Raw genomic sequence first — 57,671 nt, 5'->3', positions numbered from 1 at the left:
TGTGGGTCACTTCGGGTTTATAAAGCACATAGGAGAGCCACGGCGCAACGATCAGTAAAATAATCCCTACCGGCAGAAAGCTGAGAAACCACTGCAGCCAGCTAATCTGGACGCCGGCGATCTTGCTGACGAACTCCAGACCTAACACGTTTGGCGCCGCGCCAGTGACAAACATCGAAGAGCTCAGGCTGGTACTGATCACCATCATCCACATCAAATAACCGCCGATGCGGCGTGCGGAAGGATCGTTTGGAAACGATTTAAACAGCGGCGGCAGGTTCTTGATGACCGGGAAGACAGTACCGCCGGTACGAGCCGTATTGGAGGGAGTAAACGGCGCCAGCAAAATATCGATAATGACAATCGCATAGCCGAGCGTCAGCGTGCGTTTACCCATGAATTTTACCAGAAACAGCGCAATGCGGCGCCCCAGCCCGGTCACTTCGTAGCCCAGCGCGAAAATAAACGCGCCGAAAACCAGCCAGACCGTGGTGCTGGAGAAACCGGCAAGCCCCCATTTCAGTGCCTGTTTACTGGCGTTAAACGCCGGATCGGCCAGTTCCGAAGCGTCAAATAGCAGGTAATTGCTGCCGATAACGCAAATGGTTACGGCGATAAAACTGATCGCTGTCGCCGGGATCGGCTCCAGGATCATACCGACAATCATCGCGACAAAAACCGCAAAATAGTGCCAGGCCTGCGGCGGCATACCATCTGGAACAGGAATTAGCAACATGACGCCCATCACCACTAATGGGGCCAACAACTTCCATATATTATCTTTAGATAAAGACATAAATGACTCTCCGGAAAGGATATTTTCTATAATTGTGTTAATGATTAACTTGCGAAATTTGCGCTAAAAACCAGGTCACGATCAGCAGATCGGCGCTACCGCCTGGGCTGAGATTGCGTTCAATGCATTGCTGATCGAACCGGTGGAGATAAACGAGATCGTCAGGCGTCCGTATGCCGCCCTGATGTAATAAGAAAGCCGCCTGCTGCTGTAACCAGCGCAGACCGTCCGCCCCGCCGCGCGACGCGACGTTGGTATCGCCGTTAAGCGACATCAGCAGCAGTAAGGTATCAAGCAGCGCCAGTTCCGGATCGCGCCCCTGCGCCAGCAATGCGCGGTAGTGCGGCAACGCGTGGCGGATGACCAGCGGATAGCCTGCTTCCGCTTCGCCGCGCGCGCCGGTTAATCCCAGTTGCTGATACAACCGCTGACCTGCGGTGAGCTGTAGGTTGTTCTGGCGCAGTTCGCGCGTGGTCAGGCCGCGGCAAAAATCGGCGGCGGTAGCGCAGAGTGTTTCTGCGGCGATCGGCTGGCGTAGCTGATACAGGCGGCCAATGGCGGCGCACAGTAACCCCAGCGAGAAAATGCTGCCTTTATGGGTATTGACGCCCGCCGTTGCGCGAAACATCGCTGCTTCACAGGCCATCCCCAATGGACGCAGGCCCGCCAGAACCGACTCTGGCGGCAGGCGCGTGCAGCTGGCGCCATATTCCATAAAGCGCGGCAGCCAGTGTCGAATCGCCTCCGCGCTGCGGTGAAAATCCGCCAGCGCCATATCTTTGTGCGCGCCGCAGTTTAGTCGGTCTACCAGACCGGGTTTTGGCGATAAATTTACCTCGGTCAGCATGGCGCGCCAGGCCAAATCGGCCCAGGCGTCATACAGCGACTGAGGCTGAATGGAGGCGTTAGTCGGGTTGGCGGGAATCGGCATCATGCAGCAGCGCCTCCATATGAATCAGTAAATCAGTCAGCGCGTGGGTTTTACCCCGCGCGCATTCAGCCGCGCTTTGCCCGCACAGCAGACAGCGGCGAGCGGGAAGCGCGAAATGGCGGCGGGAGAGTATTTCGCCTTCCGCCGTCAGGACATCGATATCCCACAGACGCCCCAGTGGATAACGCTGTTCCAGCGCGATGGTCGCCTGTTTGAGCGCCTGAGCGGGCGCGTCAATCGCCAGCAGCCCTTCCGGCCCGCTGGCGGAAGCCAGTGCAGCCTGCTCCCGGATGGTCCAGCCATACTCTTCTGCCAGCGTGTGCAGGGCAGTCACGCCGTGATTAAAGATCCGGCGGGTTAACGCGCTGTCTTTCATCGGGCCTGGCGCCACCACGGTAAAGGAGACCAGCGGAGTGGCGTGGCGTGTTAGCCAGGCGCGCTGTCTTGCTTGTCTCTCATCCCGGCTGGCGAGCAGCTCAGGAATAGAAACGTCGTGACAGGTGGCGAGTTCCGGAAGCAGGCGCATGGCTTATTCCTTCACCTGATGCACCACATCGATCACTGAACCGTCGCGATAACGCACGACAGCAATCACGCGGTCAGTGAATTCGATAGGGCGGGGCTGACCGGTAAGCAGTTGCGCGCGTTCGCGCAGCCACTCAATCGATACCACTTTCATTCCCGCTGCTTTCAGGCGTTCAGCCAGCTCCGGACGCGCCGGATTGACGGCGATACCGTGATCGGTGACCAGAATGTCAACGCTGGAGCCTGGTGTGACGCAGGTGGTGACGTTATCAACCAGCGTTGGGATGCGACCGCGCACCAGCGGCGCGACGATGATGGACAGCGCCGCCGCGACGGCGGTATCGCAGTGACCGCCGGACGCGCCGCGTAGAACGCCGTCGGAGCCGGTCAGCACGTTAACATTAAAGTGGGTGTCAACTTCCAGCGCGCTCAGTACCACCACGTCCAGACGGTCGACGGAAGCGCCTTTAGAGCCCCAGTTGGCGTACTGGTTAGCGCTGATTTCGATATGGTTCGGGTTGCGGGCCAAAGATTGCGCAGCGTTGCGATCGAAGCTCTGCACGTCAAGCAGTTTGCGGATTAAACCCTTTTCATGCAGGTCGACCATGGTGGCGGTGATTCCGCCCAGCGCGAAATTAGCCACAATGTTGCGGCTACGCATTTTGTCTTCCAGGAAGCGGGTGACCGCCAGCGATGCGCCGCCAGTGCCGGTTTGCAGGGAGAAACCTTCGTTGAAGTAGCCGGAGTGAGCAATGACTTCCGCCGCGCTGCGGGCGATCAGCAGTTCACGCGGATTAGTGGTCATGCGGGTCGCGCCAGCGCCGATTTTGTTTGCATCACCGACTTCTTCGATTTGCACGATCAGATCAACCTGATCCTGAGCGATGCTTGCCGGGTTATGCGGATACGGCAGCAGTTGCTCCGTCAGCATTACGACCTGTTTCGCGCTGTCGGCATCCACCATCGCGTAGCCCAGTGAACCGCAGCAGGCCTTGCCGGTATAACCGTTAGCATTACCGAATTCATCGCAGGAGGGTACGCCAAGAAACGCAACATCAATATTGAGTTCGCCGCTTTGTACCAGATGTACACGACCGCCGTGGGAGTGAATCTGAACCGGCTCAGCCAGCAGGCCGCGAGAAATTTCTTCCGCCAGTGGGCCGCGCAGGCCTGACGTGTAGATGCGGCTGACCACCCCGTTACGAATGTGTTCAACCAGCGGCGCGTGGCAGTCGCTCAGCGAGCTGGAGGCCAGGGTCAGGTTTTTGAAGCCCATCTTCGCGATGGTTTCCATCACCAGGTTAATCGTCAGATCGCCGCCGCGAAACGCGTGGTGAAAAGAGAGCGTCATGCCGTCGCGTAAACCGGAACGGCGGATGGCCTCTTCCAGGCTGGCGCACAGTTTGTGGTCGCGCGGTTTTTGCGCTTGTAGATCCAATTTTGCCGCACTTTGGTAAGCGCTCAGTTCGCTTTCAGCGTGGCGGCTCCAGGCGGCTACGCGATCCTGGCGTTGAGATTCATTTTTCTGCGTCATTGTTTTGCCTTATTCTTCGCGAATACCGGAAAGTTCTGCACGGGAGAGCACCAGACGGGCGCGTTCAATCACCGGACTGTCGACCATCTTGCCGTTAAGGGAAACGACGCCAAGACCTTCGCGGGCGGCGGCTTCTGCGGCTTCAACGACCAGACGCGCATGGGCGACCTCTTTACGCGTCGGCGCATAAAGGTTGTGCAGCAGCTCTATCTGGCGGGGGTTGATCAGTGACTTACCGTCAAAGCCCAACTGTTTAATGTGGGCGGCTTCTTGCAGGAAACCGGCTTCGTTGTTGGCGTCGGAATAGACGGTATCGAAGGCCTGAATGCCGGCGGAACGCGCAGCCTGCAAAATGGCGCAGCGGGCGAACAGCAGTTCGGTGCCTTCTGGAGAGCGTTCGGTGCGCAGGTTGCGAACATAGTCTTCCGCGCCCAGCGCAATCCCGATCAACCGTTCAGAGGCGTGGGCGATTTCTACCGCGCGGGTAATACCCAGCGGCGATTCCACGGCGGCTAACAGGCCGGTACTGCCCGGTTCGCGACCGCAGGCGTTTTCAATGCGCAGAATTTCGTTTTCGATATCAATGACGTCCTGCGCGGTGTCGGTTTTCGGTAAACGCACCACGTCCGCGCCGCCGCGCACGACCGCTTCCAGATCGTTGACGCCCCATTCGGAGTCCAGCGCATTCACGCGGACGATGGTTTCGACGTCACGGTAAAGCGGATGTTGCAGCGCGTGATATACCAGACGGCGCGCCGCGTCTTTTTCGCGTAATGCAACGGAGTCTTCCAGGTCAAACATCAGCGCGTCGGCCGGATAGATAAACGAATTGCTCACCATCGCCGCGTTGGCGCCCGGTACGAATAACATACTGCGGCGGGTGCGGGTTTTACGTTGTTGCAGAGAGGCGGAAATCATTGGCGATCCTCCCAGGGCAGAGCGGCAATACCGCTGGCGCGCGCCAGTAGCGTTTCCAGTCGGGCGCGCAAAATGCAGTCCAGAGCGCCTTTATCATCGACGTTCAGTTGTACGCCGCGCACGTCGTAGCGAGAAAGCACCTCCAGGATGGTGGCGCGAATGGCCTCGCCAAACTGTTTTTCAACGCTACTGCTGATTTGCAGGTCAATATCCTGCGTATCGAGCGGCGCAATGCGTATCATCACATCGCCGGACTCAAGCGTGCCTGCGACGGCTAGCTGGTTTATTTTCATTTTTCACCTGTTGCTAATACGGGGGACTTTTGACGGGCTGCCGCGCTGCCCGGATGGCGTTCGACCATGCCCTGCAAATAGCGCAGGGTGGCGTCGGGAACCAGCGGCGCGATAGCCGTGAGATCGTGTTTAACCAGCAGCTTGCGTACCCAGGAGGCGGATATCGGCGTCTCCTGGAAGCAAAGCCGCTCTATTTCCACCAGCGTAATGGGTGGGGCGGGAAGCGTTGGCGTCTCCAGCCAGAAACGCATATCAAGGTTATACTGGGCGGTAACGGTACAAAATGGTTCCGTACCGACAAAGCGGTGTGTGATGCCAAGCGCGGGCGCCAGATACTGGCGGAAAATCTTCAGGTCGATTTCGGTATAACAGTGATTAATAACGCTCTGCTCTTTAATGAAATAGCAGGGGAACGTCGCCCGAGAAATAATGTATTCGGAGCCGCGGTGAACGGTTAAGCGCGGGATATCGGTGGTCCCTTTAAGAACCAGATCGAGTCGGTCTTCATAGGGAAAGCGTGACGTATCTTCTTTGACCAGGAACAGATGCAGCCAGTCGCACTGCGCAGCCGCCTGTTGGATCAGATAGCGATGGCCGTTCGTGAAAGGATTGGCGTTCATCACAATACAGCCAATTTTCTTTCCCTCGTGACGTAATGTCGCCAGCGATTCCGCATACCGTTTCAACCGGGTCGCGCTATTTTCCATTAAGACCATCACGCCGGGGACGCTGGCTATCGTCGAAAAGCTGCACTGTTTAAACAGCGCTTCGTATTCCGTTTTGGTATAAATAAAAAGATGGGTGCAGTGCCGTTCCCAGGCGAGATTAATCAATTCCGTCGCTAGCGTTAACGCTAAGCCTTCGCCGCGTACTGATTCGCTAATGGCCACGCATTTAATGATATTTCCAGCAATACCGCCGCAGGCAATAAGACGGTCATCACGGCTGACGGTAATAAACACCTCTACAGTGGTATCGACGCTTAAATCATTCTCTTTGAGAAAGTGAGCGATCTCCGCCATTTTTTTATTTTCAGAGCGTTTTACCCGAGTGAATACATTATTGCCAAACATAGTAAGAAATATCCTGGTGATATGCTTGTTGCCACTTTTCTGTATATGTTGCGCTGTGTTGCAACTTGATAACTTTTTCTTTTCAGTCAGAGTAGGAGTATTTTTATGACGAGTTATTTATTTTTTCTCACTGACGTATACATCGTAAGGAGTATTTTGGTGGTAAATTTTGATTTATTTCACAAAGCGTTAGATGGTTTTTAAGTGTTTTATGGTTTTAAGTTTTTTAATTAATTTAATCGCCATTCCGGCGATGGGTTTTAGTTGTTTAATTGATTTAATGTGGGGAATCTGTAACGATTGGTTTTTATAGGCTTCAAGATGCTCAAAACATTTTTATTACATTTGCGATAAATCTGCAGAGAAATACCCATAAGGAACCTTAATGTCCTATCAGAAAAATAAAAAGCTGTTTCCTTTTTTTCGGCAACTCGCGTTTCCGTTACGTATTTTTCTGCTCATTCTGGTGGTTTCTGTTTTCATCGTGGCAGCGTTAGCACAATATTTGTCTGCCAGTTTCGAAGATTATCTGGCGTCCCATGTTCGTGATATGGCGATGAATCAGGCAAAAATTATTGCTTCTAACGACAGCATTATCGCCGCCGTAAAAAACCGGGACTATAAACGCCTGGCGATAATTGCGAATAAACTGCAGCGCGGGACGGATTTTGACTATGTGGTGATAGGCGATCGCCACTCGATCCGGCTTTACCATCCGAATCCGGAAAAAATCGGCTATCCCATGCAGTTTACGAAACCCGGCGCGTTGGAAAGAGGAGAAAGTTATTTCATTACCGGTAAGGGCTCAATAGGGATGGCGATGCGCGCCAAAACGCCTATCTTTGACAACGAAGGCAACGTGATCGGCGTTGTTTCAATTGGCTATCTGGTCAGTAAAATCGACTCCTGGCGGCTGGACTTCTTATTACCGATGGCGGGGGTTTTTGTCCTGTTGCTGTTGGTATTAATGCTGCTTTCCTGGTTTTTCGCCGCGCATATCCGCCGACAAATGCTGGGCATGGAGCCGAAACAGATTGCGCGCGTGGTACGCCAGCAGGAGGCGTTGTTTAGCTCGGTTTATGAAGGGCTGATCGCCGTTGATCCGGAGGGACATATCACCGCGATTAACCGCAATGCGAGAAAAATGTTGGGGCTGCCGTCGCCGGGGCGTCAGTGGCTGGGCAAGCTGATAGCGGAAGTCGTCAATCCGGCAGACTTTTTTACCTGCCAGATCGCAGAAAGACGCCAGGACGTGATGGCCAACTTCAATGGCCTGAGCGTCATCGCCAATCGTGAAACTATCCGTTCCGGCGAGGAGTTGCTGGGCGCTATTATTAGTTTTCGCAGCAAAGATGAAATCGCGACGTTGAACGCGCAGCTAACCCAGATTAAACAGTATGTTGAGAGCCTGCGCACGCTACGCCATGAGCACCTGAACTGGATGTCGACTCTGAACGGCCTGCTGCAAATGAAGGAGTATGATCGGGTCAGAGAGATGGTGCAGGGTGAGTCGCAGGCGCAGCAGCAACTTATTGATAGTTTACGCGGCGCCTTCGCCGATCGTCAGGTGGCCGGTTTGCTGTTTGGCAAAGTTCAGCGCGCGCGTGAACTGGGGCTCAAGATGGTGATTGTTCCCGGCAGCCAGCTACATCAACTGCCGGAGGGGCTGGATAGCACGGAGTTCGCCGCCATCGTCGGGAATCTGCTGGATAACGCGTTTGAGGCGAGTTTACGTACACAGGAAGGCGACAATACCATCGAACTTTTCCTGAGCGACGAGGGCGACGAGGTGGTGATAGAGGTCGCCGACCAGGGCTGCGGCGTTCCTGAAGCGCTGCGGGAAAAAATTTTTGAGCAGGGCGTAAGTACCCGAACCGACGAACCCGGTGAGCATGGTATCGGGTTATATCTGATTGCAAGTTATGTGGGGCGCTGTGGCGGGGTCATTACGCTGGAAGACAATGATCCTTGTGGCACCTTATTTTCTTTATTCCTTCCGAAAGTGAAAAAAAACGATGACAGAACCATTAACCCTATTGATCGTTGAGGATGAAACGCTGCTGGCGGAGATGCACGCAGAATATATCCGCCATATTCCTGGCTTTAAGCAGATATGGCTGGCGGGCAATCTGGCGCAGGCGAGAATGATGATTGACCGGTTCAAACCTGGATTAATTCTGTTGGATAATTATCTGCCGGATGGGAAGGGGATTACGCTGCTGCATGAATTAATGCAGTCGCGCTATCCCGGCGGCGTCGTGTTTACGACCGCCGCCAGTGACATGGAGACGGTAGCGGAAGCGGTACGTAGCGGCGCGTTTGATTATCTGGTCAAACCTATTGCTTATGAACGTTTGGGACAGACGCTGACCCGCTATCAACAGCGCAGACGTATGCTGGCGAGCGCGGATAGCGCAAGCCAGAAGCAGATAGATGAAATGTTCAACGCCTATGCGCGCGGCGAACCGAAAGGGGATTTGCCGACCGGTATTGATGCCTTAACCCTTAATGCGGTGATGAAGCTGTTTGCCGATCCAACCGTACGCCACACGGCTGAAACGGTCGCGCAGGCCTTAACAATAAGCCGCACCACATCCCGACGCTACCTGGAATATTGCGCGAGTCAGCACCTGATTGTCGCAGAGATTATTCATGGCAAAGTGGGCAGGCCGCAGCGTATTTACCACGGCGGCTAAGCTTGGTTTAAGATGCCGGGGCGACGTTTTCCCTCGCCCCGGCTTACCGGCTATCAGCCGCCAGTAACGGCGGAAGAGGCGCCTGGCACCATAATTTCCGTGGCGATAATGACGATCAACAGACCGACGATGACCGGAACGGACGTGCGCTTCACCACTTCAAACGGTGATATTTTAGCCATCCCGGCGACAGCGACCACCACGCCGGAGACCGGCGAAATCGTGCGCCCCAGGTTTGAGGCTTGCAGCATTGGGATGGATAAATAGGCTGGGTTGATGCCGGAGGAGTGCGCCAATTTAGGGATCATCTCAACAAAGGCGTAAAAAGGCGCATTGCCTGAACCGGTGGTCATCGCGGCCAGCATGGTTAAAATCACTAATACCAGCATCAGAATAATGCTGGCGGAGCCAAAAGAAGTGGCAATCGAGATCAGACTTTGGATAAAGCCAATGGTGCTCAGCCCCTGGGCGAAAACGCCCGCCGCGACCAGCAGCATCACGACGCCGGCAAACGCATCCGCCATGCCGCGATAAGCCACTTCCAGGCCGGAAAACACATTTTGCGTGTTGAAGCCGCGCACGAATTCCAGCACGGCGGCCAGCAGCATACAGATCACCAGGATGGTAATAATGTGCAACTGCGGCCCCCATTTACCGTCAAAAATCAGTACGCCGATAATGGGCGTGAACGGCAAAAGGGCATAAAACGCCGGGGCCGTGGTGGTAATCTCCGCAACGTCCAGCATCTCATGTGAAATGTTCTCTTTTTTATCCAGATAGCGTTGCCAGAAAAAGTGCGCAATCGCCATACCGATAATTGCGGCGATGGAAATCGGCAGCGTGGTTTTGAACGCGAAATCGATTAACGGCATCTCCGCCGCTTTTGCGGCTAAAACCACATCGCCAGACGTTGGCGAGAGGATGATGGCGGCCGGAGAGGCGCAAATAGCCGCCGCCGCGCCGCGGCTAATGCCGACGTTGACCATCACCGGGAAGAGAGTAGCCATGAGCAGTACGCCAAGCCCCGTCGCGGAAGAGACGGCCAGCGACATCAGGCAGGCGACAAAATAGGCGGCAATCATCAACAGGTAGGGCGAGTTTATGTACTGTAAAGGTTTCGACGCCAGCTTCACGACCATATCATTCGCGCCGATATGCGTCATATAAGCGGCAAAGCCGCACAGCATCATGATCATCATGCCAAGATCGCCGCCGCGACTCATGAGCAAAATTTTGATGTATTCAACAATATCTGTTGCGGTATAGCCGGTACTGGTTTCGCTGGCAGGTAATACCTTATGCCCCATCAGTGCGCTGATAATAAGCAGAACCAGACCGCCGACAAATAAAACGCCAGTGGCGGAATATCCCTTAATGATGTAGCGCGCTACACCCACAATAACGACGACTCCGATAAGGAGCTCTATAACTGTTAGCATTGTTTCCCCTGTCTTATCGACACCCAGAGTAAAAATAAGAACCACAAAAGTGGTATAAAAATGTACCGAATAAAGGATGGCGCCTTACTGATTAAAATCACGGCGCGGTTATTTTTTCATGTCATCGCTAAAGATGAAATATGCTTATACGAATTTTCTGTAGCGCTATAAGTATTAATTTATTGTTATTTTATTGTTTTGTTTGTTGTGCTTTGTTTTGTGTTTTTTGTGAAAACTTAGTAAGGAGAGCGCGACGGTTCTGAGTGCTAAATCAAACGCCGTTAACCCGATACTTTCTCAGATTATTCTCTGTTTATAGTCTGTTAAGATTTTATTCAGGTTAATGTTGTTATTATCACGGTCGAATTTTTGAACGGTATGGCTGTTGTGATGATTATCAGAAAGTATTTTCTTATTATTGCTCTCCTTGTTATGCCATGGCTGGCTATTCCTTCAGTCTCTGCGGCGGATAAAGGGTGGTTTAACACGTTTACCGATAACGTCGCAGAAACGTGGCGACAGCCTGAGCATTATGATTTGTATGTCCCCGCCATTACCTGGCATGCGCGCTTTGCCTACGATAAAGAGAAAACGGATCGCTATAACGAGCGGCCGTGGGGCGTTGGTTTTGGTCAGTCGCGCTGGGACGACAAAGGCAACTGGCATGGCCTCTATATGATGGCCTTTAAAGATTCATTTAACAAATGGGAACCCATAGGCGGTTATGGCTGGGAAAAAACCTGGCGACCGCTGGAAGACGATAATTTTCGTCTGGGACTGGGCTTTACCGCAGGCGTTACCGCGCGCGACAACTGGAATTATATTCCCATCCCTGTACTGTTGCCTTTAGCGTCGATAGGCTATGGTCCCGCTACCTTTCAGATGACCTACATTCCGGGTTCGTATAACAACGGAAACGTCTATTTCGCCTGGATGCGTTTCCAGTTTTGACGGGGAAGGGCATTCTTCAGTTGTGAATAAAAAAGACTTAAAAAACAATAAGTAGACAGGGTTAGCTAAAAATTAACGCGATATTTATCACTTTTTCGCAAAGTTCGACTGGACAAAATGCATCACAATTGTTGTACTGGTATCCGACACAGCATTTGTGTCTATTTTTCATGTAAAGGTAATTTTGATGTCTAAGATTAAAGGTAACGTTAAGTGGTTTAATGAATCCAAAGGATTCGGTTTCATTACTCCGGAAGATGGCAGCAAAGACGTGTTCGTACACTTCTCTGCAATCCAGACCAATGGTTTTAAAACTCTGGCTGAAGGTCAGCGCGTAGAGTTCGAAATCACTAACGGTGCCAAAGGCCCTTCCGCTGCAAACGTAACTGCTCTGTAAGCATACGTCCGACAGCAAGATTTCAAAACCCGCCCTTTCGGCGGGTTTTTTTTTGCGCTTAACGCGCCGCTGCGGCGGAAAATAGCCAGAATGCCAGCGCTGTCATGGCAAACGAACCCAACAGGTTAATCAGCACATTCAGCAGCGCCCAGCCAAAGCGCCCCTCTTGCAGCAAGAATACCACTTCAGCAGAAAAAGTAGAAAAGGTCGTCAGGCCGCCGCAAAAGCCGGTCGTAATGAGCACTTTCCACATCGGATCGATATGTGTCATGCGGTTAAACCAGGCGAACCCCATGCCGATAATAAACGCGCCAAGCAAATTTGCTGTTAGCGTACCGATGGGAATCGCCTGATGAAGCGGATTAAAACGCATACTTAGCATCCACCGGGCTACGCTCCCCGTTCCACCGCCGATAAAAACTGCTAAAAGAAGCTGTAACACTGCCGAATCCTTTATTTAATTGCTATACAGGAGGAGTGTAACGCCGAACACGCATAATTGGCGAGTCCTGACAGAGGTGTGGGAGGGGATATGTTCGTTGCAGCCGGGCAGTTTGTGGTGAGTTCTGTATGGGAAAAGAATGCGCAAGTTTGCGTTTCGTTAATGGCTCAGGCGGCGGGCCGCGGCGTATCGCTTCTGGTGCTGCCTGAGGGGATATTAGCGCGAGATGACATCGACCTTGACCTGCCGATTCGCGCCGCGCAGCCGCTGGATGGCGCGTTTATGACGCGGCTTCAGGAAGAAAGCGCTCATAATAATATGACGACGATATTCACTATCCTTGTCCCGTCAACGCCTGGACGGGCGGTTAATATGCTGGTGGCGCTACGGGCAGGTCACATTGTCGCGCGTTACGCGAAGCTGCATCTCTATGATGCGTTTTCGATGCAAGAATCCCAAAGTATTGATGCCGGAACCGCTATCGCGCCTGTGCTGGACGTGGAGGGGGTTAAGGTGGGGCTTATGACCTGTTATGACCTGCGCTTTCCTGACATGGCGCTAGCGCTGGCTTTACAGGGGGCTGACGTATTGGCGCTGCCGACGGGCTGGGTTCGCGGCCCGTTGAAAGAGCAGCAGTGGTCGACGCTGCTGGCGGCGAGAGCGCTGGATACCACCTGCTATATGATTGCGGCCGGGGAGTGTGGTAATCGTAATATTGGTCAAAGTCGTATTATCGATCCGTTGGGGGTAACGATAGCCGCAGCAGCCGATCGTCCGGCGCTGATCGTCGCGGAAATATTCAGAGAACGAATAGACCAGGTGCGGGAGCAACTTCCTCTTTTGCAGCAACGACGATTTGCGCCACCGCAATTATTATGATGTTTTTTTACGCAAAGCTTGATTCACCTTGTTACAGATTGCTATTGTGTGCGCGCGTCGAAAGACCGTTAATATTCTCAGGTTAATCCGGCGCGTTACGCAGCCTGTTTTTAGTGAAGAAGGTATCTATGGGTGAGATTAGTATTACCAAACTGCTGGTGGTTGCCGCACTGGTTGTTCTGCTGTTTGGTACCAAGAAGTTACGTACGCTGGGCGGAGACCTGGGCACGGCGATTAAAGGATTCAAGAAAGCAATGAACGATGAAGACGCGGGCGTTAAGAAAGACGTCGACGGTAGCGTTCAGGCTGAAAAACTCTCGCACAAAGAGTAATAGCGCGATGCGCTTGCTCCGCAGAGTAAAAAAACCGGCAAGTTGCCGGTTTTTTTTGCCTGAAATGTAAGCGTCTATTACACGATCATTTCACTTCCATGCCTTTGGCCTGGAGATCAGCATGGTACGAAGAACGTACAAAGGGGCCACAGGCGGCATGGGTAAAGCCCATCGCCAGGGCTTCCGCTTTCATCTCGTCAAACTCTTCCGGGCTGACATAACGCTGTACCGGCAGGTGATGGCGGCTTGGCTGTAGATACTGACCAAGCGTCAGCATGGTAACGCCGTGACGGCGTAAGTCGCGCATAACCTCAATGATTTCCGCATTGGTTTCGCCTAAGCCCACCATCAGACCCGATTTTGTCGGAATTTCCGGGTGCGCTTCTTTGAAGCGTTCCAGTAATTTCAGCGACCAGTTGTAATCGGCGCCCGGACGAACCTGGCGGTAAATACGCGGCACGTTTTCCAGGTTGTGGTTAAACACATCCGGCGGCGTCGCGTTAAGAATATCCAGCGCGCGATCCATACGTCCACGGAAGTCTGGCACCAGGGTCTCTATTTTTATCTCCGGGCTTTTGGCACGGATAGCGGTGATGCAGTCAGCAAAATGCTGGGCGCCGCCGTCACGCAGATCGTCACGGTCGACAGAGGTGATGACCACATAGCGTAGCGCCATGTCGGCGATCGTTTGCGCCAGTTTCTGCGGCTCTTCCGCATCCGGCGCAACGGGGCGGCCATGGGCGACATCACAGAACGGACAGCGGCGAGTGCAAATGGCGCCAAGGATCATAAACGTAGCGGTGCCGTGGTTGAAACATTCAGCCAGGTTTGGGCAAGACGCTTCCTCGCAGACAGAATGCAGGCCATTTTTGCGCATTGCGGCTTTGATGCCCTGGATACGGGTAGAATCCGCCGGAAGTTTTATTTTCATCCATTCCGGTTTACGTAGTAGAGCGTCGCGCTCTGTGACCACATTTTTAACCGGGATAAGAGCCATCTTATCGGCATCGCGGTATTTTACACCGCGTTCCATCACAATGGGTTTACTCATAGCGTGCGTGTTCCAGTTGCGAATAACGAAGGAAAGCGTTTCAATTCAAGGGAAAGTTGTATTTATCAACTATTTTTGAATTTGTGACACGCAGTATATCATTGATAAGGGCCATAAAGCAGCCTGACAGCCCGGCAAAATGTAAAATAGTTGTTGTTTTGTGCTGTTTGCCCATATCTTCCGTGACCTGAATGCAACATTTTTGTCAGAACGCCTCACGAATGATATCAATGACGTTCTCCAGCACCGGATCGCGCAGACTCAGTTTATTGTAATGCAGCGAGAACTCGACCTGTTCACTATTCACCGGCGCGTAGGGAAGGCGTTCAAGCGGCCAGCAGCGGCTAAATAAGTCGTAGAAGCGGGTGGGCATCAGTCCCAGCAGATCGCTGCTGGCGATCAGCGAGGCAATGGTAAAAATATTGTAGCTGCTAAAACTGATTTGCTGATCGGGAAATGTCTCCTGCAGTCGCTGGCGCAGTAGGGAAAGATGTTGTCCCTCCAGCATCAGAAAGGTGTGATCCGCGCTGTTCAGTCTCTCTTCAGTAATGGCGTTCGCCAGACATGGGTGATGCTGGCGGCAGACAATCTCAAGCGTATCGCTAAACAGGACGTGATGCTGGATGCTCCGGTTGTTATAGCTATGGGTATTGATAATGAGATCGGTCTGAAACTGACTAAGCTGGCTTTCGGCATCGTCTACCGGAATGTTGCGCAGCAAAAGCTGAGGATAACGCGGCCTGATGGCCTGGTAAATAATCGGCATCACTAGCGCGCCGACCGAAGGCGTCGTGCCAATTGTAATGGTACGCTGCTTATCGTAGCTGCCCGTAAGATCCAAGGCGCCAAGAATAGATTCCAGCCCCTGGCTGATGTATTCGTGCAGATGCGTAGCATACGTCGTGGGCGTTACGCCCTGGCCTTTGCGAATAAACAGCGGATCGGGAAATATAGTCCGTAATTTTTGAATGGACTGGCTGATGGCTGACGGCGTCAGGTTAAGAATTTTCGCGGCATTGACGATCCCTTTATGGACATATACGGCCTCGAAAATCGTCAACAGATTGAGGTCAATATTTCTCAGTGTTCTGAAAATTTGCGGTTTGTCTTGTAGATGTTGATCGGCCGGTTGTCTTTCTGCCTGATTATTATCACTCACGCTCTGGCTCCGAATTCATTCGTATTATGAATAATAGATGAAATAGTATATTTTGCATTTATGAGTTGGTTTTAAAATTACTCTTATGAATGTATTTTAAGTCATTTCAATAAGATAAGTAACAGCAAGGCCGGGATTTTGTTCACGGAAAATTCCTCATCATGAGGACTGAAGAGGCCATGCCGCCTGGCGGCTACAGCAGGGATATAACGAAAATATAGAAAGCGGGGGGAGAAGTAAAGCATTCAAATCATATATGATTAATGACCCATAAATTTCTTGGGCCATTATATTTTACGCATTAAGCAGCAATATATTCATACGATGGATTATTTAGCAGAGCTAAAATATTCGCCAGCAAGCGGGGCGCAATATTATCCGTGGTAGCGTCTTCTTTCCACTGTGTTATTTTGGCCATTTCCATGCCGGCATAACCACACGGGTTGATGCGCAGGAAAGGAGAAAGATCCATGTTAACGTTTAGCGCTAAACCGTGGAATGAGCAGCCGCGACGGATACGTAAACCCAGCGAGCAGATTTTCTTTTCACCCACATAGACGCCCGGCGCATCGGCGCGCGGATGCGCCTCAATACCAATTTCAGCCAGCGTATTCACCACGGTCTGTTCAAGTAGGGTGACTAAATCACGCACGCCCAGTTTACGTCGTTTCAGGTTAAGTAAAACGTACATTACCTGTTGGCCCGGACCATGATAGGTCACCTGTCCTCCACGATCGCTCTGCACAACGGGAATATCGCCAGGCATCAATATATGTTCCGCTTTACCGGCCTGGCCCTGGGTAAACACCGGGTAATGCTCAACCAACCAGATTTCATCATGGCTGTTTTCATCGCGCATATCGGTAAAGTTATGCATGGCCTGAGAGATAGCTTCATAGGGCTGAAGGCCGAGCTGGCGGACAAGGATTTTATCCTGATACAAAACGGCATCTCCGTAGAGAATGAAAAAAGAGAGGAAAGTATATCACAGCGGGGGAGGCGGGGAGTTACCCGGATAAGACCGGGTAACCGTCTGGATGTATTACAATACCATTCGCACGATATCAATATTGCCCAGTTCTTCGTACAGCGTTTCAACCTGTTCAATATGGGTGGCATTAATGGTGATAGAGACCGAGTGGTAGTTGCCTTTGCTGCTCGGTTTTACCGTCGGAGAGTAATCACCAGGCGCATGGCGCTGTACCACTTCAACCACCTGATCAACCAGCTCAGGTAACGCCTGCCCCATTACTTTGTAAGTAAATGGCGTAGGGAATTCAAGCAGTTCGTTAAGTTTGGTTTTCATGTCAGCTCCGGCATTACGTAAAAAAATAACAACTCCCGCCACAAGGCGGGAGTTTTACTGATGCATAGTATATGGGGACGAAAATCACACTTTCAAGCGTTCAATTTTTATCCAAACCAGTGATGGAACATTAATTTAATGTAATCAATGATTTTACCGAAGAAGTTCCCTTCCGGGATCTCTTGCAGTACGACCAGCGGACGCTGCTCGATGGTTTTACCGTCCAGCTGGAAGTTGATGGTGCCGACCACCTGGTTTTTCTGCAGCGGCGCGTGCAGTTCTGCGGTATTCAGTACATAGCTCGCTTTCAAATCTTTCATGCGACCGCGAGGGATCGTCAGGTAAACGTCTTTATCGACGCCCAGCGAGGCGCGATCGGTATTACCAAACCAGGCGGGTTCAGAGGCGAACTCTTTACCAGCCTTCAGCGGATTAACGGTTTCAAAGAAACGGAAGCCCCACGTCAGCAGTTTTTTGCTTTCTGTTTCACGGCCTTTATAGGTCCGTCCGCCCATCACGGCGGAAATCAATCGCATCTGGCCTTCGGTTGCGGAAGCGACCAGATTATAGCCCGCTTTGCTGGTATGGCCGGTTTTGATGCCGTCCACATTCAGGCTGTTATCCCACAGCAGACCGTTACGGTTTAACTGGCGAATGCCGTTAAAGGTGAACTCTTTTTCTTTATAAACGGCATATTCGTTAGGCACATCGCGAATTAACGCCTGACCAATCAGCGCCATATCGCGAGCTGAACTGTATTGTCCGTCGGCGTCCAGGCCGTGTACGGTCTGGAAGTGGGTATTTTTCAGCCCCAACGCGTTCACATAGCTATTCATCAGCCCGACGAAAGCATCCTGGCTACCGGCGGCGAAATCAGCCATTGCCACACAGGCATCATTGCCGGATTGCAGATTGATGCCGCGTATCAACTGAGAGACCGGTACCTGCATTCCCGGCTTGAGGAACATCAGCGAGGAGCCTTTAAATACCGGATTGCCGGTGGCCCAGGCGTCATTACCGACGGTAACCAGGTCGGTTTCTTTAAATTTACCCGCTTTCATTGCCTGTCCGATGACGTAACTGGTCATCATCTTCGTCAGACTCGCCGGGTCGCGACGTTCGTCGGCGTTTTGTTCCGCCAGAACTTTACCGGAGTTGTAGTCGATCAGGATGTAGGATTCCGCATCGATCTGCGGAACACCCGGGATCATAGTTTTGATATTCAGGTCATCGGCATGTGCGGTTGAGATAAACGCGGCACAAAGCGCCGTGGTGAGCGCCATGCGCTGCATAAAACGAGCGGAAAAAGTGGTCTTCATGGTCTGAACTACGACGTCCGTGATGAAATTAAAAAAAGAGCCCTACTATAGCAAAAGCATAACTGGCAGGCATCTGACTTTCCGCGTGACTTTGTTAATGTCATTTACAGAAATTGACAGTACAGATACCTGCGATCGGTTACTGCGCGCTGGCGATAAAGGACTGTAATTGTGCTTCTGTTTGCAAACGTTGCTGTAACGCGCTGGCTTCGGCTTTACTGGCAAAAGGCCCCAGTTGAATACGCCAGACCGCGCCGTTTTGTATTACGCGTCCTGGTACGCTGAACTGCTGGCTTAAACGCTGTTGGTACTGCTGCGCACGCGTTTGATCGCTGACGGCGCCGACCTGGACGACGAAACGACCGCTCGCCGCGGCGGCAGGCGCGCTCACCGGGGCAGATACCGGGGCTGCGGCGGCAGGCGCGCTCACCGGCGTCGCAGTCGCTGGAGCCGTCACTGGCGCGGAAACCGGCGCTGGCTGTGGCGCCGGCGTCGGTTCATTACTCTCCAGCACGCCAGGCGCCAGCGTGGTCGGCGCGCCGAGGAAGCCGCTGCTGCTCACTGGCGCGCCAGTGGTATCGTCACTTTTCAACGTGGCATTGCTGACCGGAAGAACGTCGCCTTGCGGTTGCGCAGGCGCTGAAGAGGCGCTTCCCATTCCGCCGCTTAAATCAGGGCGCGGGGGCAGAGCGTAGGTCTGTTTCGCCACCGTCGTACAGGCCATCCCCGGGCCGGAGAGCGAACCATCCGGCGCTACGATAATGGGGTCAATCCGTACTTTAGTATTATTCGAGGTATTCAGACGATCCGCCGCCGCGCGGGACAGGGAGATGACCCGATCGGTGCCATAGGGGCCGCGATCGTTAATACGCACGACGATCATGCGACCGTTGGCCAGATTGGTGATTCGCGCATAGCTGGGGATAGGCAGTGTCGGATGGGCGGCGGTAAGCTGCATCGGATCGAACATCTCCCCGGAGGCGGTTAAATTACTGCCGGGTTCCGCATCATAAATAGCGGCCAGGCCAGCCTGGCTAAAGCGGGACGGGTCCTGAACGATTTTATAACTTTTACCGTCACGCTGATAATCCTGGTTTGCGGTCGGATTCAGAGGTTCATAACGCGGTTCCGCTCCGCTGATTTCCACAGTCGGACCATTACATACCGCAGGTTGCGGCGCGACGGTGGTTTGCTGCTGACCGCCGTCATTAGTACATGCCGCGAGTAGTACTATCCCTGCCGCGACGCAGATTACAGGCAACTGCTTACGCATTGCGCACCCCTTATACGCTTTTCGACAACATTTTTCTGTGGGTGTGGATCGACATCACAATCCCGAACCCGGCCATCAGCACAATCAGTGCGGAGCCCCCGTAGCTGACCAGGGGTAAAGGTACTCCAACCACAGGCAGAATACCGCTCACCATACCAATATTTACGAAGACATAAACGAATAATATTAACATTAATCCGCCAGCCATCACGCGACCAAATGTAGTTTGCGCTCTGGCGGCAATCCACAGACCGCGCATTATCAGCAAAATATAGAGCGCGAGCAGAATCAGGATGCCCACCAGACCGAGCTCTTCCGCCAGTACCGCGAAGATAAAGTCGGTATGGCGTTCGGGTAAAAACTCCAGCTGCGACTGGGTGCCGTGGAGCCAGCCTTTACCGCGCAGGCCGCCTGAGCCAATGGCGATTTTAGACTGAATAATATGATAGCCCGCGCCCAGCGGATCGGTCTCCGGATCAAGGAGCATCATGACGCGCTGGCGTTGGTAATCGTGCATCAGGAAAAACCACAAAATAGGAATAAATGCAGCGATCAATACAATGGCGACCCCAATTAAGCGCCAGCTCAGACCAGACAAAAATAGGACAAAGAGACCGGAAAGGGCGACCAGAATAGACGTCCCCAGGTCCGGCTGGGCGGCGACCAGCAGGGTAGGCATAAAGATTAATACCAGGGCGATGGCGGTATTTTTCAGCGAGGGCGGGCAGACGTCACGGTTAATAAAGCGGGCGACCATCAGCGGCACGGCGATTTTGGCTATTTCCGAAGGCTGAAAGCGAACGATTCCCAGATCGAGCCAGCGCTGCGCGCCTTTGGATATTGCACCAAAGGCATCAACGGCGACCAGCAAAATGATACAAATGATATAGAGATAGGGCGCCCAGCCTTCATACACGCGCGGCGGGATCTGCGCCATCACCACCATAACCACCAGCCCCATCGCAATCTGACCGATTTTACGCTCCATCATGCCGATGTCCTGGCCGCTGGCGCTCCAGATGACCAATGCGCTGTAAACCAGTAACGCCAGCAGAATAAGTAACATCGTGGGATCGATATGAATTTTATCCCAGAAGGTTTTTTTGTTCGGATTATCCGTCATGATTATTGGTCCTCCGCCGCTGCAACCACCGGGTTTTCCGCAGGCAAATGGGTGTTGTTGTCGCCCAGCATGATGTGATCAAGGATTTGGCGCATGATCGTGCCTACTGCCGGGCCTGCGCCGCCGTTTTCAAGGATGATCGCGACGGCGACCTGGGGATTGTTATACGGCGCAAAGGCGGTCATTAATTTATGGTCACGCAGGCGCTCGGCGATTTTATGCGCATTGTACGTTTCGTTGGCTTTCAGGCCAAAGACCTGCGCGGTGCCCGACTTCGCCGCGATTTTATAGGGCGCGCTGGCAAAATATTTATGTGCCGTGCCGTTAGGGCGGTTGGCAACGCCATACATGCCATCTTTCGCAATTTCCCAGTAGCCGGAGTGAATATCGCCCACCGGCGGCTCATGCGGCTGTACCCACGGCACCTGTTTACCGTTTTCCGCGGTGCTCATTAACAGGTGCGGGACTTTAACTACACCGTCGTTAATAAGGATCATCAGCGCCTTACTCATCTGAATCGGCGTTGCCGTCCAGTAGCCCTGGCCGATGCCCACCGGAATCGTATCGCCCTGATACCACGGTTTTTTAAAGCGTTTCTGTTTCCACTCGCGGGTCGGCATATTACCAGAGCGCTCTTCTGCGAGATCAATTCCCGTATAGTGCCCATAGCCAAACTTACCCATCCATTCTGACAGGCGGTCGATTCCCATGTCATAGGCCACCTGATAGAAGAAGGTATCCGCCGACTCTTCAAGGGATTTGGTGATATTCAGATGCCCGTGGCCCCATTTTTTCCAGTCGCGGTAGCGTTTCTCAGACCCCGGCAACTGCCACCAGCCAGGGTCGAAAAGACTGGTGTTACGGGTGATGACGCCAGCGCTTAACGCCGATACGGCGACGTAAGGCTTAACGGTAGAAGCGGGTGGGTAGACACCCTGAGTCGCGCGGTTCACTAATGGCGTGTTCGGGTCGTTAAGCAGCCCGGAGTAATCTTTGCTGGAGATGCCATCCACGAAAAGGTTAGGGTCGTAACTTGGCATGGAGACCAGCGATAGCACGCCGCCGGTACGCGGATCGGTGACAATCACCGCCGCGCGACTGCCTGCCAGCAGCGTTTCAATATACTGCTGGAGCTTGAGATCCAGCGTCAGGTAGATATCGTGTCCGGCCTGCGGCGGCACCTCTTTGAGCTGGCGAATGACGCGGCCGCGGTTGTTGACTTCAACCTCTTCATAACCGGTTTGCCCATGCAGAATATCTTCATAGTAGCGCTCAATGCCCAGCTTGCCGATGTCATGGGTGGCGGCGTAGTTTGCCAGTTTGTTTTCTCTGTCGAGACGCTCGACGTCTTTATCATTGATTTTCGATACGTAGCCGATAACGTGGGTCAGCGCCGATCCGTATGGATAATAGCGGCGTTTATAGCCTTTGACTTCAACGCCCGGAAAACGGTACTGGTTGACGGCAAAGCGCGCGACCTGAACTTCCGTCAGGTTTGTTTTCACCGGAATAGAAGTAAAGCGATGGGATCGGGCGCGCTCTTTTTTAAAGGCGGCGATATCGTCGTCGTTTAAATCGACCACACTGCGTAGCGCATCCAGCGTTTGCTGAACGTTATCCACCTTTTCCGGCATCATTTCAATCTGATAGATAGTGCGGTTCAGCGCAAGGGGAATGCCGTTACGGTCGTAGATTATCCCGCGGCTTGGCGCAATTGGCACCAGCTTGATACGGTTTTCGTTCGAGCGGGTCTGGTAATCGGTAAAACGAAGGATTTGCAGATTATACAAATTGGCGATCAGTACGCCGGTCAGCAGCAAAATACCCAAAAAGGCGACCAGCGCCCGACGCACAAACAGTGCGGACTCAGCCGTATAGTCACGAAAAGAATTTTGTCGTTTCATCCGCTGCTTAATCTTCTCAAGACTTCACGATCACTCACGGTGATAAGGGTGGTTGGTTGTGATGCTCCACGCCCGGTACAAACTCTCCGCAACCAGAATCCGAACCAGCGGGTGAGGGAGCGTTAACGCCGAGAGCGACCAGCTCTGTTCCGCTGCCGCTTTGCAGGCGGGAGATAATCCTTCCGGGCCGCCAATCAGCAAACTGACGTCGCGCCCGTCCTGTTTCCAGCGCTCCAGCTCATTGGCTAACTGCGGCGTATCCCACGGCTTGCCTGGAATATCCAGGGTAACAATGCGATTCTTACCGGCGGCGGCCAGCATCTGCTCGCCCTCTTTGTCGAGAATGCGTTTGATATCCGCGTTCTTGCCGCGTTTGCCCGCAGGGATTTCGATCAGCTCAAAGGGCATATCTTTCGGAAAACGACGCAGATATTCCGTAAATCCCGTTTGAACCCAGTCGGGCATCTTCGTGCCGACAGCGACAAGTTGCAGCTTCACGCATTAACTCCAGAGTTTTTCCAGTTCATACAGGCGGCGACTTTCTTCCTGCATGACATGCACAATCACATCGCCCAGATCGACGACAATCCAGTCAGCCGCATTTTCGCCTTCGACGCCCAACGGCAGCATACCGGCCGCGCGCGACGACTGCACCACGTGGTCGGCAATAGACATAACGTGACGGCTGGAGGTGCCGGTACAAATAATCATACAGTCGGTGATACTGGATTTACCCTGAACATCTAAGGCGATGATGTCCTGACCTTTCAGGTCATCAATTTTGTCGATAACAAAATCCTGGAGTGCTTTACCCTGCAAGTTTTCCCCCTGGGTGAATAATTGCGTTATAACGATAGAAAAAAGGCCAACAGGCTGGACCGGTAAGGCGTTGCGAGTTAACGCTAACCTTCCGGCGGGACGCCGTGTAGTATACCTGAATCAGCGGCGATACCGGGACTTATGTCGCCGGATCGGCGTTTAAAACCAGATTATCATCCCATCCCACGTCACAGAAAGCATCGCCATTTTTGTAAAACAATTTCTGCAAAGCTCTGCAAGGTGAAAAAAGCCTGACTGCGGAGAATAACAGCCTGTCGGGGGCTGTCAATGGGCGAAACCGCTGCGGCGAGAAAAAACGGAAAATTCATCACTCAGGCCGCCAGACGGCACGACTATTTAATACTTTCAGGGTGGCGAACCCTTCGCACAGGTCGATTGCGCTCCAGCATCCCTGTTCTACCCGGAAATGCCATAGCGAGGCGGCGGGCATCGCGAGCAGACGGGCAATCAACAGGCTGAGTACGCCCTGATGGCTGACGATCAGCAGGTTCTGACAATCGCTAAACGCGTCGAGTCGCGAGATAAAGCGCTCTACGCGCCGGGTAAAAGCCTGAAAACCCTCGCCATTGGTCGGAACCGCATTCTGCCAGTCCGTACACCAGGCGGCATAGCTTTCGGCATCTTCATGGGTGAGGTCGCGGTGATGGCGCATTTCCCAGTCGCCGAAGTACATCTCATTAAGCTCAGGTAAGATGTGTTGCGGCGTATCCCGGCCCTCCAGTACGAGCCGGGCGGTATGGCGCGCGCGCTCCAGCTCGCTGCATAACATCCTGTCAAATGGCGCGTGGCGCAATAAAGTATGTAGCGTTTTCGCCTGGCCAATCCCTTTTTTCGTTAACGGCGTGGGAGCATGTCCGCTATACAACCCGGCGACATTGGCCTCGGTTTCGCCATGACGCACCAGCCACAATCGCATGGTATTCCTCATGAGGTTAAATGCGCAAAACATGATAATGCCCCTGATTGCGCAACGTTTTTTTCACTAAAATAGCATTTTTTGGCCGGAGGCATAATGGCGTTATTCAACAGCGCGCATGGCGGTAATATTCGGGAAGCCGCGACGGTGTTGGGCATCTCGCCTGACCAGTTACTGGATTTTAGCGCAAACATTAATCCGCTGGGTATGCCTGTCAGCGTGAAACGCGCGCTTATCGACAATCTGGACTGCATTGAGCGCTACCCGGACGCCGATTATTTTCATTTGCACCAGGCGCTGGCGCGTCATCATCAGGTGCCGGCATCGTGGATACTGGCGGGAAATGGCGAGACGGAGTCAATCTTTACCGTGGCGAGCGGTCTTAAACCGCGTCGTGCAATGATTGTCACGCCAGGTTTCGCGGAGTATGGCCGGGCGCTGGCGCAAAGTGGCTGTGAAATTCGTCGTTGGTCTCTACGCGAAGCGGATGGCTGGCAGCTTACCGATGCCATTCTTGAGGCGTTGACGCCCGATCTGGACTGCCTGTTTCTGTGTACGCCCAATAATCCTACCGGCCTGCTGCCGGAGCGGCAGTTATTACAGGCCATTGCCGATCGCTGCAAATCGCTGAACATTAACCTGATCCTGGATGAAGCGTTTATCGATTTTATTCCGCATGAGGCGGGCTTTATTCCTGCTCTTAAAGATAATCCACATATCTGGGTGCTGCGTTCGCTGACCAAATTTTATGCCATTCCCGGCCTGCGGTTGGGATATCTCGTCAACAGCGATGACGCGGCGGTGGCGCGGATGCGTCGCCAACAAATGCCGTGGTCGGTTAACGCGCTGGCGGCGCTTGCCGGTGAGGTAGCGTTACAGGATAGCGCCTGGCAACAGGCGACCTGGCATTGGTTACGGGAGGAGGGCGCCCGGTTTTATCAGGCGCTTTGTCAGCTCCCCCTGCTGACGGTCTATCCCGGGCGGGCAAACTATCTGTTGTTACGCTGTGAGCGAGAGGATATTGACCTGCAGCGACGGTTGCTGACGCAGCGGATTTTAATCCGTAGCTGCGCTAACTACCCGGGGCTGGACAGCCGCTATTATCGTGTGGCGATACGCAGCGCTGCGCAAAACGAGCGTCTGCTGTCGGCGCTGCGCAATGTGCTTACCGGTATAACCCCTGCTGATTGATGTAGTTCAGCACGTTTTCCGGCAACAGATCGTCGCAGGATTCGCCTTTTTCCAGCCGTTCGCGGATGAGGGTTGCGGAGATATTAAGCCAGGGCGTTTCCGCCAGGTAAATTTTACCGGCTGGCAACTGGTGCAGATCGTCCGGCGTATGGGTCAGATGCTGTTCCAGCCACTGCTGGTGTTGCGCCTGCGTCATTTCAAGGGGATAGCCCGGACGACGACAAACGATCAGGTGAGTGTTATCGAGGATGGTGTCGTAATCATGCCAGGAGGGGAAGTTAAGCAGCGAATCCTGGCCGATAATAAACGCCAGCGGCGCTTCGGGGCCCTGTTCTTCGCGCCATGCTTTCAGCGTTTGCGCAGTGTAAGAGGGCGCGTTTCGCTGTAGCTCGCGTTCATCCAGCGTAAAAAGCGGCTTATCGGCGATAGCCAGCTCCAGCATATATTTACGCTGCGCGCTGGAGGCTTCCGGCTGGGGGCGATGCGGCGGCACATTGTTAGGCATAATAATCACCCGCGATAAGCCGATCAGATTCGCCAGCGTTTCAACAGGTTTAAGATGTCCATAATGCACCGGATCAAAGGTGCCGCCGAATAAAGCCTGTAACGATTTCATATCACCCATCAATAAATACGTCTGCCAGCGCCTTATGGCAGAGCAGGAGCGACAGCCCTTCAAGATCTGCCCATACTGACTGACCATAATCCTGTTTGAGCGTAATTTCTGTACGCGTCAGTAACTGCACGGCCTGGCGAAGCTGTGCAGGATGGAGACGCTGCAACGCGTCGCCGATCATGGGGCGACGGTTTTGCCAGACCCGGTGTTTATCAAACAGCGCGCGTAACGGCGTATGCGCGGACTGACGTTTGAGATTGACCAGTAGCAGCAGCTCTCGCTGGAGGGTCCGCAGCAGAATGACCGGCTCGCTGCCTTCGAGGCGTAGCTGTTGCAGAATATGCAGCGCGCGTTTGCTTTTCCCCATCAGTAACGCATCCACCCAGTGGAAAGGGGTAAAGTGGGCGGCGTCATTGACGGCCTGCTCCACGCGAGGAAGCGTTAACTTACCGTCAGGCCAAAGCAGCGACAGTCGTTCCAGCGCCTGCGCCAGCGCCAACAGATTGCCCTCATAGCAATAGCACAGCAGTTGGTTCGCGGCGTCATCCAGTTGCAAATTCTGTGCTTTCGCTCTGGCGGCCACCCAGCGGGGAAGCTGCGCCTGCTCCGGCGTCTGACAACTGACCTGAACGCTACGGTCTGCCAGCGCGGTATACCAGGCGGCGTTTTCCTGCGCTTTGGTGAGCTTGTTTCCGCGTACTATTAATAACAGGTCGTCATGCAGCAGCTCGCTCAGCGTGGCGAGTTGCTCATTCATTGCCGCGTTAGGCCCGTTTTCCGGCAGTTGCAGCACCAGCGTTTGACGGCTGGCGAACAGGCTCATCGCCTGGCAGAGTGAGAAAAGCGATCCCCAGTCGGTACTGGGATCGAGAGTAAAAGCGTGGTGCTCTTCGAAGCCTTGCGACGCAGCCGCCAGACGAATAGCGTCCTGGCTTTCCTGCAGCAGCAGCGGATCGTTGCCCAATAATAGATATGCCGCACGCAGCCCTTCGTTGAGCTGCGCGCGGAGTTGTTCAGGATACAACCTGATCATTAGTTACTCAGCGTAGTGGAGACGCGTGCTGGCGTAGAGGCGGGCGCCGCCGTCTCATTGTCGGCGGTAGCCTCCTCTTTCGTCGCCTGAATATCCGCCGCGCGGACGCTGGTCAGCTTACGAATCAGCTGTTCAGCGGCTTTGTCGTACATCTCCTGAACGATCATAGCCTGCTCGTTATCCTTCGCCAACGCCATCTGCGGGTTATCGAAGAACGAACGGTACACTTTCGTGCTGATAGGATAGATGTCATGGCCCGGAATCAATACCGAGGCATTGACGGTCATCACCATCTGATATTCCGCCGTCTGGCCGTCCTGGAACACTGACGCCGTATCCTGCGAAATAGTCACCGTTCCAAGCCGCAGAGACGGAACGTCTTTGCGCGTTGTGTCTTTATCAAGCAGGTTTACGTTATTCAGCCGTAACTGATTACGTACCGCACGACTTAGCGGACCGTTCGGATCGCCTGAATCGAGGATCATCGTTTTCATTGAAGCCGGAACCTGCGTAGTGCTACGCAGATGCCAGCCGCATCCGGCGGTGACCAGCACCGCCAGAGATAACAACAGTGTTACCAGATATCGCACGCTTCCTCCCGCGCTTAGCCAACAACCAGATTGAGGAGTTTACCCGGAACGTAAATCACTTTACGCACGGTAACGCCATCAAGATATTTTGCCACCAGATGTTCCTGGCCTGCACGTTCACGCACCTGTTCTTCAGTGGCATCCACCGCAACGGTGATCTTACCGCGAACTTTACCGTTAACCTGCACGACAACCAGCGTGGTGTTTTCCACCATTGCCTGCTCGTCGGCAACCGGCCACGGCGCGTTGTCGATATCGCCTTCGCCGCCCAGTTCCTGCCACAAGGTAAAGCAGACGTGCGGGGTGAACGGGTTAAGCATACGCACGACGGCCTGCAGCGCTTCCTGAAGCAGTGCGCGGTCTTGTTCGCCTTCCTGCGGGGCTTTCGCCAGTTTGTTCATCAACTCCATGATCGCCGCAATGGCGGTGTTGAACGTCTGACGGCGGCCGATATCATCGGTCACTTTGGCAATGGTTTTATGCACATCGCGACGCAGCGCTTTTTGATCTTCGCTCAGCGCATCGACGTTCAGCGCCGCGACAGGACCTTTAGCGGTGTGTTCGTAAACCAGCTTCCAGACGCGTTTAATAAAGCGGTTTGCGCCTTCTACGCCGGACTCCTGCCATTCCAGAGTCATATCCGCCGGAGAAGCGAACATCATAAACAGGCGTACCGTGTCCGCGCCATAACGTTCAACCATTACCTGCGGGTCGATACCGTTATTTTTCGACTTGGACATTTTACTCATGCCAGTGTAGACCAGCTCATGACCCGCTGCGTCTTTTGCTTTGACGATGCGGCCTTTTTCATCGCGCTCGACGATAGCGTCAACTGGCGAAACCCAGTTACGCTCGCCGTTCTCGCCGACATAATAGAACGCATCCGCCAGTACCATGCCCTGGCACAGCAACTGTTTAGCCGGCTCGTCAGAGGTGACCATGCCCGCATCGCGCATCAGCTTATGGAAGAAGCGGAAGTAGAGCAGGTGCATGATGGCATGTTCAATACCGCCGATGTAGATGTCGACCGGCAGCCAGTAGTTTGCCGCTTTCGAATCCAGCATCCCTTCCTGATACTGCGGGCAGGTGTAACGCGCGTAGTACCATGACGATTCCATAAAGGTGTCGAAGGTGTCGGTTTCACGCAGCGCCGGCATACCGTTAACGGTGGTTTTCGCCCACTCAGGATCGGCCTTGATCGGGCTGGTGATGCCGTCCATGACGACGTCTTCCGGCAAAATAACCGGCAGTTGATCTTCCGGCGTCGGCAGCACGGTGCCGTCTTCCAGGGTGACCATTGGGATCGGCGCGCCCCAGTAACGCTGACGGGAAACGCCCCAGTCACGCAGACGGTAGTTCACTTTACGCTCGCCGACGCCTTTTTCCGCCAGTTTATCGGCAATGGCGTTAAACGCTGCTTCAAAGGCCAGGCCGTCAAACTCGCCGGAGTTAAACAGCACGCCTTTTTCGGTCAGCGCCTGTTCGGAAAGATCCGGCTCGGAACCGTCGGCGGCCAGAATCACCGGCTTGATGGTCAAACCGTATTTGGAGGCAAATTCGTAGTCGCGCTGATCGTGACCCGGAACGGCCATCACCGCGCCAGTGCCGTACTCCATCAGGACAAAGTTTGCCGCCCAGACCGGGATCTCTTCGCCAGTTAACGGATGAATCGCTTTAAAGCCGGTGTCGACGCCTTTTTTCTCCATGGTCGCCATTTCGGCTTCGGCCACTTTGGTGTTACGGCATTCGTCGATGAACGCCGCCAGCTCGGCGTTGTTCGCCGCCGCTTTTTGCGCCAGCGGATGACCGGCGGCCACTGCCAGGTAGGTGGCGCCCATAAAGGTATCCGGACGGGTGGTATAGACGGTCAGGGTGTTATCGTAACCCTTCACATCGAAGGTGATTTCCACGCCTTCAGAGCGGCCAATCCAGTTGCGCTGCATCGTTTTTACGGTATCAGGCCAGTGGTCCAGCTTATCCAGATCGCGCAACAGCTCGTCTGCGTAAGCGGTGATTTTGATAAACCACTGTGGGATCTCTTTACGCTCAACTTTGGTGTCGCAGCGCCAGCAGCAGCCGTCGATCACCTGTTCGTTGGCGAGAACGGTCTGATCGTTCGGGCACCAGTTAACGGCAGAAGTCTTCTTGTACACCAGGCCTTTTTTATACAGCTCGGTGAAGAATTTCTGTTCCCAGCGGTAGTATTCCGGGGTGCAGGTCGCGATTTCACGGCTCCAGTCATAGCCAAAACCCAGCGTTTTGAGCTGGTTTTTCATGTACGCGATGTTGTCGTACGTCCACGGCGCCGGCGCGGTGTTGTTCTTCACCGCCGCGCCTTCCGCCGGCAGGCCGAAGGCGTCCCAGCCGATTGGCTGCAGCACGTTTTTGCCCAGCATACGCTGGTAGCGGGCAACCACGTCGCCGATGGTGTAGTTACGTACGTGGCCCATGTGTAGTCGGCCAGAAGGATAGGGAAGCATCGACAGGCAGTAATACTTCTCTTTGCTCTCGTCTTCGGTCACTTCAAATGTGCGCTTCTCATCCCAGTGAAGCTGTACTTTGGATTCTATCTCTTCCGGGCGGTATTGCTCTTGCATGGCAGCCAGTAGTCCTGTTTTCGATACAGCTACAAATGTAGCTTTAGAGGTGGTGTTTAGATCCGCATAGCATAGCCCAAACACGCACGTCAAAACAGGGGGTAGAACATTTGTCGCGCCAGGTGTTCATGAGGAGGTGACGCAAAATGCGACACGACTGAGGCAAATTACCGCAGTTCCTGTCACCGCCAGATTGGCCCATAAAAATAAAGTCATATAAACCATGTAGTTAAAAAATGGCACGCCTTTTGATTAGGGAAGACAGGACTAAAGCAAAGGAGTTAATCGTGAAAAAAAATGCAGTGGTGATTCACCCTCAGGATTGCGTCGCGACGGCTATTACGGCGCTCAAGGCCGGCGAAACCGCCACAATGTTCGTTGGCGAACGCGAGATAAGCGTTGTGTTACATCAGGATGTGCCATTTGGCCACAAATTCGCCATCTGCGATGTGCCTTTTCATGGCGAAGTTTATAAATATGGTGAATCCATTGGCCGCGCCACTCAGGAAATAAAAAGTGGCGACTATGTGCATGTCCACAATGTGGAAAGCGAACGCGGACGTGGTGACTGGAAATAATATAAAACAAGGGAAAATGATTATGAGCAATGAGACTTTTTTGGGTTTCCGCCGCCCTGACGGCCGTTTTGGCATCCGTAATTATGTACTGATTTTACCTACCAGCGTTTGTGCGAATAAAGTTGCCCAGGATATTGCCCGGCAGGTAAAAGGCGCGACATGGGTGAATAACGATTTTGGCTGCTGCCAGGTGGCAGGCGATGCGCGTCTGACGGAAAAGACATTGATTAATGTGGCGAATAATCCCAACGTCGGCGCTATTGTGGTTGTGGGCTTAGGCTGTGAAGGCGCGGAGCCGCTGCGCATCGCAGAAGAGATTACCGCATTTGGCAAACCGACTTCCTGCATTACCATTCAGGAAGAGGGCGGCACGCTTAAATGTCAGGCCAGGGGGATTTCGCTGGCCCGCGACTATGCGCAACAACTCTCCATGCAAAAACCGCAGCAAGCACCGGTTAGCGAGCTGCTGTTGGCGATGGAGTGCGGCGGGTCAGATACGACATCGGGGCTGGCGTCTAACCCTTCCTGCGGGGTCGCCTCGGATAAGCTGATACGCTGCGGCGGAAGCTCAATTCTTTCTGAAACGACGGAATTTATTGGCGCCGAGCATGTGATGGCGAAACGCGCGGTGACGCCGGAGGTTGGTCAACAGCTTATTGATTTAGTGGTCGGCTGCGAGGCGCGAGCAAAAGCGCTGGGCGAGGATATTCGCGGGGGACAGCCGACGCCGGGCAATATTAAAGGCGGGCTGACTACCATTGAAGAAAAATCGTTAGGCTGTATGCATAAAGCGGGTCATGCGCCGTTACAGGGCGTACTGGAATATGCCGATAGCCCAACGCATCCGGGCCTGTGGATTATGGATACCCCGGGGCAGGATATTGAATCTATTTCCGGCATGGTGGCGGGTGGAGCGCAGATCGTTATTTTTACTACCGGTCGCGGAACGCCTGCCGGTAACCCAATAGCGCCGGTAATAAAAATTACGGGTAATAAAGCAACGTGGGAAATGATGCAGGACAATATTGATATTGATGTGTCCGCCATTATGTCTGGCGAGGCTTCTATTACGCAAATGGGCGAGGAAATTTATCAGGAAATTTTACGCGTCGCGAATGGGAAAACGACTAAATCAGAAGATTTAGGTCATAACGAATTCTCTATTTATAAGATCGCGCCGACGTTCTGATACCAAATCGGGCAGCACAAGCTGTCCGGTTATCTCCTGGGAATAAGCTATGAAAATTAAAAAAACACTGGAACGTTTTCCTGGTGGTATGATGGTTGTACCGCTGATCATCGGCGCATTGTTTAAAACCTTTGCGCCGGAGGCGCTGGAAATAGGCGGTTTTGTCACCTCTATTTCGCATGGCGCAATGGCGATTTTAGGCATGTTTTTAGTCTGTATGGGCGCGGATATCCAGTTTAAAGCCGCGCCGAAAGCGCTGAAAAAAGGCGCTGCGATCACCTTTGCGAAATTTGCCAGCGGCGTGATTATTGGCATTCTGGTCGGAAAATTTTGCGGCCCGGATGGGTTATTAGGTCTGTCGGCTTTAGCGATTATTTCGGCGATGACCAACTCGAACAGTGGGTTATATGCCGCGTTGGTGGGGGAGTACGGCGATGAAACCGACGGCGGCGCGATTGCGGTAATATCGTTGAACGATGGTCCCTTTTTCACCATGCTGGCGTTAGGGTCGGCAGGCATGGTGTCGATACCCTTTATGAATCTGGTGGCGGTTATTATTCCCATTATCATTGGCATGATTTTGGGCAATCTGGATGAGGACATGCGCAAGTTTCTTAAACAGGGCAGCGTGGTAACGATTCCCTTTTTTGCCTTTGGGTTAGGATACGGTATTGATTTCGCAAGACTTATCACGGCAGGTTCTTCAGGCATTTTACTGGGACTCATGACGGTGGCGATTGGCGGATTTTTTAATATTTTCGCCGATCGTGTGACGGGAGGCAGCGGCGTGGCAGGCGCGGCGGTATCCACCACCTCTGGCAACGCCGTCGCGACGCCAGCGGCAATCGCGCTGCTCGATCCGCATTTTACTGACCTGGCGTCGACGGCGGCGGCGCAGGTGGCGGCCTCGACGATTATTACCGCTCTGTGCGCCCCCTTCCTGACCGTATGGATAAAAAAACGTTACGATCGTAAACTGAACCCAGCCGCCGCAGGCGGTTAGCGTTTCGGCGGAAAATAAATCACGACGGGCGGTCTCGCCCGTTCATAAACCAACAGGATGGTGAGTGATGAATAAGACGAAAGATATAGCCGCATCTCCTCTCTGTTTTGTCTCTCCTTACCCGCAACTGGCAAAGGCTGCCGAGGCGCTGGTCGCGCAGTTGGATTACGCCGTCACTATTCATCAAACGACGCTTAATCGTATCCTGGATGAGTTACCTTTATTAGAGTCCCGTGGGCACCAGGTACTCATTAGTCGTGGCGGCTGTGCGGAAATATTAAAAAAGCACAGTAAATTACCGGTAGTCGAAATTAAAATGTCCGGCTACGACATTCTTGATGCGCTTATCCCTTTTAAAGGACAAAAAGGCACTGTCGGTATTGTCGGCTTTTCCAGTGTGATCAAAGGATGCGCGCGCGTAGCGGAACAGTTAAATATTAACTATAAAATTTTTACCTTACAGGGAAATGATAAAGAAACGATTTCTTGCCTGAAGCAACAATTAGCGTCCACGCCATTAGATTGCATTGTTGGCGATACCGTTTGTCAGGATTATTTTTCACCGCTGGGTTCGCAATTCCGTTTGCTTGATTCCAGCCCCGCCTCAATAACCGAAGCTTTGGAAGAAGCCCGCTCATTATATCTGGCTTTTCGCAGCCAATTACTGGAGCGTCATCATCTGCAGCTGATTCTCGATCAGTTTGATAAAGCTGTTATCACGCTTGATGATACCGGCGCGTTACTGCATTACAATAAATATGCGAGCCAACTTTTTAAAATTAACGCCTCCGGTGAAATTTATGACGCATCTTTCCTGAAACAGGTATTGCACCAGGAGCGGCATACATTACGTGAGGGAAAAACCGTCAGCGCGAAAGTCGTCGATACGCCGCAAGGCGCGATGGTGGTTAATCTGTATCCGGTATTTGCGGCCAGACAGTTAAGCCGGGTAGTGTTGACGATGCAAACCGTCTCCAGTTTACAGGGGGCGGAACATCATGTTCGCCGCCAGGAACTGTCTCGCCGCGGCTTGAGCGCCCGCTATCATTTCGACGATCTGCTTACCGAAAACCCGGAAATGCTGCGTCGTCTGGCGATCATTAAAAATTATGCCGGTACGGACGCGACTATCTTAATTAATGGCGAAAGCGGGACGGGGAAAGAGGTGCTGGCGCAAAGTATTCATAATGCCAGCCAACGCGTTAACGGCCCGTTTGTCGCCATTAACTGCGGCGCGATGGCCCCTCAGATTCTGGAGAGCGAACTCTTTGGCTATGTCGCCGGCGCATTTACCGGCGCGTCGCCGAAAGGCAAAATAGGCCTGTTTGAATTAGCGCACCACGGTACCATTTTTTTGGATGAGATTAGCGAACTGGATAAACCGCTACAGACGCGCTTATTACGGGTATTGCAGGAGCGGCAGATTATGCGGCTGGGCTCAGACCAGATGATACCTGTTGATATTCGCGTGATTGCGGCGACCAATCAGACGTTAACGAAGCTCATTGCGGACGGGACATTTCGCGAAGATCTTTACTATCGGCTTAACGTATTAAAAGTGACCACCATCCCGCTACGCAAACGTCCGGAGGATATCAAAGCCATCGGCCTGTCGCTGCTTACTAGTTTCAGCCAGCATTATAAACGCCCGGCACTAACGTTAACCCCGGCGCTGTGGCAAGAGCTTCAGCGCTTCGCCTGGCCCGGAAACGTCAGGCAGTTAAGCAATATTATCGAACGGCTGGTGCTCTCTATTGATCACTCCCCGGCAACGCTGGATGAGGGTCGCCTCTTGCTGGACGATCTGGAAGAGGGGAGCCGACGCGAGCCAAGTACCTGCCACGACTGCCAGATGCTGGCTGGCGATTATAAAACGATTCGCCTGCGTATTTTGAGAAAATTATTAGAGGCGGAAAGGGATAATAAATCGTTAGTGGCGAAACGATTAAATGTCGATCGTACCTCGCTGACGCGCTGGATACGTGAGTCGGCCTGACAAGAATTTACAGACTCTGTGGGCAGCCTTGCAAAGCGTAACGCAAATAACGTCTATTATTATAGACAGTTAACGATCCAAGAGGTGAAGTGATGAACAAGGTTGCTCAATATTACCGTGAACTGGTGGCCTCATTAAGCGAGCGTTTACGCAATGGCGAGCGCGACATTGATGCGCTGGTGGAGCAGGCGCGCCAGCGCGTGATGCAAACAGGGGAGTTAACGCGAACCGAGGTGGACGAACTGACGCGCGCTGTCAGACGCGATCTGGAAGAGTTCGCCATGAGCTACGAAGAGAGCCAGGAAGATAGCGTCTTCTTGCGGGTGATTAAAGAGAGTCTCTGGCAGGAACTGGCGGACATTACCGACAAAACCCAGCTGGAATGGCGAGAGGTGTTTCAGGATTTGAATCACCACGGCGTGTATCACAGCGGCGAAGTGGTGGGATTGGGGAATCTGGTGTGCGAGAAGTGCCACTATCATCTGGCGGTTTACACGCCGGATGTGTTGCCGCGCTGCCCGAAGTGTGGTCATGACCAGTTTCAGAGAAGACCGTTTGAGCCGTGAGTGGAAGAGCGCTGGTGCGTCTTATCCGGCCTACCAAAAATCGTTCACGTAGGCCGGATATGGCGAAGCTGCCATCCGGCAAATATTACGCGTAAAACTTCAGCCGTTCCGCCAGCAAATCGACAAATCCCTGGCGGACTACATCGACCATCACCGTTGCATTCGGCTTATTCCCCGTCAGGAAATAATAATCCACCACCGTCATCCCTTGGGTGTATTTCCCCTGAGTTTCCACGCCAACCCAACGCTCAACGGTGGTGAAAATCTCCGGTTTCAGCAGCCAGGCGATGGTGCATGGGTCATGCAGCGGCGCGCCGACAAATCCCCATTTTTCGTCTTTGTGGTACTCCATAAAGAAGTCCAGCAGTTCGGCGACGATGGTGGAAATCGGGTTGCCAATAGCGCGAAAGCGTTCGATATCGGCGGCGTGAATCTGTGCCTTATGCGTGACGTCCAGCCCGGTCATCACCACCGGAATGCCTGACTGGAAGACAATTTCGGCGGCCTCCGGGTCGACGTAAATATTAAATTCCGCAGCGGGCGTCCAGTTACCCAGCGCCATCGCGCCGCCCATGATCACAATGCGGGCGATTTTCGTATGCAGTTCAGGATGGCTATTCAGCAGCAGCGCCACGTTGGTCTGTGGGCCAGTGGAGACGATGGTGACTGGCTGTGAGCTCTCGCGCAGTGTTTTTGCCATCAGCTCAACGGCAGTGCCGCTTTGCGGGGCGAATGACGGCTCGGGCAGCGCCGGGCCGTCGAGGCCGCTTTCGCCGTGAACGTTATCGGCGATAATCAGTTCGCGCATGAGAGGTTTCACCGCGCCGCCCGCCACCGGAATATCCGGGCGTTTGAGCAGTGTCAGCATCCGCAGCACGTTGCGCAGGGTCTTCTCCGGCGTCTGGTTACCGGCGGAAGAGGTGATCGCTTTCACTTCCAGTTCAGGGGAGGCGAGGGCGAGAACGAGGGCGATCGCGTCATCATGACCCGGATCGCAATCAATAATAATGGGCAGTGCCATTGTGGCTCCTTGTAAGCGGTACTTTGTGACAAGGTTAACGCCCGGCTGGATACGTTTCGAGAAGCGAAGCGGTAAAGCGTGAGATAGCGCGCACTCTGACATGCGCGCCGGGAAGATTAGTGCAGGATTTTCGCAAGGAAGTCTTTTGCGCGATCGGAACTGGGGTTAGCGAAGAACTCCTCTTTTGGCGAATCTTCGACGATTTTACCTTCATCCATAAAGATCACCCGGTTAGCCACTTTACGGGCAAAGCCCATTTCGTGCGTCACCACCATCATGGTCATCCCTTCGTTCGCCAGTTCGACCATCACGTCCAGCACCTCGTTGATCATTTCCGGATCGAGCGCGGAAGTCGGTTCATCGAATAACATGGCAATGGGGTCCATGCACAGCGCACGGGCGATGGCGACACGCTGCTGCTGACCGCCGGAAAGCTGCGCCGGGAACTTGTTGGCATGCGCAGACAGGCCAACGCGCTCCAGCAGCTTCAGGCCTTTATCGCGGGCGGCGGCCTTATCGCGTTTCAGCACTTTCACCTGCGCCAGCGTCAGGTTTTCGATGATCGACAGGTGGGGAAACAGCTCGAAGTGCTGGAATACCATGCCCACGCGGGAACGCAGTTTCGCCAGATCGGTTTTTTTGTCGTTCACAATAATGCCGTTAACGGTAATTTCGCCTTTTTGCACCGGTTCCAGACCGTTGACGGTCTTAATTAGCGTGGATTTACCGGAACCCGATGGCCCGCAGACTACCACCACTTCACCTTTTTTCACTTCTGTTGAACAATCGGTCAGCACCTGAAAGTGACCATACCATTTTGAAACATTTTTCAGGGTAATCATTAAACTGTCCTTTTCTTCAAATAGCTGACCAGCAACGACGCGCTCAGGCTGATAACAAAATAAACGGCGCCGGCGAACAGAATCATTTCGACCTGAGTACCGTCACGCTCGCCGATAGTCGACGCGGTGCGGAAGAAGTCCGCCAGGCTGAGTACATAAACTAAAGAGGTGTCCTGAAATAGCACGATGCCCTGCGTAAGCAACAGCGGCACCATCGCCCGAAACGCCTGCGGCAGAATAATGAGCTTCATCGATTGCCAGTGGGTCATCCCCAGCGCCAGCGCGGCGCTGGACTGCCCGCGGGAAATACTTTGAATACCGGCGCGAATAATCTCGGAATAGTAGGCCGCTTCAAACATGGAGAATGCCACCATCGCGGAGATCAGGCGGATATCGGTTTTCGGCGATAGTCCCAGCACGTTTTGCAAAAAGCCGGGGACAATCAGATAGAACCACAGCAAGACCATGACCAACGGGATGGAACGGAAAACGTTAACATACGCTTTAGCAAACCAGGCGATAGGGGCGAAGCTTGAGAGGCGCATGACGGCCAGAATGGTTCCCCAGACTATCCCCACGACAACGGCGGTGACGGTGATTTTCAGCGTGATGACCAACCCGGCCAGCAGGTAAGGCAGTGAGGGGATAATCGAACTCCAGTCAAATTCGTACATTATTTGCTCCCCACGTTGCCCGGCAGGCGGACTTTGCGTTCAACCAGGCTCATGACCAGCATGATAACGGCGTTAATCAGCACATAGGCCAGCGTAATGGCGGTGAAAGATTCCCAGGCGTGCGCCGAGTAATCCAACAGTTTGCCTGCCTGCGCCGCCATATCCACCAGGCCGATGGTTGAGGCAATAGCCGAGTTTTTCACCAGGTTCATCATCTCTGACGTCATTGGCGGCACGATAACGCGATAGGCATTCGGTAGCAGGACATAGCGATAAGCCTGCGGCAGCGTTAGCCCCATCGCCAGCGCCGCGTTCTTCTGCCCGCGAGGCAGAGACTGAATCGCGGCGCGCACCTGTTCGCAAACGCGGGCGGCGGTAAACAGTCCCAGACAGATCATTGAGGAGAGGAAAAACTGAATATTGGGATCGAGTTCCGCCTTAAACCACATGCCAAGATCTTCCGGCAACAGTTCAGGCACCACCAGGTACCAGGTGAAGAATTGCACGATCAGCGGCACGTTACGGAACAGTTCTACGTACAATGTGCCCAGTCCGGAGAGGAAACGGTTGGGAACGGTACGTAAAATGCCGAAAATAGATCCTACCAGGAAAGCGATAATCCAGGCGGTAATCGAAAGGGCTACGGTGACCTGAAAACCACTCCATAGCCAGCCGAGATAGGTGGTATTGCCGAAGGGGGCTTCCTGTAAAAAAATACCCCAGTTCCAGTCTATTGACATACATCTACTCCGAAAAAAAAGGGTAGCAGTGCTACCCTCGAAGATTGTTGCCCGGCGATTTGCGGTTTCAGGCCCGAGGGGGAACGACCATCAGGCTTATAGTCTGTCCGTGCTGAGCGACAATCGAGAGGACAGGAGTCCCGTCCCATTTAGTTTTAGTTAGTTAAGCGCTTTATCATTCGGTGCTTTGAACAGGGCTTTCATCTCGTCAGACAACTCGAAATTCATGTTCAGGTTTTTCGGTGGGATCGGATTTTTAAACCACTTATCAAACCACTTTTCCGCTTCGCCGGAGGTTTGCGCCTGAGCGATGGTATCGTCCATCAACTTTTTAAACTCAGGGTCGTTTTTACGCAGCATACAGCCGTAGGCTTCCTGGGACTGCGGTTTACCGACAATCTCCCAGTTATCCGGTTTCTTGGCTTTGGCGCGCTCTCCGGCCAGCAGCGCGTCATCCATCATAAAGGCGACGGCGCGACCGCTTTCCAGGGTGCGGAACGAGTCACCGTGGTCTTTCGCGCTAATAATACGCATCCCCATCTTTTGCTCTTCGTTAAGCTTATGCAGCAGAATTTCAGAGGTCGTCCCGGAGGTGACGACGACCGCTTTGCCTTTCAGATCCGGGAAATCTTTAATATCGCCGCCTTTTTTAGTCAGCAGTCGCGTCCCGACGACGAAAATCGTATCGGAGAAGGCGGCCTGTTTCTGGCGCTCAAGGTTGTTAGTCGTTGAACCACATTCAAAATCGAAGGTTCCGTTTTGCAACAGCGGAATACGGTTTTGCGAGGTGATCGGAATCAGCTTCACCTGCAGATCCGGCTTGTTAAGTTTCTTTTTTACCGCTTCCACAATGGCGTTGGAGTAGTCCTGGGAATAGCCGACCACTTTCTGCTGGTTGTCGTAATAAGAAAAGGGCACAGAAGATTCGCGATGCCCGACGACGATCACGCCATTTTTAGCGATCTTGTCCAGGGTGCTACCAGCGGCAGGCGCGCCATCTTCTGCGTGCGCAAGGCCCGCAGACAGTCCCATGACCAGCATTGCTGTGGTTAGCTTACGTAATTGCATATCCAACTCCTTTATCATCTGCGCCGTCGACGCATTGATAGCTATTGTGATGTTGTTATTGCCTGCAACTTGCGCGTGCAGTGTTATGTGTGTTTGTTAACATTTAGTGTGGCTTGTTGTAAATATTTTGCTGCGATATTGTTTATTTTTGCGAAGTGCGCCGCACCGTTCAGAGGCAAAAATCCTACATTGCACCGTTCAGGTGCTACCGATGATCGATTTTGGTGCGACCAGGTTGCACAAGCAGCCAGAACAGGTTTGCCATGTTTAACAAAGCAATAGACGTGCCAGAATGGGGGAAAAAGGAGGATTTTCAGGCCAGATAAATGAAGCGCTATCCGGCCTGGGGAGATATTATTTCCGTCGTTGTCGCAGACTCATCACTACCGCGCCAAAAGCAAACAGCGCGGTCAGTACCCATAGCGGCCAGTTGCCGGTACGAGCATAGGGAGTTAACCCCGTGGTCGGCGTGACTTTGGTGGTCAGCACCTGGCGTGTGAACTGCGGGATCATCGCCTGAATTTCGCCCTGCGGGCCAATCACCGCCGTAATACCGTTATTAGTACTGCGCAGTAACGGACGCGCCAGCTCCAGCGAACGCATCCGCGCCATCTGGAAATGTTGCCACGGGCCAATGGACTTACCAAACCAGGCGTCGTTAGAAATCGTCAGCAGATAGTCGGTGTCCGGGCGGAAGTTATCCCGCACCTGTTCGCCAAGAATAATTTCATAACAGATTGCCGCCGTCAGCTTATAGTCGTGCGCATGTAACTGCGGCTGGATATAAGGGCCGCGGCTAAAGGAGGACATGGGCAGATCGAAGAACGGCGCCAGCGGACGCAGGATAGACTCCAGCGGAACGAACTCGCCAAAGGGCACAAGGTGATTTTTATTGTAGCGATTGGGCGAATCATAACTGTATGGATTATCTTTGCCCAACGTAATAATCGTATTGTAGGTGTCGTATCGATTCTGTTTATTGAGACGCGCATCGACAATACCGGTGATCAGCGTGCTATTTTTTTCGCGTAACATCTCGTCCAGCGAACGAAGGAAGGGCTGCTGATTGATTTCGAGATCCGGAATCGCCGACTCAGGCCAGATAATAATCTGTGATTTGCCTAACTCTGGGCGAGTTTCGTTGAGATAAATTTTTAGCGTATTCAGTAGCTGGTTTTCGTCCCACTTCAGCGACTGCGGGATATCGCCCTGCACCAGCGATACCTGGGTCGCTTTGGCCGGTTCCAGCGTAAACCACTGGATATAACGTAGCGGAAAGGGCAAAGCAAACAGAATCACGGCGACAGCCAGCGGACGCCAGTTCCGCGTCGCCAGTGCCAGCGCTAACAGGCCGCTGACCATCATCAGCAGGAAGTTGATCGCTTCGACGCCCATTACCGGCGCCAGGCCTTTTAGCGGGCCGTCGACCTGACTATAGCCAAATTGCAGCCAGGGGAAGCCGGTCAGCACCCAGCCGCGTAAAAATTCGGTGATTTGCCATATTGCAGGCGCGGCGATAGCGACGCGCAGCCAGTTGGTTTTTGGCCACAGGCGCGACAAAATCCCGGCAAACAGTCCGGTATACAGCGAGAGATAAGCTGCAAGCAGCACCACCAGAAAAACGTTAACCGGGCCCGGCATGCCGCCAAACTGCGCGATACTGACATAAACCCAGTTAATCCCGCTACCGAAAAGTCCGAGTCCCCAGCAATAGCCGATGGCGGCAGACTGGAGCGGGCGGCGATTAAACGTTAAGGCCTGCAGCCCGATAAGCGACACTATCGCTGCGGGCCAGACGTCATACGGAGAGAAAGCCAGTGTTCCGCAGGCGCCGAATAATAACGCCAGCAGCAGGCGAATACGCTGGCGTTCAATTAACGAGGCAAATGCCATTTTTAGTCCACTATTGCTGTTATTCGTCCAGTTTTGGCTGGGGCGAGTCATCCGGGATCCTGACATGCACCTGAATAATACGACGACTATCGGCCATCGCCACTTTGAACTGGTAACCATCAATGTCAATGGTTTCGCCGCGGGCCGGTAAATGGCCGAACGCCTGCATCACCAGTCCGCCGATGGTATCGACTTCTTCATCGCTGAAGTGGGTGCCGAAAGCGTCATTGAAGTCTTCAATCGACGCCAGCGCGCGAATCGTCCAGGTATGGCGGCTAAGCTGACGGAAGTCGATATCGTCTTCTTCGTCATACTCATCTTCAATTTCACCGACAATCAGTTCGAGGATGTCTTCGATAGTCACCAGGCCGGAAACGCCGCCAAACTCATCGATAACGATGGCCATATGGTAGCGCTGGGAGCGGAATTCCTTGAGCATACGGTCAACCCGTTTGCTCTCCGGTACGACAACCGCGGGGCGTAACACTTTGTCCATGCTGAAGGCTTCGGCATCGCTGCGCATAAACGGCAGCAAATCTTTGGCCATCAGAATCCCTTCAATGTGATCTTTATCTTCGCTGATCACCGGAAAACGCGAGTGGGCGGACTCGATGATAACATCGAGACATTCGTCCAGCGTCTGGTTGCGTTTCAGGGTAATCATCTGGGAGCGCGGGATCATAATATCGCGAACGCGCTGGTCGGCGATGTCCATTACGCCTTCGAGCATATCGCGCGTATCTTCATCGATAAGCTCGTTCTGCCCGGAATCACGGATCAGCGCCAGCAACTCATCACGGTTTTTAGGTTCACCGTGGAAAAGCTGGCTGAGTAGCAGGGAAAAAAATCCCTTTTTACTGTTTACTGTGTCACTACTGTGTGAATTGTCGTCGCTCATGGCGTCGTATGGGTTCTCATGTTAGTTAATACAAAGCTCGTCATGCGCATACTCAGCTGTGACGGCATGTTTTGCCTGATGGCGCTACGCTTATCAGGGCTACAAAAGGCATGAATGTAGGCCGGATAAGGCGCAAGCGCCGCCATCCGGCAAGCTACTATTCTGCAATCTTCTCGGCAATGTACGGATCCTCATAGCCCATAGCAAGCATAATCTCCGTTTCGAGAGACTCCATCTCTTCCGCTTCGTCATCGTCGATATGATCGTAACCCAGCAAATGCAGGCTACCGTGCACGACCATGTGCGCCCAGTGCGCCTCCAGCGGCTTGCTCTGTTCCTGCGCTTCCTGCTCCACGACCTGACGGCAAATAATCAGATCGCCCAGTAGCGGCATTTCAATGCCGGGGGGCGCTTCAAACGGGAAGGAGAGAACATTAGTGGGTTTATCTTTCCCGCGGTACGTTAAATTAAGGTCGTGGCTTTCGGCCTCATCCACCAGACGGATTGTGACTTCCGCCTCTTCCTGAAACTGCGGAATAACGCCGTCCAGCCAGCGTTGAAACTGAGCTTCATCCGGAAGGCCCGCGTGGTTTTCACAGGCCAACTGTAAATCGAGGATCACCTGGCTCATTTCTGCTCCTGCTCCTGGGCTTCACGCTTACGCTCTGCCGCCAACGCCGCTTTGCGTTTTTGTTCTGCCTCTTCCCAAGCTTCATAGGCGTTAACAATGCGGGCAACGACCGGATGGCGCACCACGTCTTCGCTGTGGAAGAAGTTAAAGCTGATTTCATCGACTTCCGCCAGCACTTCAATGGCATGACGCAAGCCGGATTTGGTGTTGCGTGGCAGGTCAATCTGCGTCACGTCGCCGGTGATCACCGCTTTCGAGTTAAAGCCGATACGCGTCAGGAACATCTTCATCTGTTCGATAGTGGTGTTCTGGCTTTCATCCAGAATGATAAAGGCGTCGTTTAATGTGCGTCCGCGCATATAGGCCAGCGGCGCGACTTCAATCACATTGCGTTCAATCAGCTTCTCGACTTTTTCAAAGCCGAGCATTTCGAACAACGCGTCATACAGCGGACGCAGGTACGGGTCCACTTTCTGACTTAAATCGCCTGGCAGAAAGCCCAGTTTTTCGCCCGCTTCCACCGCCGGACGGGTCAGCAGAATACGGCGAATCTCCTGGCGCTCCAGGGCGTCTACCGCAGCGGCGACCGCAAGATAAGTTTTACCGGTACCCGCCGGGCCGACGCCAAAGGTAATATCGTGATCGAGAATATTGGCGATGTACTGCGCCTGGTTAGGGGTACGCGGTTTAATCACGCCGCGCTTGGTTTTGATATTAATCGCTTTGCCATAGTCAGGCACGCTTTCCGCGCTCTGTTCCAGCACCCGCGCTTCTTTGATCGCCAGATGAATTTGTTCCGGTTCGATATCCTGAGTCTGGCCGCGCATCGGTGCGGTATCGACATACAGACTTCGCAAAATATCTGTCGCCGCGGTCACGCAAATCGGACGACCGGTCAGTTTAAAGTGATTGTCACGGCGGTTGATTTCAATACCGAGACGACGTTCGAGCTGTTTAATATTGTCATCAAACGGCCCGCAAAGGCTCAACAGACGGGCGTTGTCTGCGGGCTCAAGGGTAATTTCGCGAGTGTCTATATTCAAACTGTTCCTCTTGTATCTGTATCGCCGGACGCTGAACATTTACCGGCATCTAAGGAAATTATTCACGCCATAGGGAAAAGGCGCAAGCATTGCAATGAAGATGGGGGTGGAGATAGAAAATTGCAAGGCCCGTCGGGCGACAGGCCATGACCAGGAAGCCCGACAGGCGTAGCGCCATCGGGCATTATTGCCTTTCCAGCAGGATTAAGGCTGGTAGAATCCTACCCCCAGCTCATTTTCTTTACGGGTACGGGCAATGACGGACTCCGGCGTTTCGGCGACGCGCAGCCCCATTTCATCTTCGGTACGCACCACTTTTCCGCGCAGGGAGTTCGGATAGACGTCAGTAATTTCCACATCGACAAACTTACCAATCATCTCCGGCGTGCCTTCAAAGTTCACCACCCGATTGTTTTCGGTACGGCCAGACAGTTCCATAATGTTTTTACGTGACGTGCCTTCCACCAGAATGCGCTGTGTCGTGCCGAGCATACGGCGGCTCCATGCCATCGCCTGCTGATTGATACGCTCTTGCAGAATATACAGACGCTGCTTTTTCTCTTCTTCCGGTACGTCATCAACCATATCGGCAGCCGGCGTTCCCGGACGCGCAGAGAAGATAAAGCTGTAGCTCATATCAAAGTTGACGTCAGCGATAAGCTTCATGGTTTTTTCGAAATCATCGGTAGTTTCGCCAGGGAAACCGACGATAAAGTCAGAGCTTATCTGAATGTCCGGCCGCGCCGCGCGCAGTTTACGGATGATTGCTTTATATTCCAGCGCAGTGTGGGTGCGCCCCATCAGATTCAACACGCGATCGGAACCGCTCTGTACCGGCAGATGCAGGAAACTGACCAGTTCCGGCGTATCGCGGTACACCTCGATAATATCGTCGGTGAACTCAATCGGATGGCTGGTGGTAAAGCGAATACGGTCAATGCCGTCGATGGCGGCAACCAGACGCAGCAGATCGGCAAAGGTGCCGGTGGTGCCGTCGTAGTTTTCTCCGCGCCAGGCGTTAACGTTCTGGCCCAGCAGGTTGACCTCACGCACGCCCTGCGCCGCTAACTGGGCGATTTCGAACAGGATATCGTCTGAGGGACGGCTGACTTCTTCACCGCGGGTATACGGTACCACGCAGTAAGTACAATATTTATTGCAGCCTTCCATGATAGAAACGAAAGCGGTCGGGCCTTCTGCGCGCGGTTCCGGCAAACGGTCGAACTTCTCGATTTCCGGGAAGCTGATATCGACCACCGGGCTGCGGTCGCCACGCACGGAGTTAATCATCTCCGGCAGGCGGTGTAAGGTTTGCGGGCCAAAAATAATGTCGACGTAATGGGCGCGTTGACGAATGTGCTCGCCTTCCTGGGAAGCCACGCAGCCGCCGACGCCGATAATCAGATCGGGATTTTTCTCTTTTAACAGTCTCCAGCGACCTAATTGATGGAAGACTTTTTCCTGAGCCTTCTCGCGGATTGAGCAGGTATTCAACAGCAGCACATCCGCCTCTTCCGCCACGTCGGTCAGTTGATAGCCGTGGGTGGCGTCCAGCAGATCGGCCATCTTCGATGAATCGTACTCGTTCATCTGACAGCCCCAGGTTTTAATATGGAGTTTTTTAGTCATCGACTTGCTCTTGCGAAATAGTGGCTGAAAAGCAGGGCGCATAGTGTAATGCTTTGGCGCGGTTGTGACCAGTATGACTGACGTCAGCCCTAATGGGTAAAAAATCCTGTAAACTTGTCTAAAACGTAACAGGATGAATGACCATGACAAATCAACCAACGGAAATTGCCATTGTCGGCGGGGGAATGGTCGGCGGCGCGCTGGCGCTGGGTCTGGCGCAGCAAGGGTTTACGGTGATGGTAATAGAACATGCCGCGCCTGCGCCGTTTGTGGCTGACAGCCAGCCTGACGTGCGGATTTCGGCCATTAGCGCGGCATCCGTGGCGCTGCTCAAGGGACTGGGCGTTTGGGAGGCGGTGCAGGGGATGCGTAGCCATCCTTATCGGCGACTGGAGACCTGGGAGTGGGAAAACGCCCATGTGGTGTTCGACGCCGCTGAACTCAAGCTGCCGCTGTTAGGCTATATGGTGGAGAACAATGTCCTGCAACAGGCGCTATGGCAGGCGCTGGAAGCGCACCCCGGCGTGACGCTGCGCGTTCCGGCTTCACTGTCGGCATTGCACCGCCGCCACGATGGTTATGCGCTGGAACTGGCCGACGGCGAATGGGTAACGCCGAAGTTAGTGATTGGCGCCGACGGCGCGAATTCGCAGGTTCGGCAAATGGCGGGAATTGGCATTCATGCCTGGCAATATGCGCAGTCGTGTATGCTTATCACCGTCAAGTGTGAAAATGCGCCAGGCGACAGCACCTGGCAGCAGTTTACGCCGACGGGGCCGCGCGCCTTTTTGCCGCTGTTCGACGATTGGGCGTCGCTGGTGTGGTATGACGCTCCGGCACGTATTCGCCAGCTACAGAGTTTATCGATGACGCAATTGCAGGTGGAAATTAACCAGCATTTTCCGGCGCGTCTGGGGGCGGTGATGCCGGTCGCGGCGGGCGCGTTTCCGCTAACCCGTCGTCACGCGTTGCAGTATGTACAACCGGGGCTGGCCCTGGTAGGCGACGCGGCGCATACCATTCATCCGCTGGCCGGGCAGGGCGTCAACCTGGGGTATCGGGATGTTGATGCGTTGATTGATGTGCTGGCGAGTGCCCGTAGCTATGGCGAGTCCTGGGCCAGCCATTCGGTGTTGAAACGCTATCAGACGCGGCGCATGGCAGATAATTTTATGATGCAAAGTGGAATGGATCTGTTTTATGCCGGGTTCAGCAATGAATTGCCGCCGCTGCGTATTTTACGCAATATGGGGCTGATGGCGGCGCAGCGCGCAGGCGTACTAAAACGTCAGGCGCTGAAGTATGCGTTGGGGTTGTAGTTTGTGTTATGCCGGGTGGCGGTAATACCTTACCCGGTCTGTATTCGCCCGTAGGCCTGATAAGCGTAGCGCCATCAGGCAGTCCGAATTGCCAGAAAAGCAAAAAGCTCGCCGAAGCGAGCTTTTTAAAGGTGGCTGGGGTACGAGGATTCGAACCTCGGAATGCCGGAATCAGAATCCGGTGCCTTACCGCTTGGCGATACCCCAATTGTCGTACTTCTTGCGCTCATTAGCAGAGCGTCTTTAAAACTGGCTGGGGTACGAGGATTCGAACCTCGGAATGCCGGAATCAGAATCCGGTGCCTTACCGCTTGGCGATACCCCAACAAATTATTTTCGAACCGGTCGAATACCTCGACGCGTTCTGAATATGGTGGCTACGACGGGATTCGAACCTGTGACCCCATCATTATGAGTGATGTGCTCTAACCAACTGAGCTACGTAGCCAGATGATTTCTTCGATGGCTGGGGTACCTGGATTCGAACCAGGGAATGCCGGTATCAAAAACCGGTGCCTTACCGCTTGGCGATACCCCAATACCGTCGCGGTGAACCGCAAACTCGAAGAAATATGGCTGGGGTACCTGGATTCGAACCAGGGAATGCCGGTATCAAAAACCGGTGCCTTACCGCTTGGCGATACCCCATCCGTACAACGCTTATCGGTGAATGGTGCGGGAGGCGAGACTTGAACTCGCACACCTTGCGGCGCCAGAACCTAAATCTGGTGCGTCTACCAATTTCGCCACTCCCGCAAAAAAAGATGGTGGCTACGACGGGATTCGAACCTGTGACCCCATCATTATGAGTGATGTGCTCTAACCAACTGAGCTACGTAGCCATCTTTTTTTCGCGTTACCTTATCGGCGTTGCGGGGCGCATTATGCGTATTGAGCCTTGAAGCGTCAACCTCTTTTTCATCGAAAAACGTCGGAAAGTGTCTGTTTGGTTAGGTTGCGAACAGCGTGGCGCAATATTCGGCAATTATTGGGTATTAATCGTTTTTCCGAAAGTGGTTTGCTATAAAAAAAGAGCCCCTAAGGGCTCTTTCGTCATCGTTAATTTACTGGTACGCCGACTGATGCACGCCGACCGCGCGGCCTGATGGGTCATCCATCGTTTTGAATGCTTCATCCCACTCAATGGCTTTGGCGGAAGAACAGGCGACGGACGGGCCGCCGGGTACGCATTCCGCCGCGCTTGGCACCGGGAACAGCTCTTCAAAAATTTCCCGGTACAAGTACGCTTCTTTAGACGACGGCGTGTTGTATGGAAAGCGGAAGCGGGCGGTTTCCAGTTGTTGATCGGAAATCTGTTTCGCCGCCACCTCTTTTAGCGTATCGATCCAGCTGTAGCCTACGCCGTCAGAGAACTGCTCTTTCTGACGCCACGCGACGCTTGCTGGCAGATAAGACTCGAAGCACTCGCGCAGCACGTGTTTTTCCATCTTGCCGTTGCCGCACATTTTATCCTGTGGGTTGATACGCATCGCCACGTCGAGGAATTTTTTATCCAGGAACGGTACGCGCGCTTCCACGCCCCAGGCGGACATCGCTTTGTTGGCGCGGGCGCAGTCATACATATGCAGCGCCTGTAGCTTACGGACCGTCTCTTCATGTAACTCTTTGGCGTTCGGCGCTTTATGGAAGTACAGGTAGCCGCCAAACACCTCATCGGAACCTTCGCCGGAGAGCACCATTTTGATGCCCATCGCTTTGATCTTACGCGACATCAGATACATCGGCGTTGAGGCGCGGATAGTGGTCACGTCATAGGTTTCAATGTGATAGATAACATCACGAATGGCATCAAGGCCTTCCTGCACGGTGAAGTGAATTTCATGGTGCACGGTGCCGAGGTGGTTAGCCACTTCCTGGGCCGCCTTCAGGTCAGGCGAACCTTCCAGACCGACTGCAAAAGAGTGCAACTGTGGCCACCAGGCTTCGGAGCGCTCCTGATCTTCGACGCGACGGGCGGCGAATTTTTTGGTGATAGCCGAGATAATCGACGAGTCCAGACCGCCGGAGAGCAGCACGCCGTAAGGGACGTCGGACATCAGGTGGCTTTTCACGGATTCTTCCAGCGCCTGGCGCAGCGCGTTTTTGTCGGTAACGTTGTCTTTTACCGCATCGTAATCGAACCAGTCGCGCTGATAGTACTGATGAATTTCGCCGTCTTTGCTCCACAGGTAGCTGCCCGCCGGGAACTCTTTAATGGTGCGGCAGACCGGGGTCAGCGCTTTCATTTCTGACGCTACGTAGAAGTTGCCGAATTCGTCATAGCCCATGTAGAGCGGAATAATACCGATATGGTCACGACCAATCAGATAAGCGTCTTTTTCGCTGTCATACAGGGCGAAGGCGAACATCCCCTGTAAATCGTCAAGGAAATCCGGCCCTTTTTCCTGATATAGCGCGAGGATAACTTCGCAGTCGGAGCCTGTCTGGAACGCGTAACGATCGCCATACTCCGCGCGTAACGTCTGATGGTTATAAATTTCACCGTTCACCGCCAGTACGTGGGTTTTTCTGGCGTTATACAGGGGCTGGGCGCCGGCGTTAACATCAACAATCGACAAGCGTTCATGTGCGAGAATCGCGTTATCGCAAGCGTAGATGCCGGACCAGTCCGGGCCGCGATGGCGCATCAGGCGTGACAGTTCAAGGGCTTTTTTACGCAGTTCCGCTGCATCTGTTTTGATATCGAATACGCCGAAAATAGAACACATAGCCTTCTCCGTTAATCTGTTGCGTCGTACTTTTTGTGTTTGCTTGACTAAAAAATGCCGCAAAGGCGTGGAAGGCGCAAGGGGATTACGGTCTGAAAAATGAAAAATGCAATCGTCATTGTTGATTAGTGAAAAATGATTACGTATTGCGTGGATTTATTGATGGATCTTCAGTTTTATCGTGGTTTAATTGAATTATGTTTTTCCTAATGGCGTTTCGCTTATCAGACCTACAATGTTGTTCGAACCGTAGGCCTGAAAGCTATGCGTCATCAGGCAGGGGACAGGTTTAGATAACGTCGATCTCGGCGACGGAAGGGTAAATCCAGCTCGGGCGGAACGGCATACTGTCAATATCATTGATCGTTGATACGCCTGAAAGCACCAGAATGGTCTCCAGACCGGCCTGGAACCCCGCCAGAATGTCGGTGCGCAGGTTATCGCCGACAATAACGGTCTCTTCCGAGTGCGCCTGCATTTTGTTTAACGCCGCGCGGATGATCCACGGGCTGGGTTTGCCGACATAAAACGGCTTCCGGCCGGAAATTTTTTCAATGCCTGCGCACAGCGCGCCGCAGGCCGGATAAAAGCCGCGACCGTGGGTATCCGGATTGGTGGCGATAAAGCGCGCGCCATTGGCGACGAAAAATGCCGCTTTATGCATCATGTCCCAGTTGTAGGAGCGGGTTTCTCCAACGATGACAAAATCAGGGTTCACATCGGTAATGGTAAAACCCGCTTTATAGAGCTCGTGAATAAGCGCGCCTTCGCCCACGACATACGCTTTCTTACCTTCCTGACGGCGCAGAAAATCGGCTGTCGCCATTGCTGAAGTATAAAACACGCTGTCCGGCACGTTAACGCCAGCGGTAGCAAAACGGTTCGCCAGATCCTGGCCGGTTTGCGACGGGTAATTGGTCAGCAGCACCAGCGGCAGACCTTTTTCCAGAATCCCCGTCAGAAATTCCGCCGCACCGGGTACGGCTACGTTGTCGTGCATCAGCACGCCGTCGATATCGCAGATTACATTCTTGATGGTCATGAACTACCCAGGGAATTTGTGAATAATCCGATACTATAAGAGCGCATCAACTTTCCAGCAAACGTTGCAGCAATGTTCCGTTGAGCATGGCGCGTTTAACTAAGGCAAATGCGCCGATAGCAGAACGGTGATCCAGCGTGGAGCGTACCACCGGCAAATTTTTGCGAAATGCCTTTAACGCCTGCGTATTGATACAGCTTTCGATAGCGGGCAACAGGACTTTATCGGCTTCAATGATCTCGCCGGCAATGACGATTTTTTGCGGATTAAACAGGTTGATAGCAATGGCGATCGTTTTGCCCAAATGGCGACCAACATGCTCAATGACTTCCGAGGCCAGACTGTCGCCCCGGTTTGCCGCCTTACAAATGGTTTTAATCGTGCAGTCGTCAAGCGGAACACGGCTTTGATACCCTTGTTTAAGCAAATTCAGCACCCGTTGTTCAATCGCCACATTGGCGGCAATGGTTTCCAGACAGCCGAAATTACCGCAGTGGCAGCGCTCGCCCAACGGCTCCACCTGAATGTGCCCAATTTCGCCGACGTTGCCGTTACGGCCAATGAAGATGCGCCCGTTGGAGATAATCCCGGCGCCTGTACCACGATGGACGCGCACCAGAATCGAGTCCTCGCAATCCTGACTGGCGCCGAAGTAGTGTTCCGCCAGCGCCAGGCTACGAATATCGTGTCCCACGAAACAGGTAACGTGAAACCGTTTTTCCAGCGCTTCGACCAGTCCCCAGTTTTCAACCTGAATGTGCGGCATGTAACGAATCACGCCGCTTTCCGGATCGACAAGCCCTGGCAGGATCACCGAGATAGCGATCAATTCACGAATTTTACGCTGACAGCTATCAATAAAGACGGCGATGGTGTTGAGCAGCGCATGTTCCAGCGTCTCCTGAGTGCGCTCCGGTAGCGGATAATGCTCCTCAGCGACCACTTTACTGCTCAGATCGTAGAGCGTTAAAGTGGTGTCATGACGCCCCAGGCGAACGCCAATGGCATGGAAGTTACGGGTTTCCGTGACGATAGAGATAGCGCGGCGGCCTCCGGTAGAGGCCTGCTGATCGACTTCTTTGATCAGCCCGCGTTCAATGAGTTGACGCGTAATTTTCGTTACGCTGGCGGGAGCAAGCTGGCTTTGCTCGGCAATTTGTATGCGCGAGATAGGACCATGCTGGTCAATCAGGCGGTAAACGGCCGCGCTGTTAAGCTGTTTTACGAGATCAACGTTACCTATCTGAGCTTGTCCGCCTGGTGTCATATTCTCACTTACTCAAGTCAACGACCTCGTCACCATTAACGATGGTCTTGATAATTTTAAAATCGTGGGTGAACGCGGTCAGGTTGGCGACTTTACCCGGCGCAATGCTACCGAGATGTTTATCAACGCCGATAGCGCGAGCTGGATAGAGCGTTGCCATGCGCAGCACTTCATCCAGCGCGATGCCGCAATGCGCGACCAGGTTGCGTACGCCTTCAATCATGGTTAAGGACGAACCGCTCAACGTACCGTTTTCATCCACACACAGTCCATTGCGGTAGTATATTGTTTTACCTGCGAAAATGAACTGCTCAATATTGGCCCCCGCCGGTGCGGTGGCGTCTGTCACCAGACAAAGTTTGTCGCCTTTAAGGCGTTTGGCATTGCGAATGTTGGCGTAGTCGACATGCAGACCATCGGCGATAACGCCGCAATAAATATCCGCTTCGTCCAGAACAGCGCCAGCAAGGCCCGGCTCACGCCCTGTAATGTACGGCATCGCGTTAAACAGGTGAGTCGCAAAGGTAATCCCGGCGCGGAAGCCCGCTTTTGCCTCTTTTAACGTCGCGTTGGAGTGGCCTGCGGAAACCACAATGCCCGCATTCGCCAGTTTAGCGATTACGTCAGCAGGCACCATTTCCGGCGCGAGTGTAACTTTGGTGATGACGTCGGCATTATCGCACAAGAAATCGACCAGCGCAGCGTCTGGTTTACGTACGAAATCAGGATTATGGGTGCCTTTTTTTACCAGATTAAGCCAGGGCCCTTCCAGGTGGAGACCCAGCGCCTGGTGCGGATGTTTTTCCAGGTATTCGCGCATGACGCGAATGCCCTGTTTCATCAATTCATCGCTGGTAGTGATAAGCGTTGGCAGAAAGTTAGTACAGCCCGATTTTTCATTGGCTTTCTGCATAATTTCCAGCGTTTCAACGCTGACGGCTTCTGCGGTATCGTTAAACTGCACGCCGCCGCAGCCGTTTAACTGCACATCAATAAAACCGGGGGAGAGAATGGCCCCATTCAATGAGCGTTGTTCTATTCCCGACGGCAGTTCAGCCATCGGACAAACGCGGTCAATCAGGCCATTAGCGACAACAAGCGCATGGTCATCAAGAATTTCGTGACCGGTAAAGATCCGGCCCTGGGTTAAAGCATACATTCCGACCCCCGATATCAAAAATTTACCGCCCCGCATTGACTGGCGGGGCGGAGACAACATTACAGACCTTTAATATTCTCTGCTTCTAATTCATTGAAATATTTCAATGTTTTAACTTTAAGTTCCATTGTGGACGGCTCATCGCATACCACAACCGCTTTCGGATGGAGTTGCAGGCAGCTAATGGTCCACATGTGGTTGACGTTGCCTTCAACCGCCGCCTGCAGCGCCTGGGCTTTCTGATGGCCCAGCACCAGAATCATCACTTCTTCCGCATCCAGCAGCGTGCCTACGCCTACCGTCAGCGCGTATTTCGGCACCTGGTTTACGTCGCCGTCAAAGAAGCGGGAGTTCGCTACGCGAGTATCATGGGTTAACGTTTTGATACGGGTACGGGAAGCCAGGGAAGACGCCGGTTCGTTAAAGGCGATGTGACCGTCGTTGCCGACGCCGCCCATAAACAGATGGATTTTACCGTAAGAACGAATTTTTTCTTCATATTGACGGCATTCTGCATCGATATCCGGTGCGTTACCGTTGAGAAGATTGATGTTTTCTTCTGGAATATCAACGTGATCGAAAAAGTTACGATGCATAAAGCTGTGGTAGCTTTCCGGGTGCTCTTTCGGCAGGCCAACATATTCGTCCATATTAAAGGTGACCACATGCTTAAAGCTGACCTCGCCCGCTTTGTGCATCTCAACCAGCGCTTTGTACGCCGTTAGCGGCGTGCCGCCGGTAGGCAGTCCAAGGACAAACGGACGATCGGCGGTCGGTTTGAACGCATTAATACGGTTAACGATATGGCGAGCGGCCCATTTGCCAACCTGTTCTGCGGTACTCAGGGGGATCAGTCTCATTCTTCACCTCAATAATCAATGTCAAAATTTGGCGGATCGTATTAAGCGTAACCTGGATATCCAGGGTTCGTGTTCAATCCGTCCTGATTTTTTGAATCATAAAATAAGTTTTCCGTGTTAGCCAGTGGATGGTGGGGGTGATTACGATATTTAGTGATTATAATCACAAAAAACACCCGTTTAATTTGCGAGGCGAATTAATTTTCCACACACTCTGTAGAAGATGATCTCACCGTTCGATTACAGAACATCACGTTTTTAACGTTTGCAACACAATAAAAAACGGCTTCAAAGAAGCCATATCGGCGTCTCGTAGGGGGAATAAGATGAATATTTTAGGTTTTTTCCAGCGGCTGGGTAGGGCGTTGCAGCTCCCTATCGCCGTGTTGCCGGTGGCAGCGTTGTTGCTGCGATTCGGCCAACCAGATTTGCTGAATATGCCGTTTATCGCGCAAGCGGGCGGGTCTATTTTCGATAACCTGGCGCTGGTCTTCGCTATCGGCGTGGCATCCAGTTGGTCTAAAGATAGCGCGGGCGCGGCAGCGCTGGCGGGAGCCGTGGGTTACTTCGTCATGACCAAAGCGATGGTGACGATTAACCCGGAAATCAACATGGGCGTGCTGGCGGGGATTATTACCGGTCTGGTCGGCGGCGCGGTTTATAATCGCTGGTCTGGTATCAAACTGCCTGATTTTCTCAGTTTCTTCGGTGGAAAACGTTTTGTGCCGATCGCAACGGGCTTTTTCTGTCTGGTGCTGGCCGCTATTTTCGGTTACGTCTGGCCGCCGGTACAGCATGGCATCCATGCGGGCGGTGAATGGATCGTTTCCGCAGGCGCGCTGGGTTCCGGTATCTTTGGCTTCATCAACCGTCTGCTGATCCCAACCGGTCTGCATCAGGTACTGAACACCATCGCCTGGTTCCAGATTGGTGAATTCACCAATGCCGCAGGCACTGTATTCCACGGCGACATCAACCGCTTCTATGCTGGCGACGGCACGGCGGGGATGTTTATGTCCGGCTTCTTCCCGATCATGATGTTTGGTCTGCCGGGCGCCGCTCTGGCGATGTATTTCGCCGCGCCGAAAGAACGTCGTCCGATGGTGGGCGGTATGCTGCTGTCTGTCGCGATCACCGCGTTTCTGACCGGCGTAACCGAGCCGCTGGAATTCCTGTTTATGTTCCTGGCGCCGCTGCTGTACCTCCTGCATGCCATTTTGACCGGTATCAGCCTGTTCGTCGCGACGCTGCTGGGTATCCATGCAGGCTTCTCTTTCTCGGCAGGCGCGATCGACTATGTTCTGATGTATAACCTGCCAGCGGCCAGCAATAACGTCTGGATGTTGCTGGTGATGGGCGTTGTATTCTTTATCATCTACTTCCTGCTGTTCAGCGCGGTTATTCGTATGTTTAACCTGAAAACGCCGGGCCGCGAAGATAAAGTTGATGAGATGGTAACGGAAGAAGCCAACAGCAACACCGAAGAAGGGTTAACGCAACTGGCGACCAGCTATATTGCTGCGGTTGGCGGTACGGACAACCTGAAAGCGATCGATGCGTGTATTACCCGTCTGCGCCTGACCGTGAATGACTCTGCTCGTGTCAACGATGCGGCCTGCAAACGCCTCGGCGCTTCCGGCGTGGTGAAACTGAACAAACAGACCATTCAGGTTATTGTCGGCGCGAAAGCGGAATCGATTGGCGATGAAATGAAGAAAGTGGTGGCGCGGGGGCCGGTCGCGGCAGCGTCTGCTGATGCGGCTCACGTTGCAACACCTGCTCCGGCGGCCAAACCCCAGGCGGTGCCGAATGCGGTGACTATCGCTGAACTGGTCTCTCCGATTACCGGTGAGGTAGTGGCGCTGGATCAGGTACCGGATGAAGCTTTCGCCAGCAAAGCGGTCGGCGACGGCGTAGCAGTGAAACCCACCGATAAAACCGTGGTTTCTCCGGCCGCGGGTACTATCGTGAAAATCTTCAACACTAACCACGCGTTCTGTCTGGAAACCGAAAAAGGCGCGGAGATCGTTGTCCATATGGGTATCGATACCGTCGCTCTGAACGGTCAGGGCTTCAAGCGTCTGGTAGAAGAGGGGGCGGAAGTCACGGCGGGTCAGCCGGTTCTGGAACTGGATCTGGACTTCCTGAATGCCAATGCGCGTTCCATGATAAGCCCGGTTGTTTGTAGCAACAGCGATGACTTCAGCGCTCTGGTCATCAAAGCGGATGGTCACGTGGTAGCGGGTCAAACGCCACTGTACGAGATCAAGAGCAAATAATCGCTTCCTGGCCGGATAAGGCGTAAGACGTCATCCGGCGATATCACAGAAAACATAAGCGGCAGAGGGGAACCTTCGCCGCTTTTTTTTACCGCAATTAGCCCCAATATTTTCTGCAAAGCCACTTTTTAAGTAACTAAAGGTTGTCAGTCTGTCCGGCTTATAAGATCATATGCCGTTATACGTTGTTTACGCTTTGAGGAATCCACGATGAGTGAGGCTGAAGCCCGCCCGACTAACTTTATTCGTCAGATTATTGATGAAGATCTGGCGAGTGGTAAACATACCACTGTCCATACCCGTTTTCCGCCGGAGCCGAATGGCTATCTGCACATCGGCCACGCGAAATCTATCTGCCTGAACTTTGGCATCGCGCAAGATTATCAGGGCCAGTGCAACCTGCGTTTCGATGACACCAACCCGGTAAAAGAAGATATCGAGTACGTTGATTCGATCAAAAACGACGTCGAGTGGTTAGGCTTTCACTGGTCTGGCGATATTCGCTACTCCTCCGATTACTTTGACCAACTGCACGCCTATGCGGTCGAGCTGATCAATAAAGGCCTGGCCTACGTTGATGAGCTGACGCCGGAGCAGATCCGCGAATACCGCGGTACGCTGACCGCGCCGGGTAAAAACAGCCCGTTCCGCGATCGCAGCGTGGAAGAAAACCTCGCGCTATTTGAAAAAATGCGTACCGGCGGTTTTGAAGAGGGTAAAGCCTGTCTGCGCGCTAAAATCGACATGGCGTCGCCGTTTATCGTGATGCGCGATCCGGTGCTGTATCGCATTAAATTCGCCGAGCATCATCAGACCGGCACGAAGTGGTGCATCTACCCGATGTACGACTTTACTCACTGCATCAGCGATGCGCTGGAAGGTATTACTCATTCTCTGTGTACGCTGGAGTTCCAGGACAACCGTCGTCTGTACGACTGGGTACTGGACAACATCACCATTCCGGTTCACCCGCGCCAGTACGAATTCTCGCGGCTGAATCTGGAATACACCGTGATGTCCAAGCGTAAGCTGAACCTGCTGGTGACCGACAAACACGTCGAAGGTTGGGACGATCCGCGTATGCCGACTATTTCCGGTCTGCGCCGTCGCGGCTATACCGC

At 53.3% G+C, this 57,671-nt stretch carries 54 protein-coding genes and 7 tRNA genes (2 of these 61 cut by a window edge); 15 read left to right on the top strand and 46 right to left on the bottom strand.

The annotated features are described in order from the left end of the window. The 7 genes in view from citT to citC are tightly spaced (at most 37 nt apart) and all read right to left on the bottom strand, a layout consistent with a single transcriptional unit that may run on beyond the window. Window positions 1-796, bottom strand: the 5' portion of a protein-coding gene (gene citT, locus NA389_RS07735; RefSeq protein ID WP_000059039.1) for a citrate/succinate antiporter CitT. It extends 668 nt beyond the left edge of the window; the window shows 796 of its 1,464 coding nt (coding positions 1-796); it begins with the start codon at window positions 794-796; the stop codon falls past the left edge of the window. Between the two features lie 37 nt (window positions 797-833). Beyond that, complete coding sequence (gene citG, locus NA389_RS07730) at window positions 834-1,730, bottom strand: triphosphoribosyl-dephospho-CoA synthase CitG (RefSeq protein ID WP_000982652.1); 897 nt, start codon at window positions 1,728-1,730, stop codon at window positions 834-836. Next, window positions 1,702-2,253, bottom strand: coding sequence for a citrate lyase holo-[acyl-carrier protein] synthase (citX, locus tag NA389_RS07725; RefSeq protein WP_001238278.1), 552 nt, complete (start codon window positions 2,251-2,253; stop codon window positions 1,702-1,704). The genes citG and citX overlap by 29 nt, the downstream gene beginning before the upstream one ends. A gap of 3 nt (window positions 2,254-2,256) precedes the next feature. Continuing rightward, window positions 2,257-3,786 (bottom strand): citrate lyase subunit alpha, encoded by a 1,530-nt coding sequence (citF, locus tag NA389_RS07720; RefSeq protein ID WP_000192323.1) that lies wholly within the window; start codon window positions 3,784-3,786, stop codon window positions 2,257-2,259. A gap of 9 nt (window positions 3,787-3,795) precedes the next feature. Continuing rightward, a complete protein-coding gene (citE, locus tag NA389_RS07715; RefSeq protein ID WP_000622342.1) occupies window positions 3,796-4,704 on the bottom strand; it encodes a citrate (pro-3S)-lyase subunit beta in 909 nt (302 codons plus the stop codon). Beyond that, entirely contained in the window at window positions 4,701-4,997 is a 297-nt protein-coding gene (gene citD / locus NA389_RS07710; protein WP_000700685.1) for a citrate lyase acyl carrier protein, read from the bottom strand. The genes citE and citD overlap by 4 nt, the downstream gene beginning before the upstream one ends. Continuing rightward, on the bottom strand, window positions 4,994-6,070 hold the full coding sequence (citC, locus tag NA389_RS07705) for a [citrate (pro-3S)-lyase] ligase (RefSeq protein WP_000467874.1): 1,077 nt from the start codon (window positions 6,068-6,070) through the stop codon (window positions 4,994-4,996). The genes citD and citC overlap by 4 nt, the downstream gene beginning before the upstream one ends. Before the next feature lie 385 nt (window positions 6,071-6,455). Here citC and dpiB point away from each other — a divergent pair, with 385 nt between their 5' ends. Continuing rightward, window positions 6,456-8,117: a sensor histidine kinase DpiB gene (gene dpiB / locus NA389_RS07700; RefSeq protein WP_000121808.1), complete on the top strand. Its 1,662-nt coding sequence runs from the start codon at window positions 6,456-6,458 to the stop codon at window positions 8,115-8,117. Further along, window positions 8,086-8,766, top strand: a complete 681-nt coding sequence (gene dpiA, locus NA389_RS07695; RefSeq protein ID WP_000138778.1) for a two-component response regulator DpiA — start codon at window positions 8,086-8,088, stop codon at window positions 8,764-8,766. Before dpiB ends, dpiA begins: the two co-directional genes overlap by 32 nt. Window positions 8,767-8,819: 53 nt before the next feature. Here the strand turns inward: dpiA and dcuC are convergent, their stop codons facing one another. After that, the gene (dcuC, locus tag NA389_RS07690; RefSeq protein WP_000958619.1) at window positions 8,820-10,205 is read right to left on the bottom strand and encodes an anaerobic C4-dicarboxylate transporter DcuC; all 1,386 of its coding nucleotides are present in this window, start codon (window positions 10,203-10,205) and stop codon (window positions 8,820-8,822) included. 378 nt (window positions 10,206-10,583) lie between these two features. On the opposite strand from dcuC, the gene pagP reads away from it, so the two are divergent. Further along, window positions 10,584-11,156 carry a lipid IV(A) palmitoyltransferase PagP gene (gene pagP / locus NA389_RS07685; RefSeq protein ID WP_001623090.1) on the top strand — a complete coding sequence of 191 codons (573 nt, stop codon included), beginning with the start codon at window positions 10,584-10,586 and terminating at the stop codon, window positions 11,154-11,156. 187 nt (window positions 11,157-11,343) lie between these two features. Next, window positions 11,344-11,553, top strand: coding sequence for a transcription antiterminator/RNA stability regulator CspE (gene cspE, locus NA389_RS07680; protein ID WP_000034826.1), 210 nt, complete (start codon window positions 11,344-11,346; stop codon window positions 11,551-11,553). A gap of 58 nt (window positions 11,554-11,611) precedes the next feature. On the opposite strand, the gene crcB is transcribed toward cspE, so the two are convergent. Continuing rightward, window positions 11,612-11,995, bottom strand: coding sequence for a fluoride efflux transporter CrcB (gene crcB, locus NA389_RS07675; protein WP_000939753.1), 384 nt, complete (start codon window positions 11,993-11,995; stop codon window positions 11,612-11,614). Window positions 11,996-12,085: 90 nt separating this feature from the next. Here crcB and NA389_RS07670 point away from each other — a divergent pair, with 90 nt between their 5' ends. Together NA389_RS07670 and tatE are read left to right on the top strand one after the other, a co-directional pair. After that, window positions 12,086-12,874 (top strand): deaminated glutathione amidase, encoded by a 789-nt coding sequence (locus NA389_RS07670; protein WP_000495793.1) that lies wholly within the window; start codon window positions 12,086-12,088, stop codon window positions 12,872-12,874. Between the two features lie 128 nt (window positions 12,875-13,002). Then, on the top strand, window positions 13,003-13,206 hold the full coding sequence (gene tatE, locus NA389_RS07665) for a twin-arginine translocase subunit TatE (RefSeq protein WP_000503938.1): 204 nt from the start codon (window positions 13,003-13,005) through the stop codon (window positions 13,204-13,206). 85 nt (window positions 13,207-13,291) lie between these two features. Here tatE and lipA read toward each other — a convergent pair whose 3' ends face one another. The 11 genes from lipA to NA389_RS07610 all read right to left on the bottom strand — a co-directional run bounded on the left by lipA (window position 13,292) and on the right by NA389_RS07610 (window position 24,097). After that, window positions 13,292-14,257, bottom strand: coding sequence for a lipoyl synthase (gene lipA / locus NA389_RS07660; protein ID WP_000042640.1), 966 nt, complete (start codon window positions 14,255-14,257; stop codon window positions 13,292-13,294). 205 nt (window positions 14,258-14,462) lie between these two features. Then, the gene (locus NA389_RS07655; RefSeq protein ID WP_001282817.1) at window positions 14,463-15,416 is read right to left on the bottom strand and encodes a YbeF family transcriptional regulator; all 954 of its coding nucleotides are present in this window, start codon (window positions 15,414-15,416) and stop codon (window positions 14,463-14,465) included. Window positions 15,417-15,717: 301 nt separating this feature from the next. Continuing rightward, a complete protein-coding gene (gene lipB / locus NA389_RS07650) occupies window positions 15,718-16,359 on the bottom strand; it encodes a lipoyl(octanoyl) transferase LipB (protein ID WP_000284011.1) in 642 nt (213 codons plus the stop codon). A gap of 99 nt (window positions 16,360-16,458) precedes the next feature. Further along, entirely contained in the window at window positions 16,459-16,722 is a 264-nt protein-coding gene (gene ybeD, locus NA389_RS07645) for a DUF493 family protein YbeD (protein WP_000850547.1), read from the bottom strand. Between the two features lie 107 nt (window positions 16,723-16,829). Next, entirely contained in the window at window positions 16,830-18,041 is a 1,212-nt protein-coding gene (gene dacA / locus NA389_RS07640; RefSeq protein WP_000858711.1) for a D-alanyl-D-alanine carboxypeptidase DacA, read from the bottom strand. A 139-nt stretch (window positions 18,042-18,180) separates the two neighbouring features. Then, a complete protein-coding gene (gene rlpA, locus NA389_RS07635) occupies window positions 18,181-19,314 on the bottom strand; it encodes an endolytic peptidoglycan transglycosylase RlpA (RefSeq protein ID WP_001231292.1) in 1,134 nt (377 codons plus the stop codon). Window positions 19,315-19,324: 10 nt separating this feature from the next. Further along, window positions 19,325-20,437, bottom strand: coding sequence for a peptidoglycan glycosyltransferase MrdB (mrdB, locus tag NA389_RS07630; RefSeq protein WP_000131713.1), 1,113 nt, complete (start codon window positions 20,435-20,437; stop codon window positions 19,325-19,327). 2 nt (window positions 20,438-20,439) lie between these two features. After that, a complete protein-coding gene (gene mrdA, locus NA389_RS07625; RefSeq protein ID WP_000828700.1) occupies window positions 20,440-22,341 on the bottom strand; it encodes a peptidoglycan DD-transpeptidase MrdA in 1,902 nt (633 codons plus the stop codon). A gap of 30 nt (window positions 22,342-22,371) precedes the next feature. Continuing rightward, a complete protein-coding gene (gene rlmH / locus NA389_RS07620; protein WP_000776106.1) occupies window positions 22,372-22,839 on the bottom strand; it encodes a 23S rRNA (pseudouridine(1915)-N(3))-methyltransferase RlmH in 468 nt (155 codons plus the stop codon). 3 nt (window positions 22,840-22,842) lie between these two features. Beyond that, window positions 22,843-23,160 carry a ribosome silencing factor gene (gene rsfS, locus NA389_RS07615; protein ID WP_001161670.1) on the bottom strand — a complete coding sequence of 106 codons (318 nt, stop codon included), beginning with the start codon at window positions 23,158-23,160 and terminating at the stop codon, window positions 22,843-22,845. 328 nt (window positions 23,161-23,488) lie between these two features. After that, complete coding sequence (locus tag NA389_RS07610) at window positions 23,489-24,097, bottom strand: adenosylcobalamin/alpha-ribazole phosphatase (RefSeq protein WP_001241927.1); 609 nt, start codon at window positions 24,095-24,097, stop codon at window positions 23,489-23,491. A gap of 96 nt (window positions 24,098-24,193) precedes the next feature. On the opposite strand from NA389_RS07610, the gene cobD reads away from it, so the two are divergent. Then, window positions 24,194-25,288 carry a threonine-phosphate decarboxylase CobD gene (gene cobD / locus NA389_RS07605; RefSeq protein ID WP_001173259.1) on the top strand — a complete coding sequence of 365 codons (1,095 nt, stop codon included), beginning with the start codon at window positions 24,194-24,196 and terminating at the stop codon, window positions 25,286-25,288. Here cobD and nadD read toward each other — a convergent pair. Genes nadD through leuS form a run of 4 tightly spaced genes read right to left on the bottom strand, consistent with a single transcriptional unit; the run spans window position 25,263 to window position 30,124 of the window. Further along, window positions 25,263-25,904 (bottom strand): nicotinate-nucleotide adenylyltransferase, encoded by a 642-nt coding sequence (gene nadD, locus NA389_RS07600; RefSeq protein WP_023972009.1) that lies wholly within the window; start codon window positions 25,902-25,904, stop codon window positions 25,263-25,265. The two genes, cobD and nadD, sit on opposite strands and share 26 nt — an antisense overlap. A 1-nt stretch (window position 25,905) precedes the next feature. Next, the gene (holA, locus tag NA389_RS07595; RefSeq protein ID WP_000620491.1) at window positions 25,906-26,937 is read right to left on the bottom strand and encodes a DNA polymerase III subunit delta; all 1,032 of its coding nucleotides are present in this window, start codon (window positions 26,935-26,937) and stop codon (window positions 25,906-25,908) included. Then, entirely contained in the window at window positions 26,937-27,527 is a 591-nt protein-coding gene (gene lptE / locus NA389_RS07590; protein WP_001269950.1) for an LPS assembly lipoprotein LptE, read from the bottom strand. The genes holA and lptE overlap by 1 nt, the downstream gene beginning before the upstream one ends. Window positions 27,528-27,541: 14 nt before the next feature. Further along, window positions 27,542-30,124 carry a leucine--tRNA ligase gene (gene leuS, locus NA389_RS07585; protein WP_001157912.1) on the bottom strand — a complete coding sequence of 861 codons (2,583 nt, stop codon included), beginning with the start codon at window positions 30,122-30,124 and terminating at the stop codon, window positions 27,542-27,544. A gap of 236 nt (window positions 30,125-30,360) precedes the next feature. Between leuS and NA389_RS07580 the strand changes: the two genes are divergently transcribed. From NA389_RS07580 to NA389_RS07560, 5 genes are all read left to right on the top strand, one after another. After that, entirely contained in the window at window positions 30,361-30,702 is a 342-nt protein-coding gene (locus tag NA389_RS07580; protein ID WP_015632837.1) for a UxaA family hydrolase, read from the top strand. 16 nt (window positions 30,703-30,718) lie between these two features. Beyond that, entirely contained in the window at window positions 30,719-31,891 is a 1,173-nt protein-coding gene (locus NA389_RS07575; protein WP_001670689.1) for a UxaA family hydrolase, read from the top strand. Window positions 31,892-31,940: 49 nt separating this feature from the next. Beyond that, the gene (locus NA389_RS07570; RefSeq protein WP_000694480.1) at window positions 31,941-32,894 is read left to right on the top strand and encodes a 2-keto-3-deoxygluconate permease; all 954 of its coding nucleotides are present in this window, start codon (window positions 31,941-31,943) and stop codon (window positions 32,892-32,894) included. A gap of 67 nt (window positions 32,895-32,961) precedes the next feature. Continuing rightward, window positions 32,962-34,890 (top strand): sigma-54 interaction domain-containing protein, encoded by a 1,929-nt coding sequence (locus NA389_RS07565; RefSeq protein ID WP_001044170.1) that lies wholly within the window; start codon window positions 32,962-32,964, stop codon window positions 34,888-34,890. Between the two features lie 92 nt (window positions 34,891-34,982). Then, entirely contained in the window at window positions 34,983-35,456 is a 474-nt protein-coding gene (locus NA389_RS07560) for a zinc ribbon-containing protein (protein WP_001044886.1), read from the top strand. Window positions 35,457-35,541: 85 nt separating this feature from the next. Here NA389_RS07560 and rihA read toward each other — a convergent pair whose 3' ends face one another. The 10 genes from rihA to miaB form a co-directional block, all read right to left on the bottom strand. Further along, the gene (rihA, locus tag NA389_RS07555) at window positions 35,542-36,477 is read right to left on the bottom strand and encodes a pyrimidine-specific ribonucleoside hydrolase RihA (protein WP_001207429.1); all 936 of its coding nucleotides are present in this window, start codon (window positions 36,475-36,477) and stop codon (window positions 35,542-35,544) included. A 116-nt stretch (window positions 36,478-36,593) separates the two neighbouring features. Beyond that, window positions 36,594-37,319: a glutamate/aspartate ABC transporter ATP-binding protein GltL gene (gene gltL / locus NA389_RS07550; RefSeq protein ID WP_000631369.1), complete on the bottom strand. Its 726-nt coding sequence runs from the start codon at window positions 37,317-37,319 to the stop codon at window positions 36,594-36,596. Beyond that, window positions 37,319-37,993 carry a glutamate/aspartate ABC transporter permease GltK gene (gene gltK, locus NA389_RS07545; protein ID WP_000272799.1) on the bottom strand — a complete coding sequence of 225 codons (675 nt, stop codon included), beginning with the start codon at window positions 37,991-37,993 and terminating at the stop codon, window positions 37,319-37,321. The genes gltL and gltK overlap by 1 nt, the downstream gene beginning before the upstream one ends. Then, complete coding sequence (gene gltJ, locus NA389_RS07540) at window positions 37,993-38,733, bottom strand: glutamate/aspartate ABC transporter permease GltJ (RefSeq protein WP_000020930.1); 741 nt, start codon at window positions 38,731-38,733, stop codon at window positions 37,993-37,995. Before gltJ ends, gltK begins: the two co-directional genes overlap by 1 nt. A gap of 159 nt (window positions 38,734-38,892) precedes the next feature. Further along, window positions 38,893-39,801, bottom strand: coding sequence for an amino acid ABC transporter substrate-binding protein (locus NA389_RS07535; protein ID WP_001518176.1), 909 nt, complete (start codon window positions 39,799-39,801; stop codon window positions 38,893-38,895). Window positions 39,802-40,155: 354 nt separating this feature from the next. Further along, entirely contained in the window at window positions 40,156-41,694 is a 1,539-nt protein-coding gene (gene lnt, locus NA389_RS07530; protein ID WP_024134630.1) for an apolipoprotein N-acyltransferase, read from the bottom strand. A 19-nt stretch (window positions 41,695-41,713) separates the two neighbouring features. Then, the gene (gene corC, locus NA389_RS07525; RefSeq protein WP_001278612.1) at window positions 41,714-42,592 is read right to left on the bottom strand and encodes a CNNM family magnesium/cobalt transport protein CorC; all 879 of its coding nucleotides are present in this window, start codon (window positions 42,590-42,592) and stop codon (window positions 41,714-41,716) included. A 157-nt stretch (window positions 42,593-42,749) separates the two neighbouring features. Further along, a complete protein-coding gene (gene ybeY / locus NA389_RS07520) occupies window positions 42,750-43,223 on the bottom strand; it encodes an rRNA maturation RNase YbeY (RefSeq protein ID WP_000084477.1) in 474 nt (157 codons plus the stop codon). Next, entirely contained in the window at window positions 43,220-44,266 is a 1,047-nt protein-coding gene (locus NA389_RS07515) for a PhoH family protein (RefSeq protein ID WP_001018045.1), read from the bottom strand. Before NA389_RS07515 ends, ybeY begins: the two co-directional genes overlap by 4 nt. Window positions 44,267-44,470: 204 nt before the next feature. Continuing rightward, window positions 44,471-45,895: a tRNA (N6-isopentenyl adenosine(37)-C2)-methylthiotransferase MiaB gene (miaB, locus tag NA389_RS07510; protein ID WP_001519200.1), complete on the bottom strand. Its 1,425-nt coding sequence runs from the start codon at window positions 45,893-45,895 to the stop codon at window positions 44,471-44,473. 143 nt (window positions 45,896-46,038) lie between these two features. Here miaB and ubiF point away from each other — a divergent pair, with 143 nt between their 5' ends. Beyond that, window positions 46,039-47,214, top strand: coding sequence for a 3-demethoxyubiquinol 3-hydroxylase (gene ubiF, locus NA389_RS07505; RefSeq protein WP_000184636.1), 1,176 nt, complete (start codon window positions 46,039-46,041; stop codon window positions 47,212-47,214). Window positions 47,215-47,346: 132 nt separating this feature from the next. On the opposite strand, the gene NA389_RS07500 is transcribed toward ubiF, so the two are convergent. The 12 genes from NA389_RS07500 to nagB all read right to left on the bottom strand — a co-directional run bounded on the left by NA389_RS07500 (window position 47,347) and on the right by nagB (window position 54,271). After that, window positions 47,347-47,421: transfer RNA gene (locus NA389_RS07500), tRNA-Gln, on the bottom strand. Between the two features lie 43 nt (window positions 47,422-47,464). Beyond that, window positions 47,465-47,539: transfer RNA gene (locus NA389_RS07495), tRNA-Gln, on the bottom strand. Window positions 47,540-47,585: 46 nt separating this feature from the next. Beyond that, window positions 47,586-47,662, bottom strand: a tRNA-Met gene (locus NA389_RS07490). A gap of 15 nt (window positions 47,663-47,677) precedes the next feature. Further along, a tRNA-Gln gene (locus NA389_RS07485) sits at window positions 47,678-47,752 on the bottom strand. Window positions 47,753-47,787: 35 nt separating this feature from the next. Next, window positions 47,788-47,862, bottom strand: a tRNA-Gln gene (locus tag NA389_RS07480). Between the two features lie 23 nt (window positions 47,863-47,885). Further along, window positions 47,886-47,970, bottom strand: a tRNA-Leu gene (locus NA389_RS07475). 9 nt (window positions 47,971-47,979) lie between these two features. Beyond that, window positions 47,980-48,056, bottom strand: a tRNA-Met gene (locus NA389_RS07470). Between the two features lie 222 nt (window positions 48,057-48,278). After that, the gene (asnB, locus tag NA389_RS07465; RefSeq protein WP_000337030.1) at window positions 48,279-49,943 is read right to left on the bottom strand and encodes an asparagine synthase B; all 1,665 of its coding nucleotides are present in this window, start codon (window positions 49,941-49,943) and stop codon (window positions 48,279-48,281) included. A gap of 289 nt (window positions 49,944-50,232) precedes the next feature. Then, entirely contained in the window at window positions 50,233-50,985 is a 753-nt protein-coding gene (nagD, locus tag NA389_RS07460) for a ribonucleotide monophosphatase NagD (protein ID WP_000153143.1), read from the bottom strand. 46 nt (window positions 50,986-51,031) lie between these two features. Next, a complete protein-coding gene (nagC, locus tag NA389_RS07455; protein ID WP_000187579.1) occupies window positions 51,032-52,252 on the bottom strand; it encodes a DNA-binding transcriptional regulator NagC in 1,221 nt (406 codons plus the stop codon). A 4-nt stretch (window positions 52,253-52,256) separates the two neighbouring features. Continuing rightward, window positions 52,257-53,411, bottom strand: coding sequence for an N-acetylglucosamine-6-phosphate deacetylase (gene nagA / locus NA389_RS07450; protein ID WP_000271193.1), 1,155 nt, complete (start codon window positions 53,409-53,411; stop codon window positions 52,257-52,259). Between the two features lie 59 nt (window positions 53,412-53,470). Next, the gene (nagB, locus tag NA389_RS07445) at window positions 53,471-54,271 is read right to left on the bottom strand and encodes a glucosamine-6-phosphate deaminase (protein WP_001237061.1); all 801 of its coding nucleotides are present in this window, start codon (window positions 54,269-54,271) and stop codon (window positions 53,471-53,473) included. Between the two features lie 326 nt (window positions 54,272-54,597). Between nagB and nagE the strand changes: the two genes are divergently transcribed. Both nagE and glnS read left to right on the top strand, forming a co-directional pair. Beyond that, a complete protein-coding gene (gene nagE / locus NA389_RS07440) occupies window positions 54,598-56,550 on the top strand; it encodes a PTS N-acetyl glucosamine transporter subunit IIABC (RefSeq protein WP_001023069.1) in 1,953 nt (650 codons plus the stop codon). Between the two features lie 210 nt (window positions 56,551-56,760). Then, on the top strand, window positions 56,761-57,671 hold the 5' portion of the coding sequence (glnS, locus tag NA389_RS07435; protein WP_001287186.1) for a glutamine--tRNA ligase. 757 nt of this gene lie beyond the right edge of the window; only the first 911 of its 1,668 coding nucleotides appear in the window; the start codon lies at window positions 56,761-56,763; its stop codon lies beyond the right edge, outside the window.

Source organism: Salmonella sp. NW645, from assembly GCF_051703725.1.
Classification (GTDB): domain Bacteria; phylum Pseudomonadota; class Gammaproteobacteria; order Enterobacterales; family Enterobacteriaceae; genus Salmonella; species Salmonella enterica.
Note: the sequence above shows the minus strand (reverse complement) of the source record. Positions and strands in the feature narration are given on the sequence as shown.

Excerpts from the sequence above, each read along its gene's own strand:
- citG (WP_000982652.1), bottom strand. The coding sequence starts at position 1,730 with ATGATGCCGATTCCCGCCAACCCGACTAACGCCTCCATTCAGCCTCAG.
- citX (WP_001238278.1), bottom strand. The coding sequence starts at position 2,253 with ATGCGCCTGCTTCCGGAACTCGCCACCTGTCACGACGTTTCTATTCCT.
- citF (WP_000192323.1), bottom strand. The coding sequence starts at position 3,786 with ATGACGCAGAAAAATGAATCTCAACGCCAGGATCGCGTAGCCGCCTGG.
- citE (WP_000622342.1), bottom strand. The coding sequence starts at position 4,704 with ATGATTTCCGCCTCTCTGCAACAACGTAAAACCCGCACCCGCCGCAGT.
- citD (WP_000700685.1), bottom strand. The coding sequence starts at position 4,997 with ATGAAAATAAACCAGCTAGCCGTCGCAGGCACGCTTGAGTCCGGCGAT.
- citC (WP_000467874.1), bottom strand. The coding sequence starts at position 6,070 with ATGTTTGGCAATAATGTATTCACTCGGGTAAAACGCTCTGAAAATAAA.
- dpiB (WP_000121808.1), top strand. The coding sequence starts at position 6,456 with ATGTCCTATCAGAAAAATAAAAAGCTGTTTCCTTTTTTTCGGCAACTC.
- dpiA (WP_000138778.1), top strand. The coding sequence starts at position 8,086 with ATGACAGAACCATTAACCCTATTGATCGTTGAGGATGAAACGCTGCTG.
- dcuC (WP_000958619.1), bottom strand. The coding sequence starts at position 10,205 with ATGCTAACAGTTATAGAGCTCCTTATCGGAGTCGTCGTTATTGTGGGT.
- pagP (WP_001623090.1), top strand. The coding sequence starts at position 10,584 with ATGGCTGTTGTGATGATTATCAGAAAGTATTTTCTTATTATTGCTCTC.
- cspE (WP_000034826.1), top strand. The coding sequence starts at position 11,344 with ATGTCTAAGATTAAAGGTAACGTTAAGTGGTTTAATGAATCCAAAGGA.
- NA389_RS07670 (WP_000495793.1), top strand. The coding sequence starts at position 12,086 with ATGTTCGTTGCAGCCGGGCAGTTTGTGGTGAGTTCTGTATGGGAAAAG.
- tatE (WP_000503938.1), top strand. The coding sequence starts at position 13,003 with ATGGGTGAGATTAGTATTACCAAACTGCTGGTGGTTGCCGCACTGGTT.
- lipA (WP_000042640.1), bottom strand. The coding sequence starts at position 14,257 with ATGAGTAAACCCATTGTGATGGAACGCGGTGTAAAATACCGCGATGCC.
- ybeD (WP_000850547.1), bottom strand. The coding sequence starts at position 16,722 with ATGAAAACCAAACTTAACGAACTGCTTGAATTCCCTACGCCATTTACT.
- dacA (WP_000858711.1), bottom strand. The coding sequence starts at position 18,041 with ATGAAGACCACTTTTTCCGCTCGTTTTATGCAGCGCATGGCGCTCACC.
- rlpA (WP_001231292.1), bottom strand. The coding sequence starts at position 19,314 with ATGCGTAAGCAGTTGCCTGTAATCTGCGTCGCGGCAGGGATAGTACTA.
- mrdB (WP_000131713.1), bottom strand. The coding sequence starts at position 20,437 with ATGACGGATAATCCGAACAAAAAAACCTTCTGGGATAAAATTCATATC.
- mrdA (WP_000828700.1), bottom strand. The coding sequence starts at position 22,341 with ATGAAACGACAAAATTCTTTTCGTGACTATACGGCTGAGTCCGCACTG.
- NA389_RS07610 (WP_001241927.1), bottom strand. The coding sequence starts at position 24,097 with ATGCGATTGTGGCTGGTGCGTCATGGCGAAACCGAGGCCAATGTCGCC.
- cobD (WP_001173259.1), top strand. The coding sequence starts at position 24,194 with ATGGCGTTATTCAACAGCGCGCATGGCGGTAATATTCGGGAAGCCGCG.
- nadD (WP_023972009.1), bottom strand. The coding sequence starts at position 25,904 with ATGAAATCGTTACAGGCTTTATTCGGCGGCACCTTTGATCCGGTGCAT.
- holA (WP_000620491.1), bottom strand. The coding sequence starts at position 26,937 with ATGATCAGGTTGTATCCTGAACAACTCCGCGCGCAGCTCAACGAAGGG.
- leuS (WP_001157912.1), bottom strand. The coding sequence starts at position 30,124 with ATGCAAGAGCAATACCGCCCGGAAGAGATAGAATCCAAAGTACAGCTT.
- NA389_RS07580 (WP_015632837.1), top strand. The coding sequence starts at position 30,361 with ATGGCACGCCTTTTGATTAGGGAAGACAGGACTAAAGCAAAGGAGTTA.
- NA389_RS07575 (WP_001670689.1), top strand. The coding sequence starts at position 30,719 with ATGATTATGAGCAATGAGACTTTTTTGGGTTTCCGCCGCCCTGACGGC.
- NA389_RS07570 (WP_000694480.1), top strand. The coding sequence starts at position 31,941 with ATGAAAATTAAAAAAACACTGGAACGTTTTCCTGGTGGTATGATGGTT.
- NA389_RS07565 (WP_001044170.1), top strand. The coding sequence starts at position 32,962 with ATGAATAAGACGAAAGATATAGCCGCATCTCCTCTCTGTTTTGTCTCT.
- NA389_RS07560 (WP_001044886.1), top strand. The coding sequence starts at position 34,983 with ATGAACAAGGTTGCTCAATATTACCGTGAACTGGTGGCCTCATTAAGC.
- rihA (WP_001207429.1), bottom strand. The coding sequence starts at position 36,477 with ATGGCACTGCCCATTATTATTGATTGCGATCCGGGTCATGATGACGCG.
- gltL (WP_000631369.1), bottom strand. The coding sequence starts at position 37,319 with ATGATTACCCTGAAAAATGTTTCAAAATGGTATGGTCACTTTCAGGTG.
- gltK (WP_000272799.1), bottom strand. The coding sequence starts at position 37,993 with ATGTACGAATTTGACTGGAGTTCGATTATCCCCTCACTGCCTTACCTG.
- gltJ (WP_000020930.1), bottom strand. The coding sequence starts at position 38,733 with ATGTCAATAGACTGGAACTGGGGTATTTTTTTACAGGAAGCCCCCTTC.
- NA389_RS07535 (WP_001518176.1), bottom strand. The coding sequence starts at position 39,801 with ATGCAATTACGTAAGCTAACCACAGCAATGCTGGTCATGGGACTGTCT.
- lnt (WP_024134630.1), bottom strand. The coding sequence starts at position 41,694 with ATGGCATTTGCCTCGTTAATTGAACGCCAGCGTATTCGCCTGCTGCTG.
- corC (WP_001278612.1), bottom strand. The coding sequence starts at position 42,592 with ATGAGCGACGACAATTCACACAGTAGTGACACAGTAAACAGTAAAAAG.
- ybeY (WP_000084477.1), bottom strand. The coding sequence starts at position 43,223 with ATGAGCCAGGTGATCCTCGATTTACAGTTGGCCTGTGAAAACCACGCG.
- miaB (WP_001519200.1), bottom strand. The coding sequence starts at position 45,895 with ATGACTAAAAAACTCCATATTAAAACCTGGGGCTGTCAGATGAACGAG.
- ubiF (WP_000184636.1), top strand. The coding sequence starts at position 46,039 with ATGACAAATCAACCAACGGAAATTGCCATTGTCGGCGGGGGAATGGTC.
- asnB (WP_000337030.1), bottom strand. The coding sequence starts at position 49,943 with ATGTGTTCTATTTTCGGCGTATTCGATATCAAAACAGATGCAGCGGAA.
- nagD (WP_000153143.1), bottom strand. The coding sequence starts at position 50,985 with ATGACCATCAAGAATGTAATCTGCGATATCGACGGCGTGCTGATGCAC.
- nagC (WP_000187579.1), bottom strand. The coding sequence starts at position 52,252 with ATGACACCAGGCGGACAAGCTCAGATAGGTAACGTTGATCTCGTAAAA.
- nagA (WP_000271193.1), bottom strand. The coding sequence starts at position 53,411 with ATGTATGCTTTAACCCAGGGCCGGATCTTTACCGGTCACGAAATTCTT.
- nagB (WP_001237061.1), bottom strand. The coding sequence starts at position 54,271 with ATGAGACTGATCCCCCTGAGTACCGCAGAACAGGTTGGCAAATGGGCC.
- nagE (WP_001023069.1), top strand. The coding sequence starts at position 54,598 with ATGAATATTTTAGGTTTTTTCCAGCGGCTGGGTAGGGCGTTGCAGCTC.